Annotated in this window: 68 protein-coding genes and 2 other annotated features (1 of these 70 running past the window's edge); all 68 genes read right to left on the bottom strand. The window is 40.1% G+C overall.

Going from position 1 to position 57,554, the window contains the following annotated elements; genetic code table 11:
* Positions 1-1,986, bottom strand: the 5' portion of a protein-coding gene (locus H0184_RS26930; RefSeq protein ID WP_221830919.1) for a glycoside hydrolase family 3 protein. 87 nt of this gene lie to the left of the window's left edge; 1,986 of the gene's 2,073 nt are visible here — the first part of the coding sequence; its start codon is at positions 1,984-1,986; the stop codon falls past the left edge of the window.
* A 27-nt stretch (positions 1,987-2,013) separates the two neighbouring features.
* The gene (locus H0184_RS26925) at positions 2,014-3,699 is read right to left on the bottom strand and encodes a serine hydrolase domain-containing protein (protein WP_221830917.1); all 1,686 of its coding nucleotides are present in this window, start codon (positions 3,697-3,699) and stop codon (positions 2,014-2,016) included.
* 621 nt (positions 3,700-4,320) lie between these two features.
* Positions 4,321-4,713, bottom strand: coding sequence for a 30S ribosomal protein S9 (gene rpsI / locus H0184_RS26920; RefSeq protein WP_221830915.1), 393 nt, complete (start codon positions 4,711-4,713; stop codon positions 4,321-4,323).
* A gap of 20 nt (positions 4,714-4,733) precedes the next feature.
* Complete coding sequence (rplM, locus tag H0184_RS26915; protein ID WP_179161244.1) at positions 4,734-5,171, bottom strand: 50S ribosomal protein L13; 438 nt, start codon at positions 5,169-5,171, stop codon at positions 4,734-4,736.
* Positions 5,172-5,427: 256 nt separating this feature from the next.
* Positions 5,428-6,165 carry a tRNA pseudouridine(38-40) synthase TruA gene (gene truA / locus H0184_RS26910; RefSeq protein WP_221830913.1) on the bottom strand — a complete coding sequence of 246 codons (738 nt, stop codon included), beginning with the start codon at positions 6,163-6,165 and terminating at the stop codon, positions 5,428-5,430.
* Between the two features lie 12 nt (positions 6,166-6,177).
* Positions 6,178-6,975, bottom strand: a complete 798-nt coding sequence (locus tag H0184_RS26905) for an energy-coupling factor transporter transmembrane component T family protein (RefSeq protein ID WP_221830904.1) — start codon at positions 6,973-6,975, stop codon at positions 6,178-6,180.
* Positions 6,972-7,838 (bottom strand): energy-coupling factor ABC transporter ATP-binding protein, encoded by an 867-nt coding sequence (locus H0184_RS26900; protein ID WP_221830902.1) that lies wholly within the window; start codon positions 7,836-7,838, stop codon positions 6,972-6,974. The genes H0184_RS26905 and H0184_RS26900 overlap by 4 nt, the downstream gene beginning before the upstream one ends.
* Entirely contained in the window at positions 7,814-8,653 is an 840-nt protein-coding gene (locus H0184_RS26895) for an energy-coupling factor ABC transporter ATP-binding protein (protein WP_221830900.1), read from the bottom strand. Before H0184_RS26895 ends, H0184_RS26900 begins: the two co-directional genes overlap by 25 nt.
* A 373-nt stretch (positions 8,654-9,026) precedes the next feature.
* The gene (gene rplQ, locus H0184_RS26890) at positions 9,027-9,389 is read right to left on the bottom strand and encodes a 50S ribosomal protein L17 (RefSeq protein WP_045516505.1); all 363 of its coding nucleotides are present in this window, start codon (positions 9,387-9,389) and stop codon (positions 9,027-9,029) included.
* 60 nt (positions 9,390-9,449) lie between these two features.
* The gene (locus H0184_RS26885) at positions 9,450-10,394 is read right to left on the bottom strand and encodes a DNA-directed RNA polymerase subunit alpha (RefSeq protein ID WP_045516506.1); all 945 of its coding nucleotides are present in this window, start codon (positions 10,392-10,394) and stop codon (positions 9,450-9,452) included.
* Between the two features lie 178 nt (positions 10,395-10,572).
* Positions 10,573-10,962 (bottom strand): 30S ribosomal protein S11, encoded by a 390-nt coding sequence (gene rpsK / locus H0184_RS26880; RefSeq protein ID WP_024027886.1) that lies wholly within the window; start codon positions 10,960-10,962, stop codon positions 10,573-10,575.
* A gap of 21 nt (positions 10,963-10,983) precedes the next feature.
* The gene (gene rpsM / locus H0184_RS26875; protein WP_026565543.1) at positions 10,984-11,349 is read right to left on the bottom strand and encodes a 30S ribosomal protein S13; all 366 of its coding nucleotides are present in this window, start codon (positions 11,347-11,349) and stop codon (positions 10,984-10,986) included.
* Positions 11,350-11,372: 23 nt separating this feature from the next.
* The gene (rpmJ, locus tag H0184_RS26870; RefSeq protein WP_000868344.1) at positions 11,373-11,486 is read right to left on the bottom strand and encodes a 50S ribosomal protein L36; all 114 of its coding nucleotides are present in this window, start codon (positions 11,484-11,486) and stop codon (positions 11,373-11,375) included.
* 36 nt (positions 11,487-11,522) lie between these two features.
* A complete protein-coding gene (gene infA, locus H0184_RS26865; protein WP_034676129.1) occupies positions 11,523-11,741 on the bottom strand; it encodes a translation initiation factor IF-1 in 219 nt (72 codons plus the stop codon).
* Between the two features lie 276 nt (positions 11,742-12,017).
* On the bottom strand, positions 12,018-12,668 hold the full coding sequence (locus H0184_RS26860; RefSeq protein WP_221830898.1) for an adenylate kinase: 651 nt from the start codon (positions 12,666-12,668) through the stop codon (positions 12,018-12,020).
* Between the two features lie 56 nt (positions 12,669-12,724).
* Positions 12,725-14,023, bottom strand: coding sequence for a preprotein translocase subunit SecY (gene secY, locus H0184_RS26855; RefSeq protein WP_221830896.1), 1,299 nt, complete (start codon positions 14,021-14,023; stop codon positions 12,725-12,727).
* Entirely contained in the window at positions 14,023-14,463 is a 441-nt protein-coding gene (rplO, locus tag H0184_RS26850) for a 50S ribosomal protein L15 (RefSeq protein WP_221830894.1), read from the bottom strand. The genes secY and rplO overlap by 1 nt, the downstream gene beginning before the upstream one ends.
* A 32-nt stretch (positions 14,464-14,495) precedes the next feature.
* A complete protein-coding gene (rpmD, locus tag H0184_RS26845; RefSeq protein WP_221830892.1) occupies positions 14,496-14,678 on the bottom strand; it encodes a 50S ribosomal protein L30 in 183 nt (60 codons plus the stop codon).
* A 13-nt stretch (positions 14,679-14,691) separates the two neighbouring features.
* Complete coding sequence (gene rpsE / locus H0184_RS26840; protein ID WP_221830978.1) at positions 14,692-15,192, bottom strand: 30S ribosomal protein S5; 501 nt, start codon at positions 15,190-15,192, stop codon at positions 14,692-14,694.
* A 25-nt stretch (positions 15,193-15,217) separates the two neighbouring features.
* Complete coding sequence (rplR, locus tag H0184_RS26835) at positions 15,218-15,580, bottom strand: 50S ribosomal protein L18 (protein ID WP_221830890.1); 363 nt, start codon at positions 15,578-15,580, stop codon at positions 15,218-15,220.
* A 32-nt stretch (positions 15,581-15,612) separates the two neighbouring features.
* On the bottom strand, positions 15,613-16,149 hold the full coding sequence (rplF, locus tag H0184_RS26830) for a 50S ribosomal protein L6 (protein ID WP_221830881.1): 537 nt from the start codon (positions 16,147-16,149) through the stop codon (positions 15,613-15,615).
* A gap of 31 nt (positions 16,150-16,180) precedes the next feature.
* On the bottom strand, positions 16,181-16,579 hold the full coding sequence (gene rpsH, locus H0184_RS26825; RefSeq protein ID WP_034676109.1) for a 30S ribosomal protein S8: 399 nt from the start codon (positions 16,577-16,579) through the stop codon (positions 16,181-16,183).
* A gap of 29 nt (positions 16,580-16,608) precedes the next feature.
* Positions 16,609-16,794, bottom strand: a complete 186-nt coding sequence (locus tag H0184_RS26820; protein WP_034676107.1) for a type Z 30S ribosomal protein S14 — start codon at positions 16,792-16,794, stop codon at positions 16,609-16,611.
* 24 nt (positions 16,795-16,818) lie between these two features.
* A complete protein-coding gene (gene rplE / locus H0184_RS26815) occupies positions 16,819-17,358 on the bottom strand; it encodes a 50S ribosomal protein L5 (protein WP_034676105.1) in 540 nt (179 codons plus the stop codon).
* Positions 17,359-17,386: 28 nt separating this feature from the next.
* Positions 17,387-17,695 carry a 50S ribosomal protein L24 gene (rplX, locus tag H0184_RS26810; RefSeq protein WP_221830879.1) on the bottom strand — a complete coding sequence of 103 codons (309 nt, stop codon included), beginning with the start codon at positions 17,693-17,695 and terminating at the stop codon, positions 17,387-17,389.
* Positions 17,696-17,730: 35 nt separating this feature from the next.
* The gene (rplN, locus tag H0184_RS26805; RefSeq protein WP_034676100.1) at positions 17,731-18,099 is read right to left on the bottom strand and encodes a 50S ribosomal protein L14; all 369 of its coding nucleotides are present in this window, start codon (positions 18,097-18,099) and stop codon (positions 17,731-17,733) included.
* A 40-nt stretch (positions 18,100-18,139) separates the two neighbouring features.
* Positions 18,140-18,403, bottom strand: coding sequence for a 30S ribosomal protein S17 (rpsQ, locus tag H0184_RS26800; protein ID WP_034676097.1), 264 nt, complete (start codon positions 18,401-18,403; stop codon positions 18,140-18,142).
* Between the two features lie 23 nt (positions 18,404-18,426).
* The gene (gene rpmC, locus H0184_RS26795) at positions 18,427-18,627 is read right to left on the bottom strand and encodes a 50S ribosomal protein L29 (RefSeq protein WP_132096513.1); all 201 of its coding nucleotides are present in this window, start codon (positions 18,625-18,627) and stop codon (positions 18,427-18,429) included.
* Complete coding sequence (rplP, locus tag H0184_RS26790; RefSeq protein ID WP_034676090.1) at positions 18,617-19,051, bottom strand: 50S ribosomal protein L16; 435 nt, start codon at positions 19,049-19,051, stop codon at positions 18,617-18,619. The genes rpmC and rplP overlap by 11 nt, the downstream gene beginning before the upstream one ends.
* Position 19,052: 1 nt before the next feature.
* Positions 19,053-19,709 carry a 30S ribosomal protein S3 gene (gene rpsC / locus H0184_RS26785; protein WP_192654879.1) on the bottom strand — a complete coding sequence of 219 codons (657 nt, stop codon included), beginning with the start codon at positions 19,707-19,709 and terminating at the stop codon, positions 19,053-19,055.
* Positions 19,710-19,712: 3 nt separating this feature from the next.
* Positions 19,713-20,054, bottom strand: coding sequence for a 50S ribosomal protein L22 (gene rplV, locus H0184_RS26780; protein ID WP_095250619.1), 342 nt, complete (start codon positions 20,052-20,054; stop codon positions 19,713-19,715).
* Between the two features lie 17 nt (positions 20,055-20,071).
* A complete protein-coding gene (rpsS, locus tag H0184_RS26775) occupies positions 20,072-20,350 on the bottom strand; it encodes a 30S ribosomal protein S19 (protein ID WP_026574091.1) in 279 nt (92 codons plus the stop codon).
* 60 nt (positions 20,351-20,410) lie between these two features.
* Complete coding sequence (gene rplB, locus H0184_RS26770; RefSeq protein WP_221830871.1) at positions 20,411-21,241, bottom strand: 50S ribosomal protein L2; 831 nt, start codon at positions 21,239-21,241, stop codon at positions 20,411-20,413.
* A gap of 30 nt (positions 21,242-21,271) precedes the next feature.
* Complete coding sequence (rplW, locus tag H0184_RS26765; RefSeq protein ID WP_034676080.1) at positions 21,272-21,556, bottom strand: 50S ribosomal protein L23; 285 nt, start codon at positions 21,554-21,556, stop codon at positions 21,272-21,274.
* Positions 21,556-22,179 carry a 50S ribosomal protein L4 gene (gene rplD, locus H0184_RS26760; RefSeq protein WP_221830869.1) on the bottom strand — a complete coding sequence of 208 codons (624 nt, stop codon included), beginning with the start codon at positions 22,177-22,179 and terminating at the stop codon, positions 21,556-21,558. Before rplD ends, rplW begins: the two co-directional genes overlap by 1 nt.
* A 29-nt stretch (positions 22,180-22,208) precedes the next feature.
* Positions 22,209-22,835, bottom strand: coding sequence for a 50S ribosomal protein L3 (gene rplC / locus H0184_RS26755; RefSeq protein WP_221830861.1), 627 nt, complete (start codon positions 22,833-22,835; stop codon positions 22,209-22,211).
* 40 nt (positions 22,836-22,875) lie between these two features.
* Entirely contained in the window at positions 22,876-23,184 is a 309-nt protein-coding gene (rpsJ, locus tag H0184_RS26750) for a 30S ribosomal protein S10 (RefSeq protein WP_034676072.1), read from the bottom strand.
* Between the two features lie 388 nt (positions 23,185-23,572).
* Positions 23,573-24,760 carry an elongation factor Tu gene (gene tuf / locus H0184_RS26745; protein WP_034676069.1) on the bottom strand — a complete coding sequence of 396 codons (1,188 nt, stop codon included), beginning with the start codon at positions 24,758-24,760 and terminating at the stop codon, positions 23,573-23,575.
* Positions 24,761-24,886: 126 nt separating this feature from the next.
* A complete protein-coding gene (fusA, locus tag H0184_RS26740; RefSeq protein ID WP_221830859.1) occupies positions 24,887-26,968 on the bottom strand; it encodes an elongation factor G in 2,082 nt (693 codons plus the stop codon).
* 47 nt (positions 26,969-27,015) lie between these two features.
* Complete coding sequence (gene rpsG, locus H0184_RS26735; RefSeq protein ID WP_179161264.1) at positions 27,016-27,486, bottom strand: 30S ribosomal protein S7; 471 nt, start codon at positions 27,484-27,486, stop codon at positions 27,016-27,018.
* A gap of 40 nt (positions 27,487-27,526) precedes the next feature.
* The gene (gene rpsL, locus H0184_RS26730) at positions 27,527-27,949 is read right to left on the bottom strand and encodes a 30S ribosomal protein S12 (protein ID WP_026574083.1); all 423 of its coding nucleotides are present in this window, start codon (positions 27,947-27,949) and stop codon (positions 27,527-27,529) included.
* A gap of 103 nt (positions 27,950-28,052) precedes the next feature.
* Entirely contained in the window at positions 28,053-28,301 is a 249-nt protein-coding gene (locus tag H0184_RS26725; RefSeq protein ID WP_221830854.1) for a 50S ribosomal protein L7ae-like protein, read from the bottom strand.
* A 160-nt stretch (positions 28,302-28,461) separates the two neighbouring features.
* Entirely contained in the window at positions 28,462-32,061 is a 3,600-nt protein-coding gene (gene rpoC, locus H0184_RS26720; protein ID WP_221830852.1) for a DNA-directed RNA polymerase subunit beta', read from the bottom strand.
* 70 nt (positions 32,062-32,131) lie between these two features.
* Positions 32,132-35,692: a DNA-directed RNA polymerase subunit beta gene (gene rpoB / locus H0184_RS26715; RefSeq protein ID WP_221830851.1), complete on the bottom strand. Its 3,561-nt coding sequence runs from the start codon at positions 35,690-35,692 to the stop codon at positions 32,132-32,134.
* A gap of 260 nt (positions 35,693-35,952) precedes the next feature.
* A complete protein-coding gene (locus H0184_RS26710; RefSeq protein WP_221830849.1) occupies positions 35,953-36,552 on the bottom strand; it encodes a class I SAM-dependent methyltransferase in 600 nt (199 codons plus the stop codon).
* A 139-nt stretch (positions 36,553-36,691) separates the two neighbouring features.
* The gene (rplL, locus tag H0184_RS26705) at positions 36,692-37,054 is read right to left on the bottom strand and encodes a 50S ribosomal protein L7/L12 (protein ID WP_221830847.1); all 363 of its coding nucleotides are present in this window, start codon (positions 37,052-37,054) and stop codon (positions 36,692-36,694) included.
* Between the two features lie 55 nt (positions 37,055-37,109).
* Positions 37,110-37,610 carry a 50S ribosomal protein L10 gene (rplJ, locus tag H0184_RS26700; RefSeq protein ID WP_034676047.1) on the bottom strand — a complete coding sequence of 167 codons (501 nt, stop codon included), beginning with the start codon at positions 37,608-37,610 and terminating at the stop codon, positions 37,110-37,112.
* A gap of 33 nt (positions 37,611-37,643) precedes the next feature.
* Positions 37,644-37,789 (bottom strand) — a sequence feature (ribosomal protein L10 leader region).
* Between the two features lie 52 nt (positions 37,790-37,841).
* Positions 37,842-38,540: a 50S ribosomal protein L1 gene (gene rplA / locus H0184_RS26695; protein WP_221830845.1), complete on the bottom strand. Its 699-nt coding sequence runs from the start codon at positions 38,538-38,540 to the stop codon at positions 37,842-37,844.
* 106 nt (positions 38,541-38,646) lie between these two features.
* The gene (gene rplK, locus H0184_RS26690; protein ID WP_007085303.1) at positions 38,647-39,072 is read right to left on the bottom strand and encodes a 50S ribosomal protein L11; all 426 of its coding nucleotides are present in this window, start codon (positions 39,070-39,072) and stop codon (positions 38,647-38,649) included.
* 194 nt (positions 39,073-39,266) lie between these two features.
* The gene (nusG, locus tag H0184_RS26685; protein ID WP_221830836.1) at positions 39,267-39,800 is read right to left on the bottom strand and encodes a transcription termination/antitermination protein NusG; all 534 of its coding nucleotides are present in this window, start codon (positions 39,798-39,800) and stop codon (positions 39,267-39,269) included.
* 390 nt (positions 39,801-40,190) lie between these two features.
* Positions 40,191-40,373 carry a preprotein translocase subunit SecE gene (gene secE / locus H0184_RS26680; RefSeq protein WP_221830819.1) on the bottom strand — a complete coding sequence of 61 codons (183 nt, stop codon included), beginning with the start codon at positions 40,371-40,373 and terminating at the stop codon, positions 40,191-40,193.
* 47 nt (positions 40,374-40,420) lie between these two features.
* The gene (gene rpmG / locus H0184_RS26675; RefSeq protein ID WP_221830817.1) at positions 40,421-40,567 is read right to left on the bottom strand and encodes a 50S ribosomal protein L33; all 147 of its coding nucleotides are present in this window, start codon (positions 40,565-40,567) and stop codon (positions 40,421-40,423) included.
* A gap of 111 nt (positions 40,568-40,678) precedes the next feature.
* Positions 40,679-41,329 (bottom strand): RNA polymerase sporulation sigma factor SigH, encoded by a 651-nt coding sequence (gene sigH, locus H0184_RS26670; protein ID WP_221830815.1) that lies wholly within the window; start codon positions 41,327-41,329, stop codon positions 40,679-40,681.
* A gap of 71 nt (positions 41,330-41,400) precedes the next feature.
* Positions 41,401-41,910 carry an NYN domain-containing protein gene (locus H0184_RS26665; protein ID WP_221830813.1) on the bottom strand — a complete coding sequence of 170 codons (510 nt, stop codon included), beginning with the start codon at positions 41,908-41,910 and terminating at the stop codon, positions 41,401-41,403.
* Positions 41,911-41,912: 2 nt separating this feature from the next.
* Positions 41,913-42,662 carry a 23S rRNA (guanosine(2251)-2'-O)-methyltransferase RlmB gene (gene rlmB, locus H0184_RS26660; protein ID WP_221830811.1) on the bottom strand — a complete coding sequence of 250 codons (750 nt, stop codon included), beginning with the start codon at positions 42,660-42,662 and terminating at the stop codon, positions 41,913-41,915.
* Positions 42,659-43,084, bottom strand: coding sequence for a Mini-ribonuclease 3 (locus tag H0184_RS26655; RefSeq protein WP_221830809.1), 426 nt, complete (start codon positions 43,082-43,084; stop codon positions 42,659-42,661). Before H0184_RS26655 ends, rlmB begins: the two co-directional genes overlap by 4 nt.
* Positions 43,085-43,087: 3 nt before the next feature.
* Positions 43,088-44,485 carry a cysteine--tRNA ligase gene (gene cysS / locus H0184_RS26650; RefSeq protein WP_221830807.1) on the bottom strand — a complete coding sequence of 466 codons (1,398 nt, stop codon included), beginning with the start codon at positions 44,483-44,485 and terminating at the stop codon, positions 43,088-43,090.
* The gene (gene cysE, locus H0184_RS26645) at positions 44,466-45,134 is read right to left on the bottom strand and encodes a serine O-acetyltransferase (RefSeq protein ID WP_221830805.1); all 669 of its coding nucleotides are present in this window, start codon (positions 45,132-45,134) and stop codon (positions 44,466-44,468) included. The genes cysS and cysE overlap by 20 nt, the downstream gene beginning before the upstream one ends.
* Before the next feature lie 107 nt (positions 45,135-45,241).
* Positions 45,242-45,484: a binding site (T-box leader), on the bottom strand.
* A 47-nt stretch (positions 45,485-45,531) separates the two neighbouring features.
* Positions 45,532-46,989 (bottom strand): glutamate--tRNA ligase, encoded by a 1,458-nt coding sequence (gene gltX / locus H0184_RS26640; RefSeq protein WP_221830803.1) that lies wholly within the window; start codon positions 46,987-46,989, stop codon positions 45,532-45,534.
* 201 nt (positions 46,990-47,190) lie between these two features.
* Positions 47,191-47,667 (bottom strand): 2-C-methyl-D-erythritol 2,4-cyclodiphosphate synthase, encoded by a 477-nt coding sequence (ispF, locus tag H0184_RS26635; protein ID WP_221830801.1) that lies wholly within the window; start codon positions 47,665-47,667, stop codon positions 47,191-47,193.
* A gap of 2 nt (positions 47,668-47,669) precedes the next feature.
* Positions 47,670-48,359, bottom strand: a complete 690-nt coding sequence (gene ispD, locus H0184_RS26630) for a 2-C-methyl-D-erythritol 4-phosphate cytidylyltransferase (RefSeq protein ID WP_221830788.1) — start codon at positions 48,357-48,359, stop codon at positions 47,670-47,672.
* 39 nt (positions 48,360-48,398) lie between these two features.
* Positions 48,399-49,484: a PIN/TRAM domain-containing protein gene (locus H0184_RS26625; protein ID WP_221830786.1), complete on the bottom strand. Its 1,086-nt coding sequence runs from the start codon at positions 49,482-49,484 to the stop codon at positions 48,399-48,401.
* 192 nt (positions 49,485-49,676) lie between these two features.
* A complete protein-coding gene (gene disA / locus H0184_RS26620; RefSeq protein WP_221830784.1) occupies positions 49,677-50,750 on the bottom strand; it encodes a DNA integrity scanning diadenylate cyclase DisA in 1,074 nt (357 codons plus the stop codon).
* A 3-nt stretch (positions 50,751-50,753) separates the two neighbouring features.
* A complete protein-coding gene (radA, locus tag H0184_RS26615; RefSeq protein WP_221830777.1) occupies positions 50,754-52,133 on the bottom strand; it encodes a DNA repair protein RadA in 1,380 nt (459 codons plus the stop codon).
* Positions 52,134-52,224: 91 nt separating this feature from the next.
* Entirely contained in the window at positions 52,225-54,666 is a 2,442-nt protein-coding gene (gene clpC / locus H0184_RS26610) for an ATP-dependent protease ATP-binding subunit ClpC (RefSeq protein WP_221830776.1), read from the bottom strand.
* A 13-nt stretch (positions 54,667-54,679) separates the two neighbouring features.
* Entirely contained in the window at positions 54,680-55,753 is a 1,074-nt protein-coding gene (locus tag H0184_RS26605; protein WP_221830768.1) for a protein arginine kinase, read from the bottom strand.
* Position 55,754: 1 nt separating this feature from the next.
* A complete protein-coding gene (locus H0184_RS26600) occupies positions 55,755-56,303 on the bottom strand; it encodes a UvrB/UvrC motif-containing protein (protein WP_221830766.1) in 549 nt (182 codons plus the stop codon).
* 28 nt (positions 56,304-56,331) lie between these two features.
* Positions 56,332-56,793, bottom strand: a complete 462-nt coding sequence (locus H0184_RS26595) for a CtsR family transcriptional regulator (RefSeq protein ID WP_221830765.1) — start codon at positions 56,791-56,793, stop codon at positions 56,332-56,334.
* Positions 56,794-57,554: the final 761 nt, after the last annotated feature.

The raw sequence follows: 57,554 nt of genomic DNA, 5'->3' as shown, positions 1-57,554 counted from the left end.
TTTACCAAAAATAGTATTTGCGGCTGCTTCAAAGCTTGCTGGTCTAAAACCATATTGAACAAGATAGGCATCTACATCTGTGTAGGACATAATGTCATATGGATTTCTAGCACCAACTGCAATGACAGGTATACCCGTCTCAATGAGTTGTCTTGTCATCACCATCTGGCTTGCATTCTGTGCCCTGCCGCTGACACTAGAGGTGTAGGTTCCAACAATGATGTACTTCGCCCCCTGCACCTGTTCTAACTGCGCAGCAGTAAGCGGACCTGAGGTGTTAACATATACAGCACCAGGATGATGTTTTTGGACCTCCGCTGCCAGCAGATTTATGGAGAATCCAGAGCCTCCGACAACAACTATCTTATCTTCAGGAGAAACTTTAAGTGGAAGAACAGCTTCATTTTTCACCAATGTAATTGATTTTTCTGCGGCTTCTTTTTCAACTGCTTTATGTTCAGGTGACCCTACAACTTGAAGTGCATGTGCTGCCTTTTCTTCAAGACTCTTTTCTGCCTCTGCCTTCACGATGCTTCTGTTTAGTTTCAAAGTTAAAACTCTCTCCACTGATTGTTCCAGTCTATCTTCTGAAATATCACCAGAGTTAACAGCGTCATATATACCATTGGCTACAGCTTCAATACCAACTGGCATTAAGAGAATGTCCGCTCCTGCTTTAACGGCACGGATTGCTGCGTCAACTGGACCAAAATGCTCTGAGATTGCCCCCATATTCATCGCGTCGGTAACAATTACACCTTTAAAGTCCATGTCTTCTCGCATCAGCCCTGTTAATACTTTATGAGAAAGCGTCGCAGGTACAGCAATTTCTGTTCCATCCTTTTTAGAAATAGCCTTTGTATTATCAATTTTTGGGAAGGTTACATGCGCTGTCATAATGGCATCAATTCCCGCATCCATTGCCTGCTGGAATGGATATAATTCCACTTTTTTCAGACGATCGATATCATGTGGTACTTCTGAAAGTCCAATATGTGAATCAACTGCTGTATCACCGTGTCCTGGAAAATGCTTTGCAGTTGCTGCAGTTCCCGTTTCATGAAGTCCTTTAATATAGGCGTTGCCTAATTTGCCAACTAATTCAGGATTTTCACCGAAAGAACGGACACCAATGACCGGATTATCTGGATTGTTGTTTACATCCAGCACTGGCCCAAAATTCATATTAATCCCAAGGGCGTTCAACTCTTCACCAATGGCTTTACCAACCTTTTGTGCTGTTTCTTCAGAGCGGGCTGCTCCAAGAGCCATATTTCCTGGCATGTCGGTACCTGTTTGGAGACGTGTCACGATTCCGCCTTCTTGGTCTATGGAAATTAACAGTCCATATTTTTCTGCAGCATCTTGATAAGCACTGACTAACTTAGTTGTTTGATCTGCTGTTACCGTATTTTCACGGAATAGAATTACACCGCCAAGATGATAATCCTTAACAAGCTTGGCAATATCATCATTCATTACTGTTACATTCTGACCCTTCCAGGTTCTAAAATCAGGCATCAGCATTTGCCCGACCTTTTCTTCCATGGTCATTTGTTCAATAGCTTTGCCGATTAGGTCATAACGAAGCCCATTTTCCTTTTTCACTAGAACTTTATCTTGATTTCCTTTAAATTGAATTGAAATTCTATCTGTATGGGTGCCATCGCTGACAGAGATAAATGTTTTACCATAGTGCCCCGATAGAGTTACTTCACCATCTTTAGATACAGAGGCAACATTTTTATTAGAGGACTTCCACTTTAAGTTTTCCGAAGCCAGCATAAAGCTGTCATCCTCATAAATATGAAGAGCATTTAAATCAAGCTTACTATCCGTTACTTCCCTCGTTACCTGCGGAACATTGAGATCAATCACTAAATCATTAATTTTCGAAGCAGCCGTTGCCGCTGACAGCGGAATTCCTGTTAACAACAGAGCAAAAGCTAGAAACGAGGTAATAAGTGTTTTAAAAAATTTTCGCATGTTTCTCCTCCTCAAAGAGACTCTTATTTAATAGCCTCTTAGTTCCCATTCATTTTTAGAAAAATGAAGATCATTTCCTGATTCAAATTTTGAATTCTGTATATACCAGCCTCGGGAATTAGTCGATCCATCCGTTTGATAAACAAATCGTATTTTCTCTGCGTCACTAGGTATATCCAATTCTTTCTTTTCCCAACCATTACTTGTGCCTGTAAATAAGGCGAGCTGCTTCCAACTGCCGTCTTTATAGATTTCTACAGATCCACTGTCCCAAACATTCTCAATCATATGCCAGGTAGAGAAAGTGAGTTTGGTATCCCTCGATAAATGAAGATCAGCTTCCATTATCCGATTTAATTTGTCTCCATAACCCGCAAACCATGCTTCACTCTTATTAGGTATCGAGACAGGAATTGAATCTGCCACATTTCTTGCAAACAAGCGGCGGGTTTGGTTCATTGATCCCATATTTCTTGACGGATGGACACGATTAGTCAGTAAAATGGCAATGGTTTTATTGTTCGGGCTAACGACAATCGAAGTCCCTGTATAACCCGTATGCCCAAAAGAGTATGTACCTTCTGATAATGCGTCCATATACCAGCCCTGGCCCAGCTCCCAGCCAAGTCCATGGTCATTCCCAGGGTATAAAGCATTCTGGTTTTCCAACAGCAGCTTAACCGTTTCTGGCTTCAAGAGCTGCGTGCTGCCATACCTGCCTTCATTGATAAAAAGGTGGGCAAGTTTAGCTAAATCATTCGCAGTTGAAAACACACCAGCATGTCCGGCAACCCCATCTAGTGACCAGGCGTTCTCATCATGAACCTCTCCCCACACAAGACCGCGATTAGGTATTGATTGGTATTCAGCAGCCGCAATACGATGTTTTAAGGAAGCGGGCGGATTGTACATCGTGTCCTTCATACCTAAAGGTTCTGTGATGTGCGCCCGGACAAATTCATCCTGGCGAGTACCAGACCATTGCTCTACTAACATTCCTAACGTAATCATGTTGAGGTCACTGTATTCGTATGTCGTACCCGGTGGATTCTTTAATGGTTGTTCTAAAACCATGTTTAACCTATCTTTTCTAGAGTTCCCTTTAGAATATAGCGGCACCCAAGCAGTAAACCCAGAAGTATGGGTTAACAGCTGCCGAATGGTTACATTTTCTTTCCCGTTAGCAGCAAACCCAGGAATATGCTTGGCAACTGGATCATCTAGATGGAAGTAACCTTTTTCAAAAAGAATCATGACGGCAGCAGCGGTGAAAATCTTGCTAATCGATGCCAAGTCAAAGATTGTGTCGGTTTCCATTGAGATAGGTTTCTCCATCTCGTTGAAATTACCATCGGTATACAGGGCTGAGTAGCCATAAGCGTCATGTTTAACAACTTTCCCAGCTCTTGCTACTAATGTGACAGCACCTGGCATTAATTTTTCAGAAATGGCTTGGTTCATAAGTTGGTCGATTTGCTGAAGCGGAGCTTGTACCATTCCTGCTCCTCGTGCTGAGCTTGGATGAAGTACATTTGAGTTAGGAATGTCAGTGGCATTCCATTTAAAGATTGGGTGTGGTTTCTTAGATGGGATTGTCAGCTTCTCCTCTTTTTCCATAGTGGGTCCAAAAGGAAGATCATTGTTAGCAAATACAGTAGATGTACCTAGCAGCATTGTACAAACTGCCGAAATCATAATAGTTTTTCTTTTCATATGCCCTCCTTGAGTGAATTTTAGGCGGGTTCTCCCCTATTTATACCGAAATACTGGTAACGCTTACAGGTTATAGTAAAAGCATATCGGTTTTGGTGCACAACCGTCCATACCACATAAGTCTCATAACAGACAGTTTTACGGGTCATAAGGTGTATGTCTTTAGTATTATTTTTTAAAATATATGATGAAATTATGAAATTCCATTTCATTTTGTATTAGATTAAAACAATTCTCTAATAAGATACCTTTTTTCAACATGTTAAAACAAGTCGTCTATACTTATTAGTTGAATAGGTCAAATCCTCTGGCGGTTTCTTGAGTTTTGTCCTTTATCAATGCTATGAAGGACTAATCCTCTATCCACACTCCGAGTTTTGTCCTTCATCCACCTTATGAAGGACTAATCCTCCTATCACACCCCGAGTTTTGTCCTTCATCCACCCTATGAAGGACTAATCCTCCAACCTCACTCCGAGTTTTGTCCTTCATCCACCTTATGAAGGACAATTCCTCCAACCGCATCCCAGGTTTTGTCCTTCACCGCTCCTCCTAATATGAAAAACTGTACATAAAAAGACTCCCAACCAAATTGGTTGAGAGTCTTTGAAGTGTTGAAAATTAACGTTTTGAGAACTGAGGTGCACGACGTGCGCCTTTAAGTCCGTACTTCTTACGTTCTTTCATACGTGGGTCACGAGTTAATAGACCTGCACGCTTTAATGTTGGACGATATTCAGGATCAGCTTGCAGTAATGCGCGAGCAATACCGTGACGGATTGCGCCAGCTTGACCAGTGTATCCACCGCCGCTTACGTTAACAAGAACATCGTAGCTTCCTTTTGTTTCAGTAGCTACTAATGGTTGGTTAACAACCATACGTAAAGCTTCAAATGGAATATACTCTTCGATGTCACGTCCGTTAATTGTGATTTTACCTGTACCTGGAACTAAGCGCACACGTGCGACAGAGCTCTTACGACGACCAGTACCAATATATTGAACTTGTGCCAAGTTAATTCCCTCCCTCTTTATTAACCGCGAAGTTCGTAAACTTCAGGTTTTTGTGCTTGGTGCGGATGTTCGCTGCCAGCATATACGTGTAATTTTTTGAACGTTTGACGGCCAAGAGAATTCTTTGGAAGCATACCTTTAACAGCAAGCTCGATCATTTTCTCAGCATAGTTTGTACGCATTTCAAGAGCAGTTCTAGTCTTTAAACCACCTGGGTGCATAGTGTGACGGTAGTAGATTTTATCAGTTAATTTCTTACCAGTTAATTCAACTTTAGAAGCGTTAAGAATGATAACATGATCACCAGTGTCAACATGTGGTGTAAAAGTTGGTTTATTTTTACCACGTAAGATTGCTGCTACTTCAGAAGCAAGACGTCCAAGAGTTTTGCCTTCAGCATCAATCACGTACCATTTACGCTCGATATTGTTGGCGTTAGCCATAAACGTTGTACGCATGAATTTCCCTCCTAATTTAAATCCAAAAAGATTATTTTTTCGCACCATCATAAGCCGTTATCGTTTCTTCTGTTCCGGGAATAAACGGTAACGTCATTGTGCGTCAATTTTTTAAGTTCATATATTTTCAATCACGATGAAGACTTTCCGGGGCTTAATCGTGGGATTAAAAACACAACCATATAATATAATAAGATGTTTAGAGCTAAAAGTCAAGAGAATGTTACACTAGGATGAGTTGTTTACTTTTTTTATTTTAATAAAATACCTTCCATAGATACAAACCTTGACCTGGTGCGGTTTTTCCAGCATAGCGGCGGTCTTTTTTTTCTAGAATCTCCACTATTTCTTCTGGGTGACGCTTTCCAGAACCAATCTCGACCAAAGTTCCTACTAATATTCGAACCATATTATATAGAAAGCCATTCCCTGTAAAACGAAAGCTTATGCTTTCGCCCTCCTGTATAATCTCGATGGTCTCAATAGTTCTAACCTTATCCTCTACTTCCGTTCTAGCTGAACAAAAACTAGAGAAATCATGTGTACCTAATAAATAGCTGCTTGCCTCTCTCATAGCTTCTAGGCTTAACGGGTAAGGATAATGAAAAGCATATTTCCGCTGGAAGGGATCCCTTTTTGGAGATTGATACAGAAAATATCTATATTCCTTTCCATTCGCATCAAAACGTGCATGAAAATCAGGAGCCGTTTTTTCAACAGATAATACTGAAATATCCTCAGGCAGCATAGAATTTAGGGCCATCTCCCATTTTTGCTCAGGAAGTGATAAAGGAGAATCAAAATGAATGACCTGGCCTTTAGCATGCACACCCGCATCTGTTCTTCCAGAGGCGGAAATTTTCACAGAAGTCCCCTTATGCATTTTTGTAAGGATGGCTTCTATTTGGCTTTGAACGGTTCGTTTTTTAGGCTGAACTTGATATCCAGAGTAATCAGAACCATCATAGGCAATAATGCATTTATAGCGATTCATAATTTAGCTCCATTACGAACGAAATAGTATTAATAAGATCGTCAAGATTACAAGAATTAAAATTTGCAGAGTATCAGAGAGATTCCAGCTTAGCAGACGATATTTTGTCCTGCCTTCACCGCCGCGGTATCCCCTTGCTTCCATCGCAATAGCAAGCTCCTCGGCACGCTTAAAGGAACTGACGAAGAGAGGAATAAGCAGTGGGATGACGGCTTTAATCCTATCTTTTATAGGACCACTTGAGAACTCTACTCCCCGCGCAATTTGCGCCTTCATAATCTTATCAGTTTCTTGCATAAGTGTTGGAATAAACCGTAAAGAAATCGACATCATTAAGGCCATCTCATGTACGGGGAAACGGACCTTTTTCAATGGATGTAATAGTGTTTCCAGACCATCTGTTATTTCAATTGGTGTTGTGGTTAAAGTGAGCAGACTAGTCATTAAGATCAAGAAAAAGAATCTCATGGATATAAAGATACCCTGTCTGACTCCTTCTTCATAAATCTTAATTGGACCAAGCTCATACAGTAAACTGCCTTCTTTAGTAAAGAAAACCTGTAATAACAATGTAAATAAGACTAGCCAAAGTACAGGCTTTAACCCTGCATATAAAAAGCGTACGGGAATTTTTGATAAACCAAGCATTAAAAATGTATAAATTCCAATTAGAACATAAGTGGTGAAATTATTTGCAAGAAAAATAATACAAACAAATAAAAAGATAATAATTAACTTTGAACGAGGGTCCATACGGTGTACTAAACTATCTGCAGGAACATACCTGCCAATAATCATTTTTTCCATCATACTGGTGCACCTCTTAACAATTCTGCAACTGCAGTTGATAGTTCCTCAATAGATAGATAGGTTTTCTCTAATCTCAGTCCTAGCTTCTCTTCCAGCTTCCGTTGAAAACGAACCACTTCAGGTACATCCAGCCCCATATCAACCAATTCTGGAACAGAGGAGAAAATTTCAACAGGTGTGCCTTGCTTTACAACCTGTCCTTGCTGCATAATGACAATTTGATCAGCGTACCTTGCCGCATCCTCCATACTATGTGTCACCAATATGGTAGATAAATTTCTATCTTTATGAAGAGTATAAAACATGTCCATAATCTCTTTACGTCCTCTTGGATCTAAACCGGCTGTTGGCTCGTCTAAAACAAGGCAATCCGGCTCCATTGCTAGAACACCAGCAATCGCAACACGGCGCATTTGTCCGCCAGATAAATCAAACGGAGACTTTTCCAATATTTCCTCAGACAGTCCCACTTGCTTCAAAGCAAGTCGTGCTCTCACTTTTGCATCTGCTTCCGAAACACCGAAATTCATAGGTCCGAAAATAATATCTTTTTCAACACTTTCCTCAAATAACTGATGTTCAGGAAATTGAAAGACGATACCTACTCTTTGTCTAATCTGTCTTAGGTTTTTATTCTTTTGCTTCGCTTTGATTTCATGGCTGCCTATAAATACAGTACCTTCAGTGGGAAGTAACAAGGCATTTAAATGCTGTAAGACAGTAGATTTCCCTGAACCGGTATGACCTATTAAAGCCATGTAGGTTCCATTTGGAATATCGATCGAAACATCTTTTATAGCCAGACGTTCAAATGGAGTATTTGCTTGATAACGGTACTCTATATTTTGGAGCGAAATGTCCATAGCTCATTCACCAACTCTTCTTCCGATAAATAGTGCTTTGATAGGTCAATCCCCTTTTGACGAAATGCATTACTCATTTTTATAGAGAAGGGTATATCAAGTCCTAAATGAATCAATTCATCATCCAATGAAAATATATCCTCTGGTGAACCCTCGCGATATACCTCACCTTGATTCATTACAATAATTCTATCAGCTTTAGCTGCTTCTTCTAAATCATGAGTAATAGAGATGACCGTAAGGGAATCTTCTTCCTTTAAAGCACGAACCGTTTCTAATACTTCACCTCTGCCTTTTGGATCGAGCATAGATGTCGCCTCATCCAATATAATGATGGACGGCCTTAATGCAAGAACCCCTGCAATAGCGACACGCTGCTTTTGTCCTCCGGAAAGATGGTGCGGCTCTTGATTAAGAAAATGCTCCATTTTGACCTTTTTCAATGAATCTTCTACCCTGAAGACCATATCATCTCTTTGGATTCCATGGTTTTCTAAACCAAAAGCCACATCATCCTGAACAGTCGTCCCCACAAACTGATTATCAGGGTTCTGAAATACCATTCCTAATTTTTTTCTAATCTCCCAAATGCTCTCTTCATTTAATCCGATTCCACACACAGTAATCTCACCCTGCTGCGGAAATTGTAATCCATTTAAGAGCTTTGCCATGGTAGATTTACCGGAACCATTATGACCAACAATCGCCAGCCATTCACCCTCATATATATCAAAGCTCACATTCTGCAGAGCAAAATTGCTTTGGTTTTCATATTGAAAAGACACATTCTCTAAAGAAATTACCGTTTTCCTCATAAAGCTTCACCTCTCATCTCACCTATTAAACCAATCTATCCTAAGCTCGGGAGAATACAAAAAAAGCCTGCACCTCGCCCCTCAGGCAGAATAACGAGTAAATTCTGCCGCTTAAACGGGATTTCTAAAAAGAAATGGGAGGAGGTGCATGAGCTAGACGAGACGCGAAAAAGAGAAATAAAAGGCTTTCATTCATCTTTCCAAGGAGAAAGTATTCTTCTCCCAACATGCCCTATGAATATAGGGTCACGCTCATCATAACACTCTTTTTGGCTTGGTTCGTAAAAGAAATATTAAGTTTATACAGAAAAAGGGCTCAAGAACAAGTTTGTAACTAAACTGTCCAGCGCCCTTGTTGTCTGTTTTTTCGGTATTAAACTAACTCGATGATTACCATTGGTGCACCATCGCCGCGGCGTGGTCCAAGTTTCATAATACGAGTGTATCCACCTTGGCGCTCTGAATAACGTGGAGCGATATCAGTGAAAAGTTTTTGTAGTGCATCTGTACCTTTTTCAGCATCAGCAACTTCGTTACGTACGTAAGAAGCAGCTTGACGGCGAGCATGTAAGTCACCACGTTTACCTAGAGTGATCATTTTCTCAACAGTACCACGAAGTTCCTTCGCGCGAGTTTCTGTTGTTTCAATGCGCTCATTGATAATTAAATCTGTAGTTAAATCACGAAGCATAGCTTTACGCTGTGCGCTTGTGCGTCCTAACTTTCTGTATGCCATGAAGGGTTCCCTCCTTTGTTGAAGTCATTAAACGGATTAGTTAGTAATAAAACAGACTAATTAGTCATCCTTACGTAAGCCTAATCCAAGCTCTTCTAGTTTTGCCTTCACTTCTTCAAGTGATTTACGGCCTAAGTTACGTACTTTCATCATATCTTCTTCAGTTTTATTAGCTAGTTCCTGAACAGTATTGATTCCGGCACGCTTTAAGCAGTTATATGAACGAACGGATAAATCCAGTTCTTCGATCGTCATTTCAAGGACTTTTTCTTTTTGATCCTCTTCTTTTTCGATCATAATCTCAGCATTTTGTGCTTCGTCAGTTAAACCAACGAAAATGTTTAAATGCTCGGTTAAAATCTTTGAACCAAGAGCAATAGCTTCTTTAGGCCCTGTGCTACCATCTGTCCAAACATCAAGCGTTAGCTTATCATAGTTTGTCATTTGACCCACACGAGTATTTTCTATCTGATAAGACACACGAGAAACAGGAGTGAAAATAGAATCGATTGGTATTACACCAATAGGCTGATCTTCACGCTTATTTTGCTCAGCTGGAGTGTAACCACGTCCACGCTTAGCTGTTAAACGCATGCGAAGGTGACCACTTGAAGCTAGTGTAGCAATATGAAGATCAGGATTTAAGATTTCAACATCACTATCATGAGTAATGTTTCCAGCCTTTACTGGTCCTTCACCTTGAACATCAATTTCAAGAGTTTTTTCTTCATCAGAATAGATTTTTAAAGCTAATTTTTTAATGTTTAAAATGATGGATGTTACATCCTCTACGACGCCTTCAATTGTTGAGAACTCATGAAGTACCCCATCGACCTGAATCGATGTAACAGCGGCACCTGGGAGTGAAGATAATAGGATACGACGTAAGGAGTTACCCAAAGTGGTACCATATCCACGCTCAAGTGGTTCTACGACGAACTTCCCGTACTTGGCATCATCGTTGATCTCAACCGTTTCGATTTTTGGTTTTTCTATTTCGATCATCAAATAACCCTCCTTCAAAACGTCGAAAACCTCGACTAGTTTAAAAAGCTAATCGAAATTCCCCCATGTATACGTTCCCGTTTTGTGCACAACAACTGGAATAATTTTTCTGTTATAGTGAAAAAAATCAGTATCATATCCCATTATAGACGCAGGATACAAATTCTATACAGAAAAATTAAACACGACGGCGTTTTGGTGGACGGCATCCGTTATGAGGAACTGGAGTAACGTCTTTAATAGCTGTTACTTCAAGACCTGCAGCTTGCAATGCACGAATAGCAGCCTCACGACCTGCACCAGGTCCTTTAACTGTAACTTCAAGAGTTTTCATACCGTGTTCGATAGATGTCTTAGCAGCAGTTTCAGCAGCCATTTGTGCTGCGAATGGAGTAGATTTACGAGAACCTCTAAATCCAAGCGCACCAGCACTTGACCAAGAAATTGCATTACCATGTACATCAGTAATTGTTACGATAGTATTGTTAAATGTTGAACGGATATGTGCAATCCCTGATTCAATATTCTTTTTAACACGACGTTTACGTGTATTAGTTTTACGTGCCATTTAAATAACCTCCTTTGCCGATTACTTCTTCTTGTTCGCAACAGTCTTACGAGGACCTTTGCGTGTACGAGCGTTGTTTTTCGTGTTTTGTCCACGAACCGGTAAACCACGACGATGACGTAATCCGCGGTAGCAGCCAATCTCCATTAAACGCTTAATGTTAAGAGAAATTTCACGGCGAAGGTCACCTTCAACTTTTAGTTTGTCGATGATATCACGGATTTTGTTTAGTTCGTCTTCAGTCAAATCACGCACTCGAGTATCTTCAGAAACACCAGCTTCTGCTAATACTTTTTGTGCAGTATTTTTACCAATACCATAAATGTAAGTTAAAGAGATAACTACACGTTTTTCACGTGGAATATCTACACCAGCAATACGTGCCATAAATGAGCGCACCTCCTTCAAGATTAACCTTGTTTTTGTTTATGTTTAGGGTTTTCACAGATAACCATGACTTTACCGCGTCTACGGATAACTTTGCACTTTTCGCAGATCGGTTTAACAGATGGTCTTACTTTCATTATCCTAACCTCCTTAGTAATACGGAGTGCAAGCAATTATTTAAAGCGGTAAGTAATTCTTCCGCGTGTTAAGTCATATGGAGAAAGCTCGACAGTAACTTTGTCACCCGGAAGGATGCGAATGAAGTGCATTCGGATTTTACCAGAAACATGAGCTAGCACGGTATGACCATTTTCTAATTCTACCTTAAACATTGCATTAGGCAAAGTTTCAAGTACTTTACCTTCAATTTCAATTACATCATCTTTGGCCATTAATTCGTCTCCCTTCTCAAATCAACTATTATGTTCGAAAATGCATAGCAAATTCTTTTCACTCGTACAATAGCAACCTTATAATTTTAACATAACGTTTGTATTCTGTCCGCAAGTAAATTCTACATTTTTTGGAAAGTTAATTCCACATGTAAGTCTTGCCCAACTCTCGGTCCTACATACTCCGTACAATAGAAAAGCCATTTACATCCACATACTTTTGAAGCATATTGAAGAGATGTTCGAGAGTCGACTGTCCGCTTAAACTAATGGCCATTAACGTAGGTCCTTAACCAATTGCTGGATAGCAGCAAATACTTTAGTAATGTCCTGCTGACCATCAATTGTGCGCAGGTAACCTTTTGTTTCGTAGAAAGTAAGTAATGGTTCTTGTTGTTTAATGTTGACGTCTAAACGGTTTTGAACGGTTTCAGCATTATCATCTGCTCTTTGGTAGAGCTCCCCGCCACATTTGTCGCAAGTTCCCTCTTTTGCAGGAGGATTAAATACTAAATGATATGTTGACCCGCACTCTTTACAGATACGACGTCCAGTCAAACGATCCATTAAAATACTTTTATCAACATTAATGTTGATTACATAGTCTATCTTTTTATCTAAATCAGATAATAAGTTTTCTAATGCTTCTGCTTGAGGTACCGTTCTAGGAAAGCCATCAAGTAAAAAGCCGTTTTTACAATCTTCTTTACTTAAACGTTCACGAACAATGCCGATTGTTACTTCATCAGGAACAAGTTCGCCTTTGTCCATGAAAGACTTAGCTTCTAAACCTAGTTCTGTTCCTTCTTTCATCGCTGCACGGAACATATCTCCAGTAGAGATATGAGGGATGCCGTATTGTTCGACGATTTGTTCGGCTTGAGTACCTTTACCAGCACCCGGAAGCCCCATTAATACTAAATTCACACGTGTTCCCCCTCGTGCTATTTATTGGTTTAGGGAACATATGTCCCCAAAACCATTTATTTAATAAACCCTTTATAATGACGTTTAACTAGCTGTGCTTCAAGCTGTTTCATCGTGTCAAGTGCTACACCCACAACGATAAGTAAGCTTGTTCCTCCAATTTGAGCCGACTGAGGCAAGTTGCCAATCTCAATAAAGATAATAGGCAGGATTGCGATAACAGTCAAGAAGAGTGCACCAACAAAGGTTAAACGGTATAATACGCGTGTTAAGTATTCCTGTGTACTTCTACCCGGTCTAATACCTGGAATATAGCCGCTTTGCTTTTGCAAGTTTTCAGCTGCCTGTTCAGGATTAACTTGAATAAAAGCATAGAAATACGTGAAAGCGATAATCAATGCAGCATATAAAGTCATTCCGATTGGATGGGAATAATCAAATACCCGTGTAATCCAAAGTGTTACATCATTAGTTGGAAAGAATGAAGCAACGGTTCTTGGGGTTACGATAAAGGAAACTGCAAAGATAACAGGGATAACACCAGCAGCATTTACTTTTAAAGGCATATGTGTGGATTGTTGTGAACCTGCGTTACGCCCATTGATAGCACGTTGTTTTGCATATTGGATTGGTATTTTTCTTATTGCTTGCTGGATGAAGATTGTTCCAACAACAATAGCAATAACTGCCAAAACAATTAAAAGAACCGTAACGATACGGAGGAATAATTGCTCACCAGCATTTTCAAACTGCTGTACATAAATCTGATTTACTGTATTAGGAATACTAGCAACAATACCAGCAAAGATAATGATGGAAATACCATTCCCAACACCCTTTTCTGTAATTTGCTCACCTAACCACATCAAAAAGGCAGTACCAGCAGTTAGAACCACTGCTATTAATAAGTAAGTACCAATACCAGGATTATTGATCAATTGCCCGCTCGCCATACTATTAAACCCGTAAGACATGCCTAAAGCTTGAATAAAGCCAAGTACAATTGTGAAATATCGGGTAAACTGAGCTAATTTTCGACGACCAGCATCCCCCTGCTTTGACCACTCCGTAAATTTCGGAACTACGTCCATTTGTAAAAGCTGAATAATAATGGAAGCAGTAATATAAGGCATAATACCCATAGCAAGGATGGAGAAGTTTTGCAACGCTCCACCACCAAAGGTATTTAAAATTCCAAATACACTTAATTTATCTTGTGCCGCCAATATTTCAGCATTTACATTCGGAACAGGAATAAAACTGCCTAGTCGAAATACGATTAACATTAAAAGAGTAAAGATAATTTTTCTTCTAATTTCAGCCACGCGCATAAAATTGGAGATTGTCTGGAACATTAGATCACCTCAGTAGTTCCACCTACAGCTTCGATTGCTTCTTTGGCGGTAGAGGAGAATTTATGAGCTTTAACAGTAAGTTTTTTCTCTACGTTCCCTTTTGCAAGAATCTTAATTCCTGCTCTTTCATTCTTAACAACACCAGTTTCGATTAGAAGTTCTGGAGTAACTTCTGTACCCTCTTCAAACTGATTAAGAACATCAAGGTTTACAATCGCAAATTCTTTACGGTTGATATTTGTAAAACCGCGTTTTGGTAAACGACGGAATAAAGGCGTTTGACCACCCTCGAATCCAAGACGGACACCACCGCCGGAACGAGCATTTTGACCTTTATGACCTTTACCGGCTGTCTTACCTTGACCAGAACCGATACCGCGACCTAAACGTTTACGTTCTTTACGTGAACCCTCAGCAGGCTTTAATTCATGAAGTTTCATATTGGCACCTCCTTATGAAAGAAAACAATCAATTATTGTTCTTTAACTGTTACAAGGTGAGCAACTTTTGTAATCATACCACGGATAGCGGCATTATCTTGGTGCTCAACTGTTTGATTTAATTTACGTAAACCTAGAGCAGTAACTGTCGCGCGTTGGTCTTGTGGACGACCAATTACGCTGCGGTTGAGGGTAATTAATAGTTTGTTTGCCATTTGATTTCCCTCCTTATCCTAGCAGTTCTTCTACTGATTTACCACGTAACTTAGCTACGTCTTCAGCACGTTTTAATTGTTTTAGACCATCGATTGTTGCACGTACCATATTAATTGGAGTATTAGTTCCTAAAGACTTAGAAAGGATATCTCCTACCCCGCCTAATTCAAGAACAGCACGCACTGGACCGCCGGCGATAACTCCTGTACCTTCAGAAGCAGGCTTTAAAAGAATTTGACCAGCACCAAAACGTCCAATAACTTGGTGAGGAACAGTAGTTCCAACCATTGGCACTTCGATTAAGTTCTTCTTAGCATCTTCGATTGCTTTACGAATCGCATCTGGTACTTCTTGCGCTTTACCAGTACCGAAACCAACATGACCGTTTTTATCTCCAACTACTACTAGAGCAGTGAAGCGAAAACGACGGCCACCCTTAACAACTTTCGCTACACGGTTAACCGTTACAACGCGTTCTTCTAGTTCGAGTTTGTTTGGATCAATACGACGTATCATTTATGTGTCCCTCCTTTGTCTATTAAAATTGTAAGCCGTTTTCACGGGCTGCATCAGCTAGTGCTTGGATACGTCCATGATAAAGGTAACCTCCACGGTCAAAAACAACAGCAGTGATACCTTTTTCTACCGCACGTTTAGCGACTAATTCTCCGACCAACTTAGCTGCTTCAACATTACTTGTAGATTCAAGGTTAAGATCCTTTTCCATAGTAGAAGCACTTGCTAATGTAACTCCACCCATATCATCGATTAATTGAGCATATAGATGCTTATTAGAACGAAACACATTTAGACGTGGACGAGCTGCAGTACCGCTAAGTTTCGCACGAACACGAGCATGTCTCTTCTTGCGACTAGCATTTTTGTCAAGCTTCGTAATCATTTACGTCACTCCTTTCGTTTACCTATGCGGCATTACTTACCAGTTTTACCTTCTTTACGACGAACAAATTCACCTTCGTAACGAATTCCTTTACCTTTATACGGCTCTGGAGGACGAACTTGGCGGATATTAGCTGCTAACGCGCCAACACGTTCCTTGTCAGTACCTTTAATAGTAATCTTTGTATTAGCAGGTACTTCGACTTCAAGGCCGCTTTCAGGTTCAATCTCAACTGGGTGAGAATATCCAACGTTTAATACAAGTTTGTTACCTTGCTTTTGAGCACGGTATCCAACCCCGATTAATTCTAATTTTCTTTCGAAGCCTTTGGAAACACCTTCAACCATGTTCGCGATTAACGCACGAGTTGTTCCGTGCAATGCGCGGTGTTCTTTCACATCAGTTGGACGAGTGATCGTAACAAGGTTTTCTTCGACTTTAATTTCGATATCTGGATTAAAAGAGCGAGTAAGTTCGCCTTTTGGTCCTTTAACAGTAACGGTACTATTGTTTAAAGTAACCGTAACTCCTGCAGGGATTTCAATAGGTTTTTTTCCTACGCGAGACATTAAGTGCACCTCCATTCATTCAGAAACTTTATTACCAAACGTAAGCTAATACTTCTCCGCCCACTTGTTTTGCACGAGCTTCTTTATCAGTTATAACACCATTTGAAGTTGATACTAGTGCGATACCAAGACCGTTAAGGACACGTGGCACCTCAGTAGATTTTGCATAAACTCTAAGTCCAGGCTTGCTTATGCGCTTAAGACCAGTGATAACACGTTCGTTATTTGAACCGTACTTTAAGAAAATACGGATGATACCTTGTTTATTGTCTTCAATAAATTCGACGTCACGAACGAAACCTTCGCGCTTTAAGATTTCAGCGATTTCTTTTTTAATATTAGAAGCAGGCACTTCTAACTTTTCGTGACGCACCATGTTCGCATTACGAATGCGAGTAAGCATATCAGCAATTGGATCTGTCATGACCATTATTTTTACCTCCTTCCCAGACTTGGGTTTTACCAGCTGGCTTTTTTAACACCAGGAATTTGTCCTTTGTACGCTAATTCGCGGAAACAAATACGACAAAGCTTAAATTTACGGTATACAGAGTGTGGACGGCCACAACGTTCGCAGCGTGTATACTCTTGTACTGCATATTTAGGCGTGCGCTTTTGTTTCGCAATCATTGACTTTTTAGCCACGTTTTCGCCTCCATTATTTAACGATTACTTTTGGAATGGCATTCCAAATTGAGTTAACAGTTCACGTGCTTCTTCATCAGTGTTAGCAGTAGTTACGATAACGATATCCATACCACGAACTTTGCTTACCTTATCGTAATCAATTTCAGGGAAGATTAACTGTTCTTTAACACCCAATGTATAATTACCGCGACCATCGAATGATTTCTTAGAAACACCACGGAAGTCACGAACACGAGGTAAAGAAACAGAAACTAATTTATCCAAGAATTGATACATGCGCTCACCGCGAAGTGTAACTTTTGCACCGATCGGCATACCTTCACGAAGACGGAAGCCAGCGATTGATTTCTTTGCACGAGTTACTACAGGCTTTTGTCCTGTAATTGTTGCTAGTTCTTCAACAGCATTATCTAAAGCTTTAGCATTTGCTACTGCATCACCAACACCCATGTTAATAACTATTTTATCAAGTTGAGGAACTTGCATTACTGATTTATAGTTGAACTTGCTCATAAGAGCAGGAGTAACTTCTTTTACAAACTTTTCTTTTAGGCGGTTCACTTATTGTACCTCCCTTCTAAAATTTAGACTATTTATCTAATACTTCACCGGATTTTGCTACGCGTACTTTTTTGCCATCAACCGTTGTGAAACCAACACGAGTTGGGTTACCAGACTTAGGGTCGATAGGCATAACGTTTGATACATGAATTGGTGCCTCAAAGCTCATAATTCCGCCTTGTGGATTCACTTGAGAAGGTTTAGCGTGTTTTTTCACGATGTTGACACCTTCTACTAGTACACGGCTATCTTTAGGATAGGCTGCTAGGATTACTCCTGTTTTGCCTTTATCCTTACCGGAGATAACTCTTACTTTGTCACCCTTTTTAACATGCATTCGTAAGCACCTCCTTAAAGGCAATTGAATTTAAATTATAGTACTTCTGGAGCCAAGGAAACGATTTTCATAAAGTTGTTATCGCGAAGTTCACGAGCAACTGGTCCGAAGATACGAGTTCCACGTGGGCTTTTATCATCCTTGATAATTACACATGCGTTTTCATCAAAACGAATGTATGATCCATCAGGTCGACGAGCACCGCTCTTAGTACGAACGATAACTGCCTTAACAACGTCACCCTTTTTAACAACGCCACCAGGTGTTGCTTGTTTCACTGTACAAACGATAACATCACCAATACCCGCAGTTTTACGGCCAGAACCACCAAGAACTTTAATGGTTAGTACCTCACGAGCACCAGAGTTATCAGCAACTTTTAAACGTGATTCTTGTTGAATCATGTGTGTAACCTCCCTTCGGAATGATGCTTAATCCGAACAATTAAATAATAACTGCTTTTTCTGTAACTTCAACTAAACGGAAGCGTTTAGTAGCTGAAAGCGGACGAGTTTCCATGATACGTACGATATCGCCAATTTTTGCTTCATTTTGCTCATCATGAGCCTTAAACTTTTTAGAGTATTTAACGCGTTTACCGTAAAGAGGATGCTTTTTGTATGTTTCGACTAAAACAGTAATAGTTTTATCCATTTTGTCAGAAACAACGCGTCCAGTGTAAACTTTGCGCTGATTACGTTCACTCATTATGTGAACCTCCTCTCGGGTTTTTACTTGTTAAAGCTGATTTCTCTCTCACGAATCACAGTTTTCATACGAGCAATCGCTTTGCGTACTTCACGAATGCGAGCTGTATTTTCAAGTTGCCCAGTCGCTAATTGGAAGCGAAGGTTGAAAAGCTCTTCTTTTAAAGATTTAACTTTTTGTTCAATTTCGGCAGTGGTAAGGTCTTTAATTTCATTAGCTCTCATTTGATTCACCACCAATTTCTTCACGTTTTACAAACTTACATTTTACTGGAAGTTTGTGCATAGCAAGACGAAGTGCTTCACGTGCTACTTCTTCAGAAACACCAGCAATTTCAAACATTACTTTTCCTGGTTTAACAACAGCTACCCAACCTTCAGGCGCCCCTTTACCAGAACCCATACGCACCTCTAAAGGTTTTGCAGTATAAGGCTTATGTGGGAAAATCTTAATCCAAACTTTACCGCCACGTTTCATGTAACGAGTCATTGCAATACGGGCAGCTTCGATTTGGCGGTTAGTGATCCATGAAGCTTCAGTTGCTTGTAAGCCGAATTCACCGAATGTTACTTCAGTGCCACCTTTAGCGTTACCACGCATTTTTCCACGGTGTTGACGGCGATATTTAACGCGTTTTGGCAATAACATATTATTTGCCTCCTTCCGCAGATTTCTTCTTAGTAGGAAGGACTTCTCCCTTATAGATCCATACTTTCACGCCAAGCTTACCATAAGTAGTATCAGCTTCAGCATGAGCATAGTCGATATCAGCACGAAGTGTATGAAGTGGAACTGTACCTTCGCTGTATTGTTCTGAACGAGCAATATCTGCACCGCCTAGACGACCTGATACCATTGTTTTAATACCTTTTGCACCAGCACGCATAGCACGTTGAATAACTTGCTTTTGTGCACGACGGAAAGATACACGGTTTTCTAATTGACGAGCAACATTTTCAGCAACTAATTTCGCATCAAGGTCAGCTCTTTTAATTTCAAGAATGTTGATGTGAACACGTTTGCCAGTTAATTGATTTAAAGCTTTACGAAGTGCTTCAACTTCAGTACCGCCTTTACCGATAACCATACCAGGCTTAGCAGTATGAACAGTAACGTTCACACGGTTAGCTGCACGTTCGATCTCAACTTTAGATACAGAAGCATCCTTCAAACGTTTCGTGATATACTCACGAATTTTAAGGTCTTCGTGTAAAAGATCAGCGAAGTCTTTACCTGCGTACCACTTAGATTCCCAATCTTTGATGATACCGATACGCAAACCGACTGGATTTACTTTTTGACCCACAGATTATCCCTCCTTCTTTTCTGATAGAACGATTGTGATGTGGCTTGTGCGTTTGTTAATTTGGCTAGCACGGCCCATTGCGCGAGGACGGAAACGTTTCAACGTTGGTCCCTCATCTACAAAAGCTTGAGTTACAACCAAGCTATTAATGTCCATTTCATAATTGTGCTCGGCATTTGCCATAGCAGATTTCAATACTTTTTCAACGATTGGAGAAGCAAACTTTGGTGTGTGATTTAAAATCGACACCGCTTCACCAACTTGCTTTCCTCGAATTAGATCTACGACTAAACGTGCTTTACGAGGAGCAATACGAACTGTTCTTGCAACAGCTTTAGCTTGCATTTGGATGCCCTCCTCTCTTAACGTCTGGTTTTCTTATCATCATTACCATGGCCTTTGTAAGCACGAGTTGGAGCGAATTCTCCAAGCTTGTGTCCTACCATGTCTTCAGTAACATATACAGGCACATGTTTGCGACCATCATAAACTGCGATAGTGTGGCCGATAAATTGTGGGAAGATCGTAGAACGACGTGACCAAGTTTTAACAACTTGCTTACCTTCAGTTTCATTTAACTTTTCGATCTTAACCATTAAATGATCATCAACAAATGGTCCTTTTTTTAGGCTGCGACCCATGGATGAACCTCCCTTCGTGATTGTTCTACGGCTCGTTCTTTGAACCGTAGTTCAATCCCGTTATTTTTTACGACGACGTACGATAAACTTGTCGGATTTATTTTTCTTCTTACGAGTCTTGAATCCAAGAGTTGGTTTACCCCATGGAGACATTGGTGATTTACGTCCGATTGGTGAACGTCCTTCACCACCACCGTGTGGGTGATCATTAGGGTTCATTACAGATCCACGAACAGTTGGACGTTTGCCTAACCAACGTGAACGACCTGCTTTACCAATGTTAATAAGTTCGTGCTGCTCATTACCTACTTGACCGATTGTTGCACGGCACTCAGCAAGAATCATTCGAACTTCACCAGAATTTAAACGTACAAGTACGTATTTACCTTCTTTACCAAGAACCTGTGCTGATGTACCAGCAGAACGAACTAATTGTCCACCCTTACCAGGTTTTAATTCGATGTTGTGTACTACTGTACCAACAGGAATGTTTGCTAATGGTAATGCATTACCTACTTTAATATCTGCCTCAGGGCCTGACATTACTTCTAAACCTACTACTAGGTTCTTAGGAGCTAGGATATAACGCTTTTCACCATCAACATAATTTATTAGTGCAATATTTGCGGAACGGTTTGGATCGTACTCGATAGTAGCAACGCGTCCAGGAATGCCATCTTTGTTACGCTTGAAATCAATGATACGGTATGAACGCTTATGACCGCCACCTTGATGACGAACAGTTAACTTACCTTGGTTATTACGGCCGCCTTTTCTCTTTAAAGGTGCTAATAGAGATTTTTCTGGTGTGCTAGTTGTGATTTCTGCGAAATCAGAAACTGTCATACCGCGACGACCATTAGAGGTAGGTTTGTACTTTTTAATCGCCATTTTATTCCCTCCTCTTCTTGTTAGTTTTTATTATGCTTCAAAGAATTCGATTTCTTTGCTATCAGCAGTTAGTTTTACAATAGCTTTACGACGTTTGTTTGTGTAACCACCGAATTTACCCATGCGCTTGAATTTACCTTTATAGTTCATGATGTTAACTTTTTCAACTTCTACGCCAAAGATTTCAACAATCGCATCTTTAACTTGAGTTTTATTAGCTCTCACATCAACTTCAAACGTATATTTCTTTTCAGCCATTAGGTCAGTAGAACGTTCAGTGATAACGGGGCGCTTAATGATATCGCGTGCATCCATTATGCAAGCACCTCCTCTACTTTTTCAACTGCAGCTTTCGTCATGATTAATTGATCATGATTTACTACATCAAGAACATTGATTCCGTCAGCAGTTACAACTGTTACACCAGGAATATTACGAGCAGAAAGTGCTACATTTTCATCAAGGTCAGCAGTAACGATAAGAGCTTTCTTCTCAACTGAAAGACCACCTAATACTGTTTTGAAATCTTTTGTTTTTGGAGCATCGAAAGCAAGGCTTTCTAACACTAAAACATTCTCTTCTAACACTTTAGAAGATAGTGCAGATTTAATCGCTAAGCGACGTACCTTTTTAGGTAATTTGTAGCTGTAGCTGCGTGGTGTCGGACCGAAAACAGTACCACCTCCGCGCCATTGTGGAGAACGGATAGACCCTTGACGAGCACGACCAGTTCCTTTTTGACGCCATGGTTTACGTCCACCGCCGCGTACTTCAGAACGAACTTTTACTTTATGAGTTCCTTGACGTAATGAAGCTCTTTGCATAACAATCGCTTCGAATAATACGTGTTGGTTAGGCTCGATACCAAATACTGATTCATTAAGTTCGATTTCACCAACTTGTGATCCGTTTTGGTTAAATAATGAAACTTTAGGCATTCTTTTGCTCCTCCTTTCTTATGAAGATATTACGCTTTTACCGCACTTTTAATCTTTAATAAAGCTTTTTTAGGTCCTGGAACGTTACCTTTGATTAATAGTAAGTTACGTTCAACATCTACCTTAACAATTTCAAGATTTTGGACAGTAATTTGTTCTCCACCCATACGTCCTGGTAATAATTTACCTTTGAATACGCGGTTTGGAGCAACAGGTCCCATTGAACCTGGACGACGGTGATAACGTGAACCGTGAGCCATTGGGCCGCGTGATTGTCCGTGGCGTTTAATAACACCTTGGAAACCTTTACCCTTTGAGATTCCTGTTACATCTACTACATCGCCTGCAGCGAAAATATCAACTTTGACTTCTTGACCAACTTCATATCCTGTTACGTCAACTCCGCGGAATTCGCGAACGAAGCGCTTAGGAGTAGTGTTTGCTTTAGCAACATGTCCTTTTTCTGGTTTGTTAGCTAACTTTTCACGTTTGTCTTCAAAACCAACTTGAACAGCTTCGTAACCGTCGCTTTCAACTGATTTCTTTTGAAGAACTACGTTCTGAGCAGCTTCAACTACAGTAACTGGAATTAAGTTGCCGTTTTCTGCAAATACTTGAGTCATACCAATCTTTCTTCCTAAGATTCCTTTGGTCATTTAAGTCACACCTCCTATAAAATTTGGTTATTTATTTTTACTAAAGTTTAATTTCGATATCAACACCAGATGGTAAGTCTAAACGCATTAACGCATCAACTGTTTGTGGAGTTGGGTTAACGATGTCGATTAGACGCTTATGAGTTCTCATTTCGAACTGCTCACGAGAATCTTTGTACTTATGCACCGCACGAAGGATCGTGTAGATTGATTTCTCAGTCGGTAGTGGAATCGGTCCAGAAACGGCTGCACCTGAACGCTTTGCTGTTTCAACGATTTTTTCTGCAGACTGATCAAGAATTCTGTGATCATAAGCTTTTAAACGGATACGAATCTTTTGTTTTGCCATTATTTTCCCTCCTTTATTCGCCTATTTTAAAAATAGACATTCTCAGTGAAAATTTCCCACACACTCGCCATGGCAAAGCGGCCGGGTGTGTCAGCAACCTTTCACATCATCGCAGTCAAAGACCAACATTGTCTATTATACATAATTGTTTAGGCGAACGCAACATTTTTTTAAAAAAATATTTTCTGCTGCGTCCAGCACACTTTTATTATTATAGCGGCCTGTTTATACAATTACAATAGAAAAACTCATTCTCCAAAAATAACCTTTAATAACGCTTTATAAACTGAAAATTACATGAGTTCATTATATAGAAGAAACACGAATTTTTACATAAAAAAACAGCTGGATCGTCATCCAGCTGCTCTTTATATAACTGATTTTTTAATTATTCAGTGATAGTTGTGATTGAACCTGAACCAACAGTACGTCCGCCTTCACGGATAGAGAACTTTGTACCTTCTTCGATCGCAACTGGAGCGATAAGCTCAACAGTCATTTCGATGTGGTCGCCAGGCATAACCATTTCTACGCCTTCTGGAAGATTACAAATACCAGTAATATCAGAAGTACGGAAATAGAATTGTGGACGGTAGTTAGTGAAGAATGGAGTGTGACGTCCACCTTCTTCTTTTGATAAAACGTAAACTTGTGCTTTAAACTTTGTGTGTGGAGTGATTGATTTTGGTTTAGCCAAAACTTGTCCACGCTCGATTTCTTCACGTGCTACACCACGAAGTAATGCACCAATGTTGTCACCAGCTTCTGCAAAGTCAAGAAGCTTACGGAACATTTCTACACCTGTTACAGTAGTAGATTTTGGCTCTTCAGTGAAACCAACGATTTCAACTACGTCACCAACTTTTACTACACCACGCTCAACACGTCCTGTAGCAACTGTTCCACGGCCAGTGATTGAGAATACATCCTCAACCGGCATCATGAATGGCTTATCTGTGTCACGAGTTGGTTGTGGAATCCACTCATCAACTGCGTTCATAAGTTCAAAGATTTTTTCTTCCCATGCAGCATCGCCTTCTAATGCTTTAAGAGCAGAACCTTTGATTACTGGAGTGTCATCTCCTGGGAAGTCGTATTCTGATAATAGATCACGAATTTCCATTTCTACTAATTCAAGAAGTTCTTCGTCATCAACCATATCACACTTGTTCATGAATACAACAAGGTAAGGTACGCCTACCTGACGAGAAAGAAGAATGTGCTCACGAGTTTGTGGCATTGGACCATCAGTTGCAGAAACAACTAGGATACCGCCGTCCATTTGAGCAGCACCAGTGATCATGTTCTTAACATAGTCAGCGTGTCCTGGGCAGTCAACGTGTGCGTAGTGACGATTGTCAGTTTCATACTCAACGTGTGCAGTTGAGATAGTGATTCCACGCTCTTTTTCTTCTGGAGCACCATCAATTTGATCATATGCACGAGCTTCTGCTTTACCAGATTTAGCAAGAACAGAAGTGATTGCAGCTGTTAAAGTTGTTTTACCGTGGTCAACGTGACCAATTGTACCAATGTTAACGTGTGGCTTTGAACGGTCGAATTTAGCTTTACCCATTAGGAAAATCCTCCTTTAATTTGAAAAAGTTAAGTATATTTTTGGAAACTGTAAACGGGGTTGTCCCAATTCTACAGTTTCCATTGATACATAAGTAGTTATACTTTATTAAAAGGTGAAAATCAATTATTCACCTTTATTTTTTTTGATAATTTCTTCAGAAACTGATTTTGGTACTTCTTCGTAGTGATCGAAGTGCATGGAGAATACTCCACGTCCTTGTGTACTAGAACGAAGTGCAGTTGCATAACCAAACATTTCTGAAAGTGGAACTTGTGCACGAACTACTTGAGCGTTACCACGTGCTTCCATTCCTTCTACACGACCACGGCGTGCAGTGATTTGACCCATAATATCTCCTAGATACTCTTCAGGGATTACAACTTCAACCCTCATCATAGGTTCTAGGATAACAGGTTTACACTTAGAAGCTGCATTTTTAAGTGCCATAGATGCAGCAATCTTAAATGCCATCTCAGATGAATCGACATCATGGTAAGAACCATCAAATAGTCTAGCCTTAATATCAACTAAAGGATATCCAGCAAGTACTCCACGATTCAAGGAATCTTCAAGACCAGCTTGAACTGCTGGGATGTATTCACGAGGAACAACACCACCAACGATACCATTTACGAATTCGAATCCTTTACCTTCATCATTAGGTGAGAATTCAATCCAAACATGGCCATATTGTCCACGACCACCGGATTGACGTGCAAACTTACCTTCTACTTGTGCAGAAGCACGGAATGTTTCACGGTAAGCAACTTGTGGAGCACCTACGTTAGCTTCTACTTTGAATTCACGACGCATACGATCTACTAAGATATCAAGGTGAAGCTCTCCCATACCGGCAATGATAACTTGTCCAGTTTCCTGGTCAGTATGCGCACGGAATGTTGGATCTTCTTCTTGAAGCTTTTGCAATGCAGTTGTCATTTTATCTTGGTCAGCTTTTGATTTTGGTTCAACGGAAAGTTGAATTACTGGTTCAGGGAAGTTCATTGACTCAAGAATAACAAGGTTTTTATCATCACAAAGTGTATCCCCAGTAGTAGTATCTTTCAAACCTACAGCTGCAGCAATGTCACCAGCAAAAACCTTTGAGATTTCTTGACGGCTATTTGCATGCATTTGCAGGATACGTCCAACACGTTCACGTTTTCCTTTAGTAGAGTTCTGAACATAAGATCCAGATTCTAAAGTACCCGAGTAAACACGGAAGAACGTTAATTTACCAACATAAGGATCAGTCATAACTTTAAATGCAAGAGCTGAAAACGGCTCTTCATCACTTGAGTGACGTTCAAGGACTTCTTCTTCATCATCCGGAGCATGACCCTTGATTGCAGGAACATCTAATGGAGATGGAAGGTAATCAATAACAGCATCTAACATTAACTGAACACCTTTGTTTTTGAAAGCAGATCCACATATAACAGGGTAGAATTCTACATTAACAGTACCTTGACGAATACCAGCTTTAAGCTCTTCTTTAGTGATTTCTTCACCACCAAGGTATTTTTCCATTAATTCTTCATCTAATTCTGCTACTGCTTCAACTAGCTTTTCACGCCACTCTTCAGCTAGAGTTAGATACTCTTCAGGAATGTCACGTACTTCAATATCAGTACCTAAGTCATTACCGTAAAATATTGCATTCATTTCTACAAGGTCAATGATTGCAGAGAACTGATCTTCAGCACCAATTGGTATCTGAATCGGGTGGGCATTCGCTTGCAAACGATCATGTATTGTTCTTACAGAATACAAGAAGTCTGCACCGATTTTGTCCATTTTGTTTACGAATACTACACGAGGTACACCGTAAGTTGTTGCTTGACGCCAAACTGTTTCAGTTTGCGGTTCAACACCAGACTGTGCATCAAGTACCGCTACCGCACCATCAAGTACACGAAGGGAACGTTCAACTTCAACTGTGAAGTCTACGTGTCCTGGTGTATCGATGATGTTTACGCGATGACCTTTCCATGATGCAGTTGTTGCTGCGGAAGTAATTGTGATTCCGCGTTCTTGCTCTTGCTCCATCCAGTCCATCTGAGAAGCACCTTCATGTGTTTCACCGATTTTATGAATCTTACCAGTGTAATAAAGTACACGCTCAGTGGTCGTCGTTTTACCGGCATCGATGTGTGCCATGATGCCGATATTACGAGTGTTTTCTAAGGAGAACTCTCTTGCCATGGGTCTTTCTCCTTCCTAGTATGAAAGTTTTTATGTTAAAGGTAATCCTACCAACGATAGTGAGCAAACGCTTTGTTTGCTTCTGCCATTTTGTGAGTATCTTCACGCTTCTTAACAGATGCTCCAGCGTTATTAGCTGCATCCATGATTTCGTTCGCTAAACGCTCTTCCATCGTCTTTTCACCGCGAAGACGCGCATAGTTTACTAACCAACGAAGACCAAGAGTTGTACGACGATCAGGACGTACCTCAACTGGTACTTGGTAGTTTGCTCCACCTACACGGCGAGCTCTTACCTCTAGTACTGGCATGATATTCTTCATTGCTGCTTCAAAAATTTCCATTGGCTCTTTACCAGAGCGTTCACGGATTGTTTCAAATGCAGAGTAAAGAATTTCTTGTGATTTACCTCTTTTACCGTCAACCATCATTTTGTTGATTAGACGAGTAACTAATTTTGAATTGTAAAGTGGATCTGGTAACACGTCTCTTTTTGCTACAGGACCTTTACGTGGCATTTAATTTCCTCCTTTCAAACAAGCTGTCTATTTATCTGTTTTATTTCTTAGCTGCTTTTGGTCTCTTAGTACCGTATTTAGAACGTCCTTGCATACGGTTGTTAACTCCAGCCGTATCAAGAGCACCACGTACGATGTGATAACGTACTCCTGGTAAATCCTTTACACGCCCTCCACGAATAAGAACAACACTGTGCTCTTGAAGGTTGTGACCAATACCAGGAATGTAAGCTGTCACCTCAATACCGTTTGTCAAACGTACACGAGCATATTTACGTAACGCTGAGTTCGGTTTCTTTGGAGTCATTGTACCAACACGAGTACATACCCCACGTTTTTGTGGTGAAGATACATTAGTTTGTGATTTTTTGAAGCTGTTATAACCTTTATTTAGCGCAGGAGACTTCGACTTTTCAGTGATTGCTTGACGAGGTTTGCGCACCAATTGATTAATAGTAGGCATGTTACTTTTCCTCCCTTCATTTTTTGTAAGCCCACACATCCAGGTGGTTCATTTTAGTGCAAAAACAAAGTTCTTGCAGATCTTATATCTACAAAAACAGTTTTTAACTGATAATTACTACAGTTGAAGCACCAACTTCTATTCCACATGCTTTCCCGAGTTTTTTCATCGAGTCAACATAGATAATTGGGATGTTTAATTCTTGAGCTAATTTCACAACCGATGCCGTCACTCTCGTTTCTGCATCATTCGCAATCATTAACTCGCTTGCTGTTCCATCCTTTAGTGCTTTTACTGCTTGTTTTGTTCCTATAACAATCTTAGCTGCCTGTAATACTTTTTCATAAGACATATATCATATCCTCCAAAGTATCAGGTGAATAGGAGCACCTTTGATATATTACCATCTTCTAAAATATAAGTCAACAACACTTTAAATTATTTTTTAAAGACGACTGTCTATAAAAGGCGGTACACGCTGCTAAAGCGGGTACCGCATAAATTTTAAAACCCTAGTCTATCGCTACTGTTTCTTCAGAAGTTGTATCTCTTAAGACTGGTTCAGCTTTACGGTATCTCTGCATACCTGTACCTGCAGGAACTAGCTTACCAATAATAACATTTTCTTTTAAGCCGAGTAATTCATCACGTTTACCTTTGATTGCAGCATCTGTAAGAACTCTTGTTGTTTCTTGGAAGGATGCAGCAGAAAGGAATGAGTCAGTTTCAAGTGACGCTTTCGTAATACCAAGTAATACCGGACGTCCAGTAGCTGGCAGTTTTCCTGCTAACAATGCTTTTTCGTTTGCATCTGTGAATTGGTGAATATCTAATAATGTACCAGGAAGTACATCTGTTTCACCTGCATCACTTACGCGGACCTTACGCATCATCTGACGAACCATTACTTCTACGTGCTTATCGCCAATCTCAACACCCTGCATACGGTAAACCTTTTGAACTTCACGGAGTAAGTACTCTTGTACAGCATTTACATCTTTGACTTTAATTAACTCTTTAGGGTCAATAGAACCTTCAGTTAATTCCTGACCGCGTTCTACCCGGTCATTAACAGCTACTTTCAAGCGCGCTGTATATGGAGCATTATAAGTACGTGATTCAATCTCACCTTGAACGATGATTTCGTGCTGACGATCACGGCCTTCGTTAATACCCACAACCACGCCATCAATCTCAGAAATAACTGCCTGCCCTTTAGGGTTACGAGCTTCAAAGATTTCTTGAATACGCGGTAAACCTTGAGTGATATCGTCTCCTGCTACCCCTCCTGTATGGAATGTACGCATTGTTAACTGTGTACCAGGTTCTCCAATTGATTGGGCTGCAATAATACCAACTGCTTCCCCAACTTCAACTTCTTGACCTGTAGCCAAGTTACGGCCATAACACTTTTTACATACTCCATGACGGGTATTACATGTAAAGGCAGATCGAATTCTCACTTCTTCAATTCCGGCACCCACAATTGTTTCTGCTAAATCTTCAGTAATAAGTCCATTTTCAGGAACTAATACTTCTTTTGTTTCAGGATGTCTAATTGGATTACGTGCATAACGGCCAATTAAACGTTCATCCAATCCTTCGATAACCTCTGTTCCATCCTTAAGTGAACGGATTAACAGACCACGATCGGTTCCACAATCATCTTCACGGACAATTACATCTTGTGCAACGTCAACAAGACGACGTGTTAAGTAACCTGAGTCAGCTGTTTTCAGTGCAGTATCGGCAAGACCTTTACGAGCACCGTGTGTAGAGATAAAGTATTCTAATACTGTCAGTCCTTCACGGAAACTTGACTTGATCGGTAATTCGATGATACGTCCAGCCGGGTTGGCCATCAATCCACGCATCCCAGCAAGCTGTGTGAAGTTAGAGGCGTTACCACGGGCACCGGAATCACTCATCATGAAAATTGGATTCGTTTTATTCAACGATTGCATCAATTTTCCTTGAATGTTATCTTTCGCTGCACTCCAAATGGCAATTACACGGTCATATCGTTCGTCTTCAGTGATTAATCCACGACGGAACTGCTTCATAACGTTATCAACCTTGCTTTGTGCCTCATGTAGAATTTCTTGCTTTTCAGGTAATACCACGATATCGGCAACACCGACGGTAATCCCAGCTTTTGTAGAATATTTGAATCCTAAGTCTTTCATGCGGTCTAGCATTTTTGACGTTTCAGTGATTTTGAATCGTTTAAATACTTCTGCAATGATATTTCCAAGGATTTTCTTTTTGAACGGGTCTACTAATGGCATTTCTTGAATTCTCGCTGGAACATCCTCACCTTTTTCAACAAAGTACTTAGCAGGTGTTTCAACTTCTAAGTTTTGTCTAGTAGGTTCGTTGATATATGGGAATGATTTTGGAAGAATTTCATTAAAAATAAGCTTACCAACAGTGGTAATAAGTAACTTATTGTTTTGTTCTTCTGTTAAGGTTTCATTTCCTAATGAACCAGCATGAACAGCTACACGTGTGTGTAGATGAACATAGCCATTTTGATAAGCAATTAACGCTTCGTTCGTATCTTTAAAAATCATACCCTCACCAATAGCGCCTTCTCTTTCAAGAGTCAGGTAGTAGTTTCCAAGTACCATATCCTGAGAAGGTGTAACTACCGGCTTACCATCTTTAGGGTTCAAGATGTTTTGGGCGGCTAACATTAAAAGTCTAGCCTCTGCTTGCGCTTCAGATGAAAGCGGAACGTGAACAGCCATTTGGTCACCATCAAAGTCCGCGTTGTATGCTGTACATACAAGAGGGTGAAGGCGAATCGCTCTTCCTTCAACAAGGGTTGGTTCAAATGCCTGGATTCCTAGTCTGTGAAGTGTTGGGGCACGGTTTAATAAAACTGGGTGCTCACGAATAACATCTTCAAGCACATCCCACACTTCAGGAGAAACTCTTTCAATTTTACGTTTTGCAGATTTAATGTTGTGCGCTAAACCTTTTTCAACGAGTTCTTTCATAACGAATGGCTTAAATAACTCAAGAGCCATTTCTTTTGGCAGACCACATTGGTACATCTTAAGGTTTGGACCAACAACAATAACAGAACGGCCAGAATAGTCAACACGTTTACCCAGTAAGTTTTGACGGAAACGGCCTTGCTTTCCTTTTAACATATGGGAAAGTGACTTTAATGGACGGTTACCAGGACCAGTTACTGGACGTCCGCGACGGCCATTATCTATTAAGGCGTCTACTGCTTCTTGAAGCATCCGCTTTTCGTTTTGAACGATGATACTCGGCGCACCAAGATCCAACAAACGCTTTAAACGATTATTCCGGTTGATTACACGACGATAAAGATCGTTTAAATCCGATGTAGCGAATCTTCCTCCATCCAACTGTACCATCGGACGAAGTTCTGGAGGGATGACAGGAAGAACATCAAGAATCATCCAAGATGGCTCATTTCCAGAGTTACGGAAAGCTTCCAACACTTCAAGACGTTTAATCGCACGAGTACGACGCTGGCCTTGGGCTGATTTTAATTCTTCTTTTAATGCGTCAACCTCTTTATTTAAATCAATATCAGAAAGAAGCTTTTTAATTGCTTCAGCACCCATGGCAGCTTGGAATTTATTCCCGTACTTTTCACGGTATGCCCGATATTCTTTTTCTGATAATAGTTGTTTTTTATCAAGAGCTGTATCCCCTGATTCAGTAACAACATAAGAAGCAAAATAAATGATTTCTTCTAAAGCCCTAGGAGACATATCTAATACTAGTCCCATCCGGCTAGGGATGCCTTTAAAATACCAAATATGAGAAACAGGAGCAGCAAGCTCAATATGACCCATACGTTCACGGCGAACCTTTGCACGTGTTACTTCAACACCGCATCGGTCACAAACTACACCTTTATAACGGACACGTTTATATTTTCCACAGTGACATTCCCAATCCTTTGTCGGACCAAAAATCCTCTCACAGAATAAACCATCCTTTTCAGGCTTCAATGTACGATAGTTAATGGTTTCTGGCTTTTTTACTTCTCCAAAAGACCAAGAACGGATTTTATCTGGTGATGCCAGGCCAATCTTCATATACTCAAAATTATTAACATCCAGCAAGGGGCCTACCTCCCTTTCTATCTAGACAATCATTAGCTAAAAGCGCCCATGTGACGCTTTTAGCTAACTCTTATTCCTTGGAACCAACCTTCTCAGATTCAAATGCTTGAGTTTCTGGAACGATGTTTAATGTATCGACTTGCTGTAAGTCCTCTTCATCTTCCATATCCCGCATTTCAATTTCTTTTTCATCTCCAGAAAGGATTTTTACATCCATACCAAGACTCTGAAGTTCTTTTATTAATACCTTGAATGATTCAGGAACACCTGGTTCCGGTACATTTTCACCTTTTACAATCGCTTCATACGTCTTCACACGACCTACAACGTCATCTGATTTAACAGTCAGAATTTCTTGCAGTGTATATGCAGCACCGTATGCTTCAAGCGCCCAAACCTCCATCTCACCAAAACGCTGACCGCCAAATTGCGCTTTACCGCCAAGTGGCTGCTGGGTTACAAGTGAGTATGGTCCAGTAGAACGTGCATGTAATTTATCATCAACCATGTGTGCCAGTTTAATCATATACATAACGCCAACAGACACACGATTATCAAACGGTTCACCAGAACGGCCATCATATAATACAGTTTTTGCATCATTAGCCATACCTGCTTCTTCAATTGTTCCCCAAACATCTTCCTCACGTGCACCATCAAATACTGGTGAAGCAACGTGAATTCCAAGTGCTCTAGCAGCCATACCTAAGTGAAGCTCAAGCACCTGTCCGATATTCATACGTGAAGGAACCCCTAAAGGATTTAACATAATGTCAATTGGTGTACCATCTGGTAAATATGGCATATCCTCTTCTGGCAATATTCGGGATATTACCCCTTTGTTACCATGACGGCCGGCCATTTTATCTCCTTCATGAATCTTACGCTTCTGAACAATGTAGACTCGAACAAGCTGATTCACTCCTGGCGGTAATTCATCGCCGTCTTCACGGTTAAAGACCTTAACATCAAGAACAATACCGCCTCCGCCATGCGGAACTCTTAGTGAAGTATCACGAACTTCTCGTGCTTTTTCACCAAAGATAGCGTGTAGTAATCTTTCTTCTGCAGTTAGTTCAGTAACTCCTTTTGGTGTTACTTTACCTACTAGCAAGTCACCGTCTTTTACTTCTGCACCAGTACGAATAATTCCACGCTCATCCAAATTGCGAAGAGCATCTTCACCCACGTTTGGAATATCACGTGTAATTTCTTCTGGCCCAAGCTTTGTATCACGAGACTCTGATTCATATTCTTCAATATGAATAGAAGTATAAACATCATCTTTTACAAGGCGTTCACTCATGATGATCGCATCTTCATAGTTGTAACCATCCCAGTTAACAAAGCCAACTAAAACGTTACGTCCTAAAGCTAGTTCCCCAAGTTCCATTGAAGGACCATCAGCAAGAATTTCACCTTTTGTTACACGGTTGCCCACTGCAACAATTGGACGTTGGTTATAACAAGTTCCCTGATTAGAACGAATGAACTTCAGCATTTTATATTTATCAAGGTCACCTTTAACTTCTTGACCATCTACTATATTGATTCGACGCACCCAAACCTCACGTGCCTCAACATGCTCAACGATTCCTTCATGCTTACAAATAACCGCTGCTCCTGAATCTTTACCAGAAACATATTCCATTCCTGTTCCAACTCTTGGCGCTTCCGGCTGCAGAAGCGGCACGGCTTGACGCTGCATGTTCGCTCCCATCAAGGCACGGTTAGAGTCATCATTTTCTAAGAACGGAATACATGCGGTTGCTGCAGAAACTACCTGTTTAGGTGATACATCCATATAATCGATACGGTCGCGTTTTACAACCGTGTTTTCACCACGGAAACGAGCAACAACATCGTCATCGATAAATGTACCGTCATCACTAAGACGTGAATTCGCCTGTGCAACTACATAGTTATCTTCTTCATCAGCAGTTAAGTAATCAATTCGACTTGTAACTTTTCCAGTATCAGGATCAATCCGGCGATACGGAGTTTCAATGAAGCCAAAACGATTTACTTTTGCAAAGGATGAAAGAGAGTTGATCAAACCAATGTTTGGTCCCTCTGGTGTTTCAATCGGACACATACGGCCATAGTGGGAATAGTGAACGTCACGTACTTCAAATCCTGCACGTTCACGTGTTAATCCACCAGGTCCTAATGCAGATAAACGTCGCTTATGCGTTAATTCAGCAAGCGGATTCGTTTGGTCCATAAATTGAGATAACTGAGAGCTTCCAAAGAACTCTTTAATCGACGCAATAACTGGACGAATATTGATTAACTGTTGTGGTGTAATCGTTGCAGTATCTTGAATAGACATTCTTTCACGTACAACACGTTCCATACGTGACAAGCCAATTCTGAATTGGTTCTGAAGCAATTCACCAACAGAACGAAGACGTCTATTTCCTAAGTGATCAATATCGTCTGTATCGCCGACACCATGCAGCAAGTTAAAGAAATAACTGATTGAAGAAATGATATCAGCAGGTGTAATATTCTTAATTGGCTCAGCAACATAAGCATTACCAAGCACATTAATTACTTTTTCACCATCGTCATTTGGAGCATAGATTTTAATACCTTGAAGAATAATTTCATCTTCTACTACGCCGCCAACAGGATTAAAGCCCTTAAAATTAACATCCTTTTCGAGAGCAGGAATAATGCGGTCAAGGTTTCTGCGATCTAGAAGTGTTCCTTTTTCTGCAATAATTTCACCTGTCTCAGGATCAACAAGAGATTCAGCCAAACGCTGATTAAATAAGCGGTTTTTAATATGAAGCTTTTTGTTAATTTTATAACGGCCAACGTTTGCAAGGTCATATCTTTTTGGATCAAAGAACCTTGAAACCAATAGACTCTTGGCGTTATCAACGGTTGGAGGTTCACCTGGACGCAGACGCTCATAAATCTCTAGAAGCGCTTTTTCTACTCCTTCAGTGTTGTCCTTTTCAAGAGTATTTCGAATGTACTCATTGTCTCCAATCAATTCAATGATTTCTTGATCAGAGCCGAAACCAAGTGCACGCAAAAGAACCGTAACGGGCAGTTTCCGAGTACGATCTATCCTGACATATACGACATCTTTGGCGTCAGTTTCATATTCCAGCCAAGCGCCGCGGTTCGGAATTACAGTAGCTGTAAATCCTTTCTTTCCGTTTTTATCGAGTTTTCCACTGAAATATACGCTCGGTGAACGTACTAACTGAGAAACAATAACACGTTCTGCCCCATTGATGACAAACGTACCTGTTTCAGTCATGAGTGGAAAATCACCCATAAAAACATCTTGATCTTTTACTTCGCCTGTTTCTTTGTTTACAAGACGCACTTTAACACGCAATGGTGCAGAATATGTAACGTCTCGCTCTTTTGATTCCGCAACAGAATACTTAGGTTCGCCAAGGCTGTAATCAATAAATTCAAGTGATAGGTTACCAGTAAAGTCTTCAATTGGTGAAATATCCTGGAACATTTCACGCAAACCCTCATCAAGAAACCATTGATAAGAAGAGGTTTGGATTTCAATAAGATTTGGTAATTCTAAAACTTCACTGATTCGTGCGTAACTTCTTCGTTGGCGGTGTCGTCCATACTGAACTAGTTGACCTGTCAACTGATTCACCCCTCAAATCAAGCGTTTTTTTAAGCATATATTTTGGTCTTTTGCAAGGACTAATACGTCCCCCATCAGACAAAAAAAGAAAAAGGGTTTTTATGTTTTAAAAACCACATTTTCACATTTTGACTATTATTTTGTCATCTTTTCCGTCTTAAACTGTTTTTATACTAAAAAAATAAGTATTTACAGGAATAATTCGGAAATTATTATGATGGCATTTTATAATGCTACCATATCTGACATTTTCAAGTCAACTATTTTACCGCTTTAATGATAAAATAACCTTTGGACTTGTCAACAGTCTCTACTGTGCTAAATAATTGTTTTAATTTTTCAATTGCCGAGGGTGCTCCTTGCTTCTTTTGAATCACAATCCAAAGCTCCCCTCGGGAGACTAAATGCGCATGACTTTGTTCAAAAATATCATGCACCGTTGTTTTGCCCGCCCTAATCGGTGGATTTGTTAATATCGCAGAAAAGTTGAGTTCCTTCACATTTTTCAAAGTATCACTTTCATATACATCAATATTCTTTACTGAATTTTGCTCAGCGTTTTCTTTCGCAAGCTCAATCGCTCGTTCATTGACATCGATCATATGTACAGTGCGCTCTGGATAGTTCTTTGCAATCGAAAGACCAATCGGACCGTAACCGCAGCCTACATCTAAAACAGGCCCTTCCACATTTGGTAATTTAAAAGCTTCTATTAATAAACGAGAACCGAAATCTACTTCCTTCTTTGAAAAAACTCCGTTATCCGTTTTAAATCGAAACAACTGATTCCTTAAGGTAAAGTCCCAATACTTTGGTTCACTTTCGACCTTTTGGGTGCGAGAATAGTAATGCTCAGACAATAAGCTCACCTCCTGAGGAATATTCATTAATGAGGTTACCCGAGGAAAATATCGAATATAAAGCTTCAGTACCGAGGCACTTCCACTTTAAGATAGCGAAAAAAAGCCCGCTTAAACAGCGAGCTTTTCTATAAGTTTATTACTTAACTTCAACGTTAGCTCCAACTTCAGCAAGTTTAGCTTTAAGTTCTTCAGCTTCTTCTTTAGATACGCCTTCTTTAACAGCTTTTGGAGTGTTGTCAACAAGATCTTTTGCTTCTTTAAGACCAAGACCTGTGATTTCACGAACAACTTTGATAACCTTGATTTTTTGATCTCCAGCGCTAGCTAGGATTACATCAAATTCAGTTTGCTCTTCAACAGCAGCAGCACCAGCTCCGCCAGCCATTGCTACAGGAGCAGCAGCAGTTACGCCAAATTCTTCTTCGATTGCTTTTACTAGGTCGTTAAGTTCTAAAACAGTCATAGATTTAACTGCTTCAATGATTTGTTCTTTAGTCATTTTAATTTTCCTCCTTAGTTTTCGTTCAGTTATTATTTAAGCGGTAATGTTTAACTTACGCGCCTTGTTCTTCTTTTTGTTCTGCAACTGCTTTTGTAGCAAGAGCAAGGTTGCGGATTGGAGCTTGTAGTACGCTGAGTAGCATAGAAAGCAAGCCTTCGCGTGATGGAAGTTCTGCAAGTGCTTTAACCTCTTCAACTGTTGCTACATTGCCTTCGATTACACCAGCTTTAATTTCAAGTGCATCGTGCTTTTTAGCAAAGTCGTTAAGAATTTTTGCAGGTGCTACTACATCTTCTGTACTGAACGCAATTGCGTTCGGACCAGTTAATGCTGCGTTTAACTCTGAAAGTTCAGCTGCATCAGCTGCACGGCGAGTCATAGAGTTTTTGTAAACTTTGAAGTCGACACCAGCTTCACGAAGTTGCTTACGAAGTTCAGTTACTTCAGCAACAGTTAGGCCACGGTAGTCAACTACGATTGTTGAAACACTAGCTTTTAACTTAGCTGTGATTTCATCAACGATTTGAACTTTTTGTTGGATTGCGCTGCTCATCTTTACACCTCCTGTAGATTCTCTACATTTATACCAGGCAAAGTAAAACCTCCACATCAAAAGTCAGACATGGAGGTGCATACAATAGCCGAATGAATCAGCCAATTCTATCGCATTACCTCGGCAGGAAATTAAGCTTCAAAAGCACCTGCTGTCTTCAGTACAAATGTTTTATTTAAACAACAAAATAGATTATATAAAATATACCTATGTTTGTCAATTGGTAAAAAATTACTTAACTGTAACAGATGAAGGATCAACCTTCACGCCAGGTCCCATTGTTGAAGTAACAGTTACGTTCTTCATGTATGTTCCCTTTGCAGCTGCAGGCTTAACTTTCATCATTGTTTCGAATACAGTCTTGAAGTTCTCAACAAGTTTTTCGTTTTCGAAAGATGATTTACCGATTGGAACGTGGATGTTTCCAGCTTTATCAACACGGTATTCAACTTTACCTGCTTTGATTTCATTGATTGCACGAGTTACATCAAATGTAACTGTACCAGTTTTAGGGTTTGGCATTAAACCTTTTGGTCCTAAAGTACGACCAAGTTTACCAACTTCACCCATCATATCAGGAGTTGCTACGATTACATCAAAGTCAAACCAACCTTGTTGAATTTTAGTGATGTATTCTGCATCGCCAACATAATCTGCACCAGCAGCTTCTGCTTCTTTCACTTTTTCACCCTTAGCGAATACTAATACGCGTTGAGTTTTACCAGTTCCATTCGGAAGTACTACTGCACCACGAATTTGTTGGTCAGCTTTCTTAGGGTCTACTCCTAAACGGAATGCAACTTCTAATGTCGCATCAAATTTAGCGAAGTTTGTTTTCTTTGCAAGTTCAATTGCTTCAGTAACTGGGTAAGCTTTTGTGTTATCAACAAGCTTAGCAGCTTCTAAATACTTCTTACCTTTTTTAGCCATTTTTATTTCCTCCTAGATTGTGGTTTTAGCGTTTTTTAATAACTCCCACGAATAAAGGTTGCGTAAGTAACGCAACCCCCTTCATTACAAAAACAGTTTACATGGATTAGTCTTCGATAACGATTCCCATGCTGCGTGCAGTACCTTCAACCATGCGCATTGCTGCTTCAACGCTTGCAGCGTTTAGGTCAGGCATTTTCTGTTCCGCAATCTCGCGTACTGTATCACGCTTAACTGTTGCTACTTTATTACGGTTTGGTTCACCAGAACCAGACTGGATTCCAGCTGCTACTTTTAATAAAACTGCAGCAGGAGGAGTTTTCGTAATAAATGTAAATGAACGGTCTTCAAAAACCGTGATTTCAACAGGAATGATTAATCCAGCTTGATCCGCTGTACGAGCGTTAAATTCTTTACAGAATCCCATGATGTTAACACCGGCTTGACCTAGTGCAGGTCCAACTGGTGGTGCAGGATTCGCTTTCCCAGCAGGGATTTGTAATTTAACAACTTTAATTACTTTTTTAGCCACGAGACACACCTCCTTAAAGTCCGTGATGTGGTAATAGGGTTTTTACCCTCCCACTCAGGTATCTGTCTTTATATAAAGATAAAGATCTTAGCAAAAGTCTTGTCTCATCGAGAGACATACTGACCTATGAAATATTACCACTTTTTAAATATGATTTCAAGTTTTTTTCAAATTACTATTAATAATTCTTAAAATCAAAGCTTTTCAATCTGCGTAAATTCTAGTTCTACCGGGGTGTCACGTCCAAACATATTTACTAGAACTTTTAGTTTAGCTTTGTCTTTATCCATCTCTTCAACAGTTCCAGTGAAGTTCATAAATGGACCTTCTTTCACCCGGACAGTTTCACCAATTTCATAGTTCACATCGATGCGCTTTTCATCAACACCCATGCGTTTTAGAATACCAACAACTTCTTCTGGAAGAAGCGGAGTAGGTTTCGATCCTGCACCAGCGGAACCAACAAACCCTGTTACACCAGGAGTATTACGTACTACGTACCATGAATCATCTGTCATTACGATTTCAACTAGTACATATCCAGGGAAAACTTTTCGTTTTACCACTTTGGTTTTTCCGTTTTTTATTTCTGTTTCTTCTTCTTCAGGTACTACTACTCGGAAAATTTTATCTGTCATACCCATCGATTCAACACGTTTTTCTAAATTTGCTTTAACTTTATTCTCATAACCTGAGTAAGTATGTAATACATACCAATTCTTTTCCATTCAAGAGGACTAAACGTCCATCCCTCCCCGTACTTTTATAAAGGCAACATTAAAGTTGTTTGTTTATTTCCGTTCCACTAAGGAATGCTACAGTGAATAATCACCGCAGTGACAGGCGTTCTTTGCCTGTCACGAGGCACTTCGCTTTCCGCGGGCGGTCCGGGGAGCCTCCTCGGCGCTGAAGCGCCTGCGGGGTCTCCCCAGCCCCGTCCTCTGAGCAGGAGTCTTCGTGCCTTCCACTCCAAACAACAGAGTGCTGAAATTTTACAACTCAAATTAATGAAGCCTCATGAATACATAACTTTTTAAGACAAATGAAAAAACCCGTTAGACGGGCTTCACATAAATAACTGCTTTATTATTCACCATTATACCATGAAATACCTTTTATTATTCAAGGATTACCCGAATCAATTCTGAAATCCCTAAATCTATTACTCCAAAAAATATTGCAAAGAAAGCAACTGTTGTTATAACAGTAATGGTATAGCGAGTTAGTTCTTTGCGCTTTGGCCAACTAACTTTTCTCATTTCACGGAAAACATCACTGAAGAAATTCTTTATGCGCTGCATATCTGTAACCTCCAACTATCGGAATAACATTGCTAGTATGAATAAAATTATTTTGTTTCTCTGTGGATTGTATGGGAGGCGCATGTTTTGCAATATTTTTTTAATTCCAATCGTTCTGATTGTAACTGATTTGCATTCGTTGAGTAATTGCGTGATCCACAGTCAGCACATGCCAGAATAATTTTTTTACTCATAATTTACACCTTCATCATCCATCTTTTATATCCTTAAAAATGTACCATGACCCCTAATTATTGTCAACAGCACTAATACGCGGGTTCAAACAATTGTCACCGTTTTCATAATTAGAGACTAAATTCTCTAATTTCTAAATAACGTTCTAATTTTCTCTTTACACGCTGCAGTGCATTATCAATCGATTTAACATGGCGATTTAATTCTTCTGATATCTCTTGATACGATTGCCCATCAAGGTATAACGCCAAAACCTTTCGCTCCAAATCACTTAATAACTCTGTCATTTTTACTTCAATGTGATCGAATTCTTCTTGATTAATAATCAATTCTTCAGGATCTAGAACCTTTGCACCGGACAAGACATCCATTAATGTCCGGTCAGATTCCTCATCATAGATAGGCTTATCTAACGACACATAAGAATTCAGTGGTATATGCTTTTGCCTTGTTGCTGTTTTAATGGCAGTTATTATTTGCCGAGTGATACATAATTCAGCAAAGGCCTTAAACGAGGTAAGCTTGTCCTCACGAAAATCACGGATTGCCTTATAAAGCCCAATCATTCCTTCTTGAACAATATCTTCCTTGTCTGCTCCGATTAAGAAGTAAGACCTTGCCTTTGCCCGTACAAAATTTCGATATTTGTGGATTAAATAATCCAAAGCCTCACTATTACCCTGGTGTACTGTATCAACAATTTCCTCATCTTCCATTGATAAAAATAGCTCGTTGCTTTTTTCCCCGAAGTCTGTACTCAATTAAGATCCCCCTCCACCGAACAAGCATAGATAGTATTATTATACTGCCCGTAACTTTTGAACGTCAACGCTTACTTTTGTCCTCTGCGCCACTTTTCAAAAATTTCTGCCACTTCACTGCTAATCGGTATTTTTGAGACTGGTCTTTTCTCTTGGATTTTTTTCACCTTTTTTTCTATTCCTCTTTCTACGGAGGACATCTCTATAAGTAACTCCCTTGCGGATTTCCTTAGTGCACCTTGTCCAAAAATAGCCCATTGCTCAGTAAAATCTGACGTGGCAACATGAATCTGAGTCCGTCTGTTATTTAGAGCAATGGCCAATTTCTCAATACGCTCATCAGCTGTTTCATTTTCCTTGGTGAAAATAACCTCTACTTTATGGTTCCTATATTTTTTTTCCGTTCCTTGCACATAATAGGCATCAAATACAACGATAACACGATAACCTGAAAATGCTTGGTATTCCGCCATCTTTTCTACTAGACGATCCCTCGCTGCCGGTAAATCATGATCCTTCAAAGCCCTTAACTCAGGCCAAGCCCCAATAATGTTATATCCATCGACTAGCAAAATATCCATTTCTATCCCTCTAGAGGATGCCGCCTGCGGTATACCTCATACATTAGTAATGCTGCTGCAACAGAAGCATTCAATGATGTTACCTTTCCAGCCATCGGCAGGTTGATAAGGAAATCACATTTATCTCTAACAAGACGGCCCATTCCTTTTCCTTCGCTCCCAATTACTAAACCAAGAGGCAGTGTGCCATCAAATTGTCGATAATCTTGTTTTCCGCTTGCATCTGTACCGGCAATCCATATACCGCGTTCCTTTAACTCATCAATGGTTCTAGCCATATTTGTAACTCGGACAACCGGTATATGTTCAATCGCGCCAGTTGAAGCTTTTGCGACTGTTGCCGTTAAACCAACCGCTCTTCTTTTAGGAATAATGATTCCATGTGCCCCAACTGCATCAGCTGTCCGCATGATTGAACCAAGATTATGAGGATCCTCAATCTCATCTAATAACAAGAAGAATGGGGCTTCGTTTCTCTTTTCTGCAGCTGTAAATAGGTCATCGATTTCTGCATATTGGTAAGCAGCAACGTACGCAAGAACTCCCTGATGATTTTCATCTGATATCTGGTCAATTTTTTTCTTTGGGACAAACTGAACGATAACATTAGCTTCTTTCGCTAATTGAATTAATGGCTGCATTTGTCCGCGCTGAGAGGATTCTGCAATCAATATCTTGTTGATATCCCTCTCAGACCTTAGCGCCTCCATTACTGGATTTTTTCCAATGATATAATCTTTGTTTTCACTCATTCGCTTGTTCCTCCTTTCTTCTCTTCTACAAATTCAAAGGACTTTACAATAAGTTCCTCTAATCGCTCAATTTTCTCCGATAAATATAAAAATCCCATTAACGCCTCAAAAGCGGTACTATAGTGATAAGTTTGGACATCCGTGTTTTTAGGGACAGTACCAGATTTAGCGTTACGGCCGCGCATAACAACCGCCTGTTCCTCCTCTGACAGAAGGTTTTCATCCATCATTCTAAATAGGACCTGACACTGTGCTTTTGCAGAAACATACGTTGTTCCCGTGCGGTGAAGATGATTAGGCTTTACCTTCCCGCTTTGCAAGAGATGCCGTCTGACATAAATCTCATAGACAGCATCACCCACATAAGCCAGCGCAAGACTATTCAATTGATTGGCATTTACTTTTTCTTGATAATCAAGCATGAATTAGCCTCTTTTCCATCTCGTACCTTGCGGAGTATCTTCTAAAATAATATTCATTTCCTTTAATTGATCACGAATTTGGTCTGAAAGCTGGAAATTACGATCTTTACGAGCCTGATTTCTTTTTTCAATTAATGCATCAATCTCTTCATCCAGCATTTCTGTATTTGCAAAACTTAGACCTAATACATTAAATAACTCATCAAATTGAGCAGTAAATTTATCAATAACTTCTACCGCTGTGTTCTTCTCAAGAAGGTAATAGTTAGCAAGCTTCGAAAGATCAAACAAAACAGAAATAGCTTTTGCTGTATTAAAATCATCATCCATCGCCTTGATAAACTCATCCTGAAGACCTGCTATTTTTTCAAGCCATTCGTGATTATTGTTTGTCAAATTTGTACTAGATTCTTTGCGATGTTTTAAATTTTGATAGGAGGTTGTTAAGCGTTCAAAGGCCGCCCTCGTACTTTCCAGTAATTCCTCACTATAGTTAATTGGATTGCGGTAATGAACCGACAGCATAAAGAATCGTAACACCTGAGGATTATGCCTTTTAATAATGTCATGGACAAGAACAAAGTTTCCAAGTGATTTGGACATCTTTTCATTGTCAATATTAATATATCCGTTATGCATCCAATACCGTGCAAAGGCTTTGCCTGATAGTGCCTCAGATTGAGCAATTTCATTTTCATGGTGCGGGAAAGTTAAATCTTGACCGCCGGCATGAATATCTATCGTTTCACCCAGGTACTTTTTAGCCATTGCTGAACATTCTATATGCCAGCCTGGGCGTCCAATCCCCCAAGGACTTTCCCAATAGATTTCCCCTTCCTTTGCCGCTTTCCATAAGGCAAAGTCCAGATCATCTTGTTTCTTTTCACCAACCTCAATTCTAGCGCCCACCTGCAGGTCATCAATGGATTGATGAGAGAGTTTACCGTAGCCTTCAAAATTTCTCGTCCGGAAATAAACATCTCCTTCTGATTCATAGGCATATCCCTTCTTGATGAGCTCATCAATAAACTCAATAATAATATCCATATTATCCATAACACGAGGATGGACATCTGCCTGTTTGCAGCCTAGTGCTGATACATCCTCAAAATACGCCTCGATGAAACGATTAGCAATAGTTGGAACATCCTCTCCAAGCTGATTAGCAGCACGAATTAATTTATCATCAACATCTGTAAAGTTAGATACATACTGTATGTCATATCCTCTGTATTCAAAGTAGCGCCGAACCGTATCAAATACAATGGCTGGGCGTGCATTACCGATATGAATATAATTATAGACAGTCGGACCGCAAACATACATTTTTACTTTCCCTTCTTCAAGGGGAATAAACTCTTCTTTTCTTCGTGTTAATGTATTATACAGCTGAATGGCCATTTACTTTAGTCCTTTCTTTTTTCAATTCAGTTATTTCTTCTTTCAAATCAATCAGTTCAATTTGCATTTCTCTTAGTCGATCTGCTACCGGGTCAGGAAGATTGCAATGATCTAAATCTCTCGTTATTTTCTTACCATCTTGAATTACAACCCTGCCCGGGACGCCTACCACCGTTGAATTAGGTGGGACTTCCTTTAAAACAACTGATCCCGCACCAATTTTAGAATTTTCACCAATCGTTATCGAACCGAGAACTTTTGCCCCTGTCGCAATTAAGGCGTTGTCCTTTATCGTTGGATGTCTTTTACCCTTTTCTTTCCCCGTGCCACCAAGTGTAACACCCTGGAATACAGTTACGTTATCACCGATTTCACATGTTTCTCCGATGACAACCCCCATACCATGGTCTATAAAAAATCTTCTGCCTATTTTGGCACCAGGATGTATTTCAATACCTGTAAAGAATCGACTAACCTGAGAAATTACCCGTGCAAGGAAATAAAACTTCCTCTTAAAAAATCCATGGGCAATTCGGTGGGCCCAAATTGCGTGTAAGCCTGAATACGTTAGGATAACTTCTAAGTAACTTCTCGCTGCCGGATCTTGTTCAAAAACAACTTCTATGTCCTCCTTCATCCTTTTGAACATTTACATTTCCCCCTTTTGGTTAATAAAACATAGCTTTAGCCTAAGATAGTCTCCTCTACATTTGGCCCCTTTGTTTTTTGGTAATAAAAAAACGCCTCTGTCTTAACGACAGAGACGCTTTTGCGCGGTTCCACTCTGATTAGACCGATAAGCTGTTATGTCTATGGCTTATCTTGGCCTCACTCTACCTGTTAACGGAAAGGTTCCGCCCAAATCTACACAGATTCAACATCCTTCGAAATGGGACTCTGAGGTGCATTTTCACATATGAGAGGCTTAAACCACTTTCAGCCGGCGATGGTTTTCTCTTTAAAGCATCATATCCTACTTTTCCTCTTCAACACTTTTTCTTATTAAAAGTATATATCACTTACTATATTACATATTTACTGGAATGTTAACCAATAATTTTTTGAATTCTGTTTAGAACCTTAGCTTTTCCTAAAAGTTCAATAGCTTGTGGCAGATCTGGTCCATGTGTTTGACCTGAAACAGCTGCACGGATAGGCATAAATAGATTTTTTCCTTTTTGCCCTGTTGATTTTTGTACTGCCTTCATCGCTGCTTTGATCTCATCCGCTTTAAAGTTTTCCAGTTTTTCAAGCTCTTCAGAGAATGCCTTTAGTACTTCAGGCACGGTCTCTCCCTCAAGTACTTCCTTAGCGTCTTCTTCATATTCTGCATCATCTTTAAAGAACATATCCGAAAGCTCAACAATCTCCGCACCAAAGCTCATTTTTTCCTGTAACAGCGCAACTAAGCTTTTTGCCCATTGATGCTCTTCATCTGTTAAATTTTCACTCAAACGGCCAGCCTTCACAAGATGTGGCAAGGATAACTTCAGTACGGTGTCTACATCAACTTTTTTCATATACTGGTTGTTCATCCATGTAAGCTTATTTGTATCAAATAAAGCGGGTGACTTCGATAAACGATTTGCATCGAAAATCTGGATGAACTCGTCTTTTGAATAAAGTTCTTCTTCGCCTGCTGGAGACCAGCCAAGCAGTGTAATAAAATTGAATAAGGCCTCTGGCAGATAACCTAATTCTTCGTATTGCTCGATAAATTGAATAATCGATTCATCCCGCTTACTTAACTTCTTTCTGCTCTCGTTCACGATTAACGTCATGTGTCCAAAAATCGGCGGCTCCCAGCCTAATGCTTCATAAACCATCAGCTGCTTAGGAGTGTTAGAAATATGGTCATCTCCTCGAAGGACATGCGAAATTTTCATTAAATAATCATCAATGGTTACCGCAAAATTATAGGTTGGCGTTCCATCCTTCTTAATAATGACCCAATCGCCCATTCCTTCAGATTCAAAGGAAACAGTCCCTTTTACCATATCATCAAATGTAAAAGTTCTTCCTTCTGGAACAACCATTCGAATACTTGGCTCACGTCCTTCGCTTTCTAGCTTCGCACGGTCTTCAGCTGTCAGGTGGCGGCATTTGCCAGAATAGTGAGGAGTTTCACCCCGCTCTGTCTGCTCTTCACGCTCTGCTTCAATTTCTGCCTCTGTACAATAACATTTATAAGCATGACCATTCTCTAATAATTGATTGTAGTAGGTTTGATAGATATCGTTTCTTTCTGACTGCCGATAAGGTCCATATTCGCCGCCGACATCCACACTTTCATCCCAATCCATTCCCAGCCATTTAAGGTATTTTAATTGGCTTTCTTCTCCGCCCGCAATATTCCGCTTCTTATCTGTATCCTCTATACGGATAATAAATTTACCTTGCTTACTGCGCGCAAACAAATAATTAAATAATGCTGTACGAGCATTTCCAATATGTAAATGTCCAGTTGGACTTGGAGCATACCTTACACGAACTTCATTTGACATCATTATGCCTCCTTCGAAAAGCGTAAGCGCCTTGCCCAGGGGCGTGAGTCTAGACGAGCCGGCGAGAAGGTTGCTCTATAACCTTCTTGACGGATTGGCTTATGACCCGAGCCCCTAGGCTGCTTGCGCTAGACAATTCTATACCGTTGATTTTTCTATATCTGATTTATTTTACCACTGTGTAATTCAGCAATAAAGAATTTAATTCTGTTTTAGTAAAACTACTACTTGTGAGGCAATTCCTTCACCACGGCCTGTAAAGCCCAGTTTCTCTGTTGTTGTTGCTTTAACATTAATTTGCTCAGGATCGGCATTAAGTAATTCTGCAATTCTTTCTCTCATTTGTTGAATATAAGGTGCCATCTTTGGCTTCTGTGCAATAATGGTACAATCTGCATTAACAAGCTCATACCCTTTATCTTTGACAAGCTGCCACACATGCTCCATCAATTTAGCTGAATCTGCATCCTTGAAGGCAGGATCAGTATCGGGAAAATGTTTGCCGATATCTCCTTCTCCAATTGCTCCAAGACATGCATCCGCTACTGTATGTAATAAGACATCTGCATCGGAGTGGCCCAGCAGTCCTTTTTCATATGGGATCGTAATGCCGCCAATTATAAGCGGACGCCCTTCGGTTAATTGATGTACATCAAAGCCTTGTCCAATACGGAACATATTCAAAAACTCCCTTGTCTTTTCTGTAATATTGCTTGCGCAAAAAATAGATCTTCCTGTGTCGTAAGCTTAAGATTATCATAATCCCCCTCGACCATTGTAACGGGGTGAGAGATTCGCTCTACCAAACTGGAATCATCCGTACCAACAAAGCCATCCTTAGCAGCCTGTTCATAGGCCCTGTACAATAGGGAAAAACGAAAAGCTTGTGGGGTTTGAACAACCCACAAGCTAGATCTTTCGACAGTTGCCTTTACCACATTATCACGTACTGTTTTCATGGTATCTTTAGCTGGCACTCCAATGATTGCTGCATCTGTTTTTTGTGCTGTATCTAGTAAACGGTGAATTTGGTCCTTCTGAATGAAAGGACGCGCTGCATCGTGAACTAAAATAATTCCCTCAGTTTTCACCGTTTTCAATGCATTATAAATGCTGTCTTGACGCTCTTTTCCTCCGGGAACTAAATCAAGTACCTTTTTCACATTATGCTTTTTTAATAATAAAATAAATTCTTCTTCATCCTGTGGATGGATAGCTAAAATAATCCCTTCACACAATTCATCCTCTTCGAACACCTTTAAGGTATGAATGAGTACAGGAATGTTATTTAGTTCCAGCAGAAGCTTGTTTTTCCCCGCTCCCATCCGCTTTCCTTGCCCAGCTGCCGGGATAATGACTTGATAAGCCATAATAAATCTCCATTCTATTCTCTGTCTATTGTTTAGCTGCTACAATGCCTTTTCCAATAATTTTGGTTTCGCAAATATCATTCTGCCTGCCGATGTCTGAAGAACACTCGTCACGAGAACATCTATTCTTTTTCCGATATATTCTCTTCCCTCTTCAACCACAATCATTGTACCATCATCGAGATAGGCAACACCTTGATGATATTCTTTACCATCCTTAATTACCTGAACAGATAACTCTTCACCAGGCAGTACCACTGGTTTGACTGCATTGGCTAAATCATTAATATTCAATACAGAAACATTCTGTAATTCACATACTTTATTGAGATTAAAGTCATTGGTTACAAGCATTCCATTCGTAATCTTTGCCAGCTTCACCAGCTTGCTGTCTACCTCTTGAATTTCATCAAAATCGCCTTCATAAATTTCCACTTTAATGGCAAGTTCCTTTTGAATTCGATTTAAGATATCCAAGCCGCGTCTGCCGCGGTTTCGCTTAAGAACATCCGATGAATCCGCAATATGCTGGAGCTCCTCAAGTACAAAGCGAGGAATGACAATTGTTCCTTCTAAAAATCCTGTTTGGCAAATATCCGCCACGCGGCCATCAATTATTACACTCGTATCTAGAATCTTTAGCGATTGACTTTCGTCCTTTTCAGCATCCTCTTCTCCGGCTTTCTTCTTTCCACGGCTGCCAAAAAGATTCAAAAGCTCATCTCTTTTCTTAAATCCTACCTGAAAGCCTAGGTATCCAAATAATAATGTCAGCAAAATAGGGGCTACAGCATTGAGTATAGGTACTTGAACGGCATTTAAAGCAAAGCCGATTAAAAAGGCAACTAACAAACCGAAGATTAATCCAATACTGCCAAAAATCACATCGGTTACTGGGATTTTCACCAGTGAATCTTCCGCCCATTTAATAAACTCCAGTACATAATCTACTGCCCAAAAAGTAATAAGATAAAAAATAATTGCACCTATAATAGCCGTGACATATGAGTTACTGATTATTGGAATGTCATCGAAACTAATTAATTTTAGTAATTGTGGAATCAGCAAAATTCCAAGCGTTCCCCCAGTTATGAGAAAACAAGCCTGCACAATACGTTTTAACATTCCTTCACCTCCTCTACTCATTATAAACATATTCCCAAAAATGAAACCTTCGTTTATGGATTATTTTTATCAAATAACAAGTTTTCAATGTGAATTGCAGAGATAGATATAAATATATTTTTCACTTCATAGGGTAGCACTGAGGAAAAAACCTGTAAAATAAATGGAAATTACTGTTTTTAAAAAGAAAACTTAAAGCTGTCGTTCTGTATATAGCCGCTCTTTAATTAATTTTAAGCCTTCTTTAATTTTTTTAGCCCGGATTTCCCCAATCCCTTCAACATCATCAAGTTCTTCAACAGTGGCTGAAATAATTTTTGAAAACTCACCAAAACTTGTAATAATGTTTTCAATAATAACGATCGGCAGTCGAGGTATTTTGTTAAGGATTCGATAACCTCTTGGATGTTTACTTTCATCAAGTGGTATATAACCTTGATAGCCCATCAACTTCAATATAGCGATATCATCTAATGTCCCATTACTTGTTAATGCCTGCATTCGTTTGAGGACATCCCTTGCCTTGACTTGCCTGTCAAATGCATAATCCTTAATGATATTTGATGTCTCTTCTTCTAGGTCTGTCAAAATCTCATTCATTTGCAGACGAATCAGTCTGCCCTCTGTACCTAATTCATTTAAGTACGTTATTAATTCATTCTTTATTTTTAGAACCATCTCAAATCTGTGTAAAACAAGAAGAAAATCGTTATAGGTAACAGATTCTTCAAACTCCAAAATGCTTAAGCTGGCTATACTGCGTTCTAAGACTGCTTTATACTTTTCAAGCATTTGAATGGCTTGATTTGCCTTCGTTAAAATTACTGATATATCTTTTAGAGCATATCGGAAGTTCCCTTGATATAAGGTTATAACATTTCTCCTTTGAGAAATAGCAATAACAAGCGCTTTTGTCTGCCTGGCTACTCTTTCGGCTGTTCTATGCCGCATGCCTGTTTCTGAAGCAGATATATCTGAATCCGGAACAAGCTGGGCATTCGCTATCAGAATCTTATTACCTAGTTCATTAAGGATAATTGCACCGTCCATTTTAGCCAGCTCATATAGATAACTCGGCGAAAAAGGACAATTAATTTGAAAACCGCCATCCACAATACTTTTGACCTTATCATTGTAGCCAACAACAATTAGCCCGCCAGTATTAGCCCTTAGTACATTATCAATTCCTTCACGAATAGGTGTACCTGGGGCAAGAAACTGTAAGACTTCACTTACGCTTTGTTCACCCAGCTTTCTATTTTCCATCTATTACACTCCCAACGCTGCTTTTAAGGCTTCCGCTACAGTGGATACACCAATTAACTCTACTCCTTTAGGACCTTGCCAGCCGCTTAAATTATTGGCGGGTAAAATGACTCTTTCGAAACCCAGCTTTGCTGCTTCCTGCACACGCTGGTCAATCCTAGAGACCCGTCTGACTTCACCAGTCAACCCAACCTCACCTATAATACAATCTGTTGCTCTTGTTGGTTTATCACGGAAGCTGGAAGCAATGCTTACACAAATAGCCAAATCAATGGCGGGTTCATCCAGCTTCACTCCTCCGGCCACTTTTAGGTAGGCGTCTTGGTTCTGCAGTAACATACCCATCCGCTTTTCTAAAACAGCCATCAGCAGCGGCACTCGATTATGATCAATTCCTGTGGCCATTCTTCTTGGATTTCCAAAGCTAGTTGGAGAAATTAATGCCTGTATTTCAACAAGTACAGGTCGTGTGCCCTCCATAGAAGCAACTACAGTTGAACCAGCAGCACCTTGCGATCTCTCTTCAAGAAAAATTTCTGATGGATTTGCAACCTCATCAAGTCCAAATTCTTTCATTTCAAATATTCCCATTTCGTTTGTTGACCCAAAACGGTTCTTTACTGCCCGTAAAATTCGATAGGTATGGTGTCTTTCTCCTTCAAAGTAGAGAACAGTGTCCACCATATGCTCAAGCAGTCTAGGCCCGGCAATGGATCCTTCTTTGGTTACATGGCCTACAATAAAGATTGCTATTCCTTTTGTTTTCCCTATTCTCATTAATTCAGAGGTACACTCTCGTACCTGTGAAACACTCCCAGGTGCAGACGTTATTTCCGGATGAAAGACGGTTTGGATAGAATCAATAATCACAAAGCTCGGATTTGTCCCTTCAATGGTCCGGTTTATCTCTTCCAAATTGGTCTCTGCATAGACAAGAAGATTTTCAGACTTTATTCCAAGTCGTTCAGCACGCAGTTTTGTTTGTCTTAAAGATTCCTCACCGGATATGTATAAAACCTGATTTCCCTTATTCGCAAGCTGAGACGATACCTGAAGCAAGAGGGTTGATTTACCAATACCAGGATCACCGCCGATTAATACCAGTGAACCCTTTACCACTCCGCCGCCTAAAACACGATTCAGCTCATTCAAGTCGGTAAGTATCCTCGGCTCAGTTAACGATTCAATTGCTGTAATTGGTGTTGGTTTTGCTAAAATTGTTGAACCCTGGGAATGGGCAAATGCACCCCTTCTATTTCCGCCGGTTACCTCAACCTCTTCCACCATTTTATTCCACTGTCCGCAGCCTGGGCATTTACCCATCCACTTTGGCGATTCATACCCGCACTCCTGACACATAAACTTTGTTTTTCGTTTGGCCATATCGATCTACTCCTGACTATAAATAGAAAAAGAGGTACACGGTCAAACTAATATCGTGTACCCCTTTTAGTTGTTCCTAAAAAGACCTGGTTTATTTAGTTAGAGTCGTTTTTTCAGCCGTTCTAACTAAGAACTCACCATTGTCTACATCAATTATAACATGTTGACCTGTTAGTACTGTACCTTTTAGAAGCTCCTCAGACAGGCGGTCCTCAATATGCTTCTGAATAGCTCGGCGTAAAGGACGTGCACCATACTCTGGGTCGTAACCTTCTACAGAGATTTTTCCCTTTGCGGCTTCTGTTAATTCTAAAGAAATATGCTGTTCTTTTAATCGTTTTACTAGCTGTTCAGACAGCAGTGTAACAATTTCGTCTAAATGCTTTCTTTCTAAAGCATGGAAGACAATTATTTCATCGATACGGTTTAAGAATTCTGGGCGGAAGGCTTTTTTCAGTTCTTCCATTACCTTGCCCTTCATATCCTTATAATTCTGCTCGCCATCTTGAATATTAAAACCAACATATTTGTTCCGCTTTAAGGCTTCTGCACCGACATTGGAAGTCATAATCAGTACTGTATTTCTGAAATCAACCGTTCTTCCTTTGGAATCTGTCAAGCGTCCATCCTCAAGTACTTGTAATAAAATATTAAATACATCTGGATGTGCTTTTTCAATTTCATCAAGCAGGATAACGGAGTATGGCTTTCTCCTTACCTTTTCCGTTAATTGCCCGCCTTCTTCATATCCAACATAACCTGGAGGAGATCCAACCAAACGAGAAGTTGAATGTTTCTCCATATATTCGGACATATCGATGCGAATCATGGCATCTTCGTCGCCAAACATTGCCTCAGCAAGTGCTCTTGCCAATTCGGTTTTCCCCACACCTGTAGGTCCAAGGAAGACAAAAGAACCAATTGGTCGTTTCGGATCCTTCAAGCCCGCTCTTGCACGTCTAACCGCTTTGGAAACAGCCTTAACTGCCTCCTCCTGGCCAATCACGCGGGAATGCAGAATTTCCTCTAAATTGAGCAATTTAGCCGTTTCTGTTTGAGCGAGCTTGGAGACAGGTATTCCAGTCCAACTCGATACAACACTTGCAATATCTTCTACGGTAACTTCACTGTTTTCTTTGCCTTGTTTTTCTTTCCATGTCTTCTTAGTTTCTTCTAACTGTTCTCGAAGACGCTGTTCAGTGTCTCTTAGAGAGGCCGCTTTCTCAAACTCTTGGCTTTGAACGGCTGCATCCTTCTCTTTGCGAACCTCCTCCAGCTTAACTTCTAATTCCTTTAAGTTTGGCGGTGTTGTATAAGAGCGTAAGCGTACCTTAGATCCCGCTTCATCAATTAAGTCAATCGCCTTATCCGGTAAGAATCGGTCAGAGATATAGCGGTCAGACAGCTTAACTGCTGCTTCAATAGCCTCATCTGTGATAGATACACGATGATGGGCTTCATAACGATCTCGGAGACCCTCTAATATCCGGACGGACTCTTCAGCCGTTGGTTCATCAACACGGATTGGCTGGAAGCGACGTTCTAATGCCGCATCTTTTTCAATATACTTACGATATTCATCGAGTGTGGTCGCACCAATACATTGAAGCTCCCCGCGTGCAAGTGATGGCTTTAAAATGTTAGAAGCATCGATGGCTCCTTCTGCTCCTCCTGCACCGATTAACGTGTGTAATTCATCTATAAAGAGAATGATGTTACCAGCTTGGCGGATTTCATCCATTACCTTCTTTAAACGATCTTCAAACTCACCGCGGTATTTTGTACCTGCCACTACCGTGCCCATATCTAATGTCATAACACGCTTATCACGAAGGATTTCTGGGACTTCATTGTTTACAATCTGTTGAGCAAGCCCTTCAGCAATTGCCGTTTTACCTACACCTGGTTCACCAATTAGAACTGGGTTGTTTTTGGTACGGCGGCTTAATACTTCAATGACCCGTTGGATTTCCTTGCTTCTTCCGATAACTGGGTCTAAACTTCCTTCTCTTGCAATCGAGGTAAGGTCTCTTGCCAGGCTGTCAAGTGTTGGGGTGTTCGCACTTACAGATGCTCCTCCCTGATGCCCGCCTGACTCATTGCTTCCAAGTAATTGTAATACCTGTTGACGTGCTTTATTTAAACTTACTCCAAGGTTATTAAGAACTCTTGCAGCTACACCTTCTCCTTCACGAATTAAACCGAGTAGGATATGCTCTGTTCCAACATAGGAATGTCCTAATTTTCTAGCCTCATCCATCGATAATTCAATTACCTTTTTCGCTCTTGGTGTGTAGTGAATTGTTTGGGATGCTTCCTGGCCTTTTCCAATTAACGATTCAACTTCTTTTTGAATTTTTTCAGAACCTAATCCAAGGCCATAAAGTGCTTTGGCTGCAATGCCTTCTCCCTCACGGACTAAACCAAGTAAAATATGCTCAGTCCCTATATTGTTGTGTCCAAGTCTGATTGCTTCCTCTTGTGCTAATGCTAAAACCTTTTGGGCTCTTTCAGTAAAACGGCCAAACATCATATTCCATTCCTCCTCACCTTTTATCCTGCTCCATTTTTAGTCGTTCACGAATTAATGCTGCTCGTCTTATATCTCTTTCATTTGCTCTTAAATGACCGCCTGCATATTGCTGTAAAAATCCAGGCTGTGTTAAAATCATCAATTCATTTAATATATTCTTAGGCAAATGATCAATGTATCCCATATCAATACCTAGGCGAACATCAGAAAGGCATTTAGCAGCCTCTTTTGTTTCTATAATCCTGCAATTAGATAATACTCCCAAGGATCGAAACACTCTGTCTTCTAATTGTATGTTCGAAGTTTTGCGTAATGCTTCACGAGCGGACCTTTCTTGTGAAATTAACTGACTTACCACACCTTTAAGGTCACGGCAAATGTCTTCCTCCGATTTTCCAAGTGTAATTTGATTCGAGATTTGAAATATATTGCCGAGCGCCTCACTCCCCTCACCATATATACCTCTTACAACTAAGCCCAGCTGATTTATGGCCGGTATGATTCGATTAATTTGCTGGGTTAACATAAGCCCCGGCAAATGCATCATTACGGAAGCACGGAGACCAGTACCCACATTTGTAGGGCAGCTAGTTAGATAGCCATACTTTTCATCAAATCCATAGTGAATGTGGTTTTCGAGCCAATCATCTACTTCATTCGCTGCAGCTAACGCCTCCGTTAGCTGCAGCCCAGGAAACAGGCATTGAATGCGAATGTGATCCTCTTCATTAACCATAATACTAATTTCTTCGTTTTCGGTTAATAGAACGGCCCCATACGGTGATTCCTCTGCTAAATTAGGGCTGATCAAATGCTTTTCTACTAATACTCTTTTTTGAAGAGGCTGGATTTCATCAATTTTTAGTAACTCCATTTGTCCAAACTTACTAAAACTACTTTCATGATGTATCTCTTCTATCTTTGCTATAATGGCTTGTGCTTCTTCATGAGAGAATAATGTTGGAAATTTAATGTTTTCAAAGTTTCGGGCTAAACGGATTCGGGAACTAAGGACAATATCTGAATCAGGCCCCTCCTCGCTCATCCACGAGCTGACTGCTTGATTGATAAAGCGTTCAAGCGACACGTTATTCCCCTCCCTTATTGCTGCTCGATAATTGCTTTTCGAGAGTACGAATTTCATCTCGAATCTGAGCAGCTTTTTCAAATTCCTCTTGTTGAATTAACTCTTTTAATTCATTTTTAAGGTTTTCAACTTGCTTTTTAAGGTGAATGCCCCCGCCAATTCGCTTTGGTATTTTACCACTATGAGACCAATTTCCACTATGAAGTCTGCTTAAGACCGGTGGAAGCTGTTCCTTAAATGTTTCATAGCAATGTGCACATCCGAAGCGCCCTACTTTTATAAATTGTGGAAAGGTCATCGAACATCCACTACATTGAAGAATCTCCTCTTGATGAAACGTATTTTGACTTTGCTTTTGAACAGAAGGCTCAATATTTAATAACCCTGCTAATAGGTTATTAAAGGAAAAACCAGAACCTCCTGTAAACATAAACATCTCGCCCTTTTCCTGGGCGCATTTTTCACAAAGATTCACTTCCGTTTTTTCACCATTAACGATTTTTGTAAAATGAAGCGCAGCAGGTCTTTGATTACACTCCTGGCAAATCATCTTTATTCACCTCTCTGGCTGGAATATATTATTTATATTTCAATGATGTTAACATAGCTTTCAGCATTCGGGCTCGTAATTCATCTCGGAATGGAAGATCAATATAAAGAACAGAACGGTCAATAACGCTGAGCATAATTTTCGCTTCTCGTTTTGTGATTATCTCCTCATGGACAAGTCTGTAAATAACATCTTCTGCCGTAGCCTGTGCAATACGATTTTCAATAAGTGATAGTAAATGATCAATTAGGTCAACTAAATCATGGGACTGCACTTTCATGATTCGGATATATCCGCCTCCCCCACGTTTGCTTTCTACGATATACCCTCGTTCTATGGTAAAGCGCGTATTTATGACATAATTGATTTGTGATGGGACACATTGAAATTTATCAGCTATCTCGCTTCTCTTTATTTCAACATGTTCCTTTTCACTCATTTCTAACACTTGCTTCAAATACTTTTCAATAATATCGGAGATGTTTCTCATCTTCGCACCTCCTTCTGACTTTGACTATATTTGACTTTAATTATACTTAATATTTTATGTAGTTGCAAACAACTGCTACTAATGATTTTCTCCATATTTCGCGGGTGCGAAACCTGTTTTGTGTTATTAATTTGTTTTTAGGAAATTAGTAATAGTTTAGTTGGTTGGGCTTTACTGAAAGGGTTTGAGGTATTTGAGACAATCCTTAGAGGAGTTCTTCATGATTATTAAAAGGCGCGATTGGTCTATAATTGTTATCTTTTTCTTTATAATTACCTCCGTACAGGCAGTGACCTATTTTACCATTCCGAATCTGGATCTTAGTCACAAGGGCTCTTCTTGTGACCACTTTTTCCATTTCGAACCTGAATTTTGGTCACAAGGGCTCTTCTTGTGACCACTTTTTCCATTTCGAATCTGAATTTTGGTCACAAGGGCTCTTCTTGTGACCACTTTTTCCATTCCGAATCTGGATTTTGGTCACAAAGGCTCTTCTTGTGACCACTTTTTCCATTCTGAATCTGGATTTTGGTCACACTGACTATCATTCCCCCATCCTCTAAAGATGTTGCTGCTAGGGCATGATTCTCCAGGTATCGTTACCTTTTTCTCTAAAAGTATCGCCGCGTGGGAACGATTGTTCTGACGGACAACAAAAAAACACAACCCATATCAGGTTGTGTTTCGTTTTGCCTGGCAACGTCCTACTCTCACAGGGACAAAGTCCCAACTACCATCGGCGCTGAGAAGCTTAACTTCCG

The organism is Neobacillus niacini (assembly GCF_019749295.1).
Lineage (GTDB): Bacteria > Bacillota > Bacilli > Bacillales > Cytobacillaceae > Neobacillus > Neobacillus niacini_D.
The sequence above is the reverse complement of the archived record's forward strand: the minus strand, read 5'-3'. Positions and strand labels throughout refer to the sequence as shown.

Bases quoted from the DNA above. Each gene is read 5' to 3' on its own strand.
- ispF (WP_221830801.1), bottom strand. From the start codon at position 47,667: ATGTTCCGTATTGGACAAGGCTTTGATGTACATCAATTAACCGAAGGG.
- rplO (WP_221830894.1), bottom strand. From the start codon at position 14,463: ATGAAACTTCATGAATTAAAGCCTGCTGAGGGTTCACGTAAAGAACGT.
- truA (WP_221830913.1), bottom strand. From the start codon at position 6,165: ATGAATCGCTATAAATGCATTATTGCCTATGATGGTTCTGATTACTCT.
- gltX (WP_221830803.1), bottom strand. From the start codon at position 46,989: ATGTCAAATGAAGTTCGTGTAAGGTATGCTCCAAGTCCAACTGGACAT.
- rpsJ (WP_034676072.1), bottom strand. From the start codon at position 23,184: ATGGCAAAACAAAAGATTCGTATCCGTTTAAAAGCTTATGATCACAGA.
- rplB (WP_221830871.1), bottom strand. From the start codon at position 21,241: ATGGCGATTAAAAAGTACAAACCTACCTCTAATGGTCGTCGCGGTATG.
- H0184_RS26885 (WP_045516506.1), bottom strand. From the start codon at position 10,394: ATGATCGAAATAGAAAAACCAAAAATCGAAACGGTTGAGATCAACGAT.
- rplL (WP_221830847.1), bottom strand. From the start codon at position 37,054: ATGACTAAAGAACAAATCATTGAAGCAGTTAAATCTATGACTGTTTTA.
- rplR (WP_221830890.1), bottom strand. From the start codon at position 15,580: ATGATTACGAAGCTTGACAAAAATGCTAGTCGCAAGAAGAGACATGCT.
- rplD (WP_221830869.1), bottom strand. From the start codon at position 22,179: ATGCCTAAAGTTTCATTATTTAACCAAAACGGATCACAAGTTGGTGAA.
- rplW (WP_034676080.1), bottom strand. From the start codon at position 21,556: ATGGATGCACGCGATATCATTAAGCGCCCCGTTATCACTGAACGTTCT.
- H0184_RS26725 (WP_221830854.1), bottom strand. From the start codon at position 28,301: ATGTCTTATGAAAAAGTATTACAGGCAGCTAAGATTGTTATAGGAACA.
- H0184_RS26665 (WP_221830813.1), bottom strand. From the start codon at position 41,910: ATGGATATTTTGCTAGTCGATGGATATAACATTATTGGGGCTTGGCCT.
- rplQ (WP_045516505.1), bottom strand. From the start codon at position 9,389: ATGGCATACAGAAAGTTAGGACGCACAAGCGCACAGCGTAAAGCTATG.
- H0184_RS26600 (WP_221830766.1), bottom strand. From the start codon at position 56,303: ATGATTTGCCAGGAGTGTAATCAAAGACCTGCTGCGCTTCATTTTACA.
- rpsS (WP_026574091.1), bottom strand. From the start codon at position 20,350: ATGGGTCGCAGCCTAAAAAAAGGACCATTTGTTGATGATCATTTAATG.
- disA (WP_221830784.1), bottom strand. From the start codon at position 50,750: ATGGAAAATAGAAAGCTGGGTGAACAAAGCGTAAGTGAAGTCTTACAG.
- rplC (WP_221830861.1), bottom strand. From the start codon at position 22,835: ATGACCAAAGGAATCTTAGGAAGAAAGATTGGTATGACTCAAGTATTT.
- rpsH (WP_034676109.1), bottom strand. From the start codon at position 16,579: ATGGTCATGACAGATCCAATTGCTGATATGCTTACTCGCATTCGTAAT.
- rpsK (WP_024027886.1), bottom strand. From the start codon at position 10,962: ATGGCACGTAAAACTAATACACGTAAACGTCGTGTTAAAAAGAATATT.
- rplA (WP_221830845.1), bottom strand. From the start codon at position 38,540: ATGGCTAAAAAAGGTAAGAAGTATTTAGAAGCTGCTAAGCTTGTTGAT.
- rpmG (WP_221830817.1), bottom strand. From the start codon at position 40,567: ATGAGTAAAAAAATTATTCTGGCATGTGCTGACTGTGGATCACGCAAT.
- rpmJ (WP_000868344.1), bottom strand. From the start codon at position 11,486: ATGAAAGTAAGACCATCTGTTAAACCGATCTGCGAAAAGTGCAAAGTT.
- secE (WP_221830819.1), bottom strand. From the start codon at position 40,373: ATGCAGCGCATAAAGAATTTCTTCAGTGATGTTTTCCGTGAAATGAGA.
- rplJ (WP_034676047.1), bottom strand. From the start codon at position 37,610: ATGAGCAGCGCAATCCAACAAAAAGTTCAAATCGTTGATGAAATCACA.
- rplM (WP_179161244.1), bottom strand. From the start codon at position 5,171: ATGCGTACAACGTTTATGGCTAACGCCAACAATATCGAGCGTAAATGG.
- radA (WP_221830777.1), bottom strand. From the start codon at position 52,133: ATGGCCAAACGAAAAACAAAGTTTATGTGTCAGGAGTGCGGGTATGAA.
- nusG (WP_221830836.1), bottom strand. From the start codon at position 39,800: ATGGAAAAGAATTGGTATGTATTACATACTTACTCAGGTTATGAGAAT.
- rpmC (WP_132096513.1), bottom strand. From the start codon at position 18,627: ATGAGAGCTAATGAAATTAAAGACCTTACCACTGCCGAAATTGAACAA.
- rlmB (WP_221830811.1), bottom strand. From the start codon at position 42,662: ATGAGTGAAAACAAAGATTATATCATTGGAAAAAATCCAGTAATGGAG.
- H0184_RS26655 (WP_221830809.1), bottom strand. From the start codon at position 43,084: ATGCTTGATTATCAAGAAAAAGTAAATGCCAATCAATTGAATAGTCTT.
- rplF (WP_221830881.1), bottom strand. From the start codon at position 16,149: ATGTCTCGCGTAGGAAAAAAACCTATTGAAATCCCTGCAGGAGTTACG.
- infA (WP_034676129.1), bottom strand. From the start codon at position 11,741: ATGGCCAAAGATGATGTAATTGAAATTGAAGGTAAAGTACTTGAAACT.
- rpsQ (WP_034676097.1), bottom strand. From the start codon at position 18,403: ATGAGTGAACGTAATCAGCGCAAAGTTTACACTGGACGCGTTGTTTCT.
- cysS (WP_221830807.1), bottom strand. From the start codon at position 44,485: ATGGCCATTCAGCTGTATAATACATTAACACGAAGAAAAGAAGAGTTT.
- rplX (WP_221830879.1), bottom strand. From the start codon at position 17,695: ATGCATGTTAAAAAGGGTGACAAAGTAAGAGTTATCTCCGGTAAGGAT.
- ispD (WP_221830788.1), bottom strand. From the start codon at position 48,359: ATGGCTTATCAAGTCATTATCCCGGCAGCTGGGCAAGGAAAGCGGATG.
- rpsG (WP_179161264.1), bottom strand. From the start codon at position 27,486: ATGCCACGTAAAGGTCCTGTAGCAAAAAGAGACGTGTTACCAGATCCA.
- rplP (WP_034676090.1), bottom strand. From the start codon at position 19,051: ATGTTATTGCCAAAACGCGTTAAATATCGCCGTCAACACCGTGGAAAA.
- H0184_RS26625 (WP_221830786.1), bottom strand. From the start codon at position 49,484: ATGTTAAAACGTATTGTGCAGGCTTGTTTTCTCATAACTGGGGGAACG.
- H0184_RS26925 (WP_221830917.1), bottom strand. From the start codon at position 3,699: ATGAAAAGAAAAACTATTATGATTTCGGCAGTTTGTACAATGCTGCTA.
- cysE (WP_221830805.1), bottom strand. From the start codon at position 45,134: ATGTTCAAAAGGATGAAGGAGGACATAGAAGTTGTTTTTGAACAAGAT.
- secY (WP_221830896.1), bottom strand. From the start codon at position 14,023: ATGTTCCAGACAATCTCCAATTTTATGCGCGTGGCTGAAATTAGAAGA.
- H0184_RS26595 (WP_221830765.1), bottom strand. From the start codon at position 56,793: ATGAGAAACATCTCCGATATTATTGAAAAGTATTTGAAGCAAGTGTTA.
- rpmD (WP_221830892.1), bottom strand. From the start codon at position 14,678: ATGGCAAACAAACTATTAATTACCCTCAACCGCAGCGTAATTGGTCGT.
- tuf (WP_034676069.1), bottom strand. From the start codon at position 24,760: ATGGGTAAAGCTAAATTCGACCGTTCAAAGCCACACGTTAACATTGGT.
- fusA (WP_221830859.1), bottom strand. From the start codon at position 26,968: ATGGCAAGAGAGTTCTCCTTAGAAAACACTCGTAATATCGGCATCATG.
- H0184_RS26895 (WP_221830900.1), bottom strand. From the start codon at position 8,653: ATGAGGAAAACGGTAATTTCTTTAGAGAATGTGTCTTTTCAATATGAA.
- rplV (WP_095250619.1), bottom strand. From the start codon at position 20,054: ATGCAAGCTAAAGCTGTTGCAAGAACAGTTCGTATTGCTCCTCGTAAA.
- H0184_RS26905 (WP_221830904.1), bottom strand. From the start codon at position 6,975: ATGATGGAAAAAATGATTATTGGCAGGTATGTTCCTGCAGATAGTTTA.
- rpsM (WP_026565543.1), bottom strand. From the start codon at position 11,349: ATGGCACGTATTGCTGGTGTAGATATTCCACGTGAAAAACGTGTAGTT.
- rpsL (WP_026574083.1), bottom strand. From the start codon at position 27,949: ATGCCTACTATTAATCAATTGGTGCGCAAACCTCGTCAAGCAATCACT.
- clpC (WP_221830776.1), bottom strand. From the start codon at position 54,666: ATGATGTTTGGCCGTTTTACTGAAAGAGCCCAAAAGGTTTTAGCATTA.
- rplN (WP_034676100.1), bottom strand. From the start codon at position 18,099: ATGATTCAACAAGAATCACGTTTAAAAGTTGCTGATAACTCTGGTGCT.
- H0184_RS26900 (WP_221830902.1), bottom strand. From the start codon at position 7,838: ATGGACATTTCGCTCCAAAATATAGAGTACCGTTATCAAGCAAATACT.